Annotated in this window: 50 protein-coding genes (1 of these 50 cut by a window edge); 32 read left to right on the forward strand and 18 right to left on the reverse strand. The window is 48.0% G+C overall.

The features are described 5' to 3' along the window. Window positions 1-257: 257 nt before the first annotated feature. Window positions 258-572 (reverse strand): hypothetical protein, encoded by a 315-nt coding sequence (locus Q369_RS0122590; RefSeq protein WP_031529999.1) that lies wholly within the window; start codon window positions 570-572, stop codon window positions 258-260. A 93-nt stretch (window positions 573-665) separates the two neighbouring features. Beyond that, a complete protein-coding gene (locus Q369_RS28545) occupies window positions 666-1,907 on the reverse strand; it encodes an ice-binding family protein (protein ID WP_051664236.1) in 1,242 nt (413 codons plus the stop codon). 277 nt (window positions 1,908-2,184) lie between these two features. Here Q369_RS28545 and Q369_RS0122600 point away from each other — a divergent pair, with 277 nt between their 5' ends. Then, complete coding sequence (locus tag Q369_RS0122600; RefSeq protein WP_051664237.1) at window positions 2,185-2,745, forward strand: helix-turn-helix domain-containing protein; 561 nt, start codon at window positions 2,185-2,187, stop codon at window positions 2,743-2,745. Here Q369_RS0122600 and Q369_RS0122605 read toward each other — a convergent pair whose 3' ends face one another. After that, window positions 2,746-2,925: a hypothetical protein gene (locus tag Q369_RS0122605; protein WP_031530002.1), complete on the reverse strand. Its 180-nt coding sequence runs from the start codon at window positions 2,923-2,925 to the stop codon at window positions 2,746-2,748. Further along, window positions 2,922-3,143 (reverse strand): hypothetical protein, encoded by a 222-nt coding sequence (locus Q369_RS0122610; protein WP_031530003.1) that lies wholly within the window; start codon window positions 3,141-3,143, stop codon window positions 2,922-2,924. The genes Q369_RS0122605 and Q369_RS0122610 overlap by 4 nt, the downstream gene beginning before the upstream one ends. Window positions 3,144-3,512: 369 nt before the next feature. Here Q369_RS0122610 and Q369_RS0122620 point away from each other — a divergent pair, with 369 nt between their 5' ends. Further along, window positions 3,513-5,756, forward strand: a complete 2,244-nt coding sequence (locus Q369_RS0122620) for a glycosyltransferase family 4 protein (protein WP_031530004.1) — start codon at window positions 3,513-3,515, stop codon at window positions 5,754-5,756. After that, complete coding sequence (locus Q369_RS0122625; RefSeq protein WP_031530005.1) at window positions 5,753-6,763, forward strand: glycosyltransferase family 4 protein; 1,011 nt, start codon at window positions 5,753-5,755, stop codon at window positions 6,761-6,763. Before Q369_RS0122620 ends, Q369_RS0122625 begins: the two co-directional genes overlap by 4 nt. Here the strand turns inward: Q369_RS0122625 and Q369_RS0122630 are convergent. Continuing rightward, window positions 6,753-8,240: a glycoside hydrolase family 130 protein gene (locus Q369_RS0122630; protein WP_229206926.1), complete on the reverse strand. Its 1,488-nt coding sequence runs from the start codon at window positions 8,238-8,240 to the stop codon at window positions 6,753-6,755. The two genes, Q369_RS0122625 and Q369_RS0122630, sit on opposite strands and share 11 nt — an antisense overlap. Window positions 8,241-8,398: 158 nt before the next feature. Between Q369_RS0122630 and Q369_RS0122635 the strand changes: the two genes are divergently transcribed. Together Q369_RS0122635 and Q369_RS0122640 are read left to right on the forward strand one after the other, a co-directional pair. After that, entirely contained in the window at window positions 8,399-8,590 is a 192-nt protein-coding gene (locus Q369_RS0122635; protein WP_031530007.1) for a hypothetical protein, read from the forward strand. Then, window positions 8,587-10,431: a mechanosensitive ion channel family protein gene (locus tag Q369_RS0122640; protein ID WP_084165824.1), complete on the forward strand. Its 1,845-nt coding sequence runs from the start codon at window positions 8,587-8,589 to the stop codon at window positions 10,429-10,431. Before Q369_RS0122635 ends, Q369_RS0122640 begins: the two co-directional genes overlap by 4 nt. 92 nt (window positions 10,432-10,523) lie before the next feature. Here Q369_RS0122640 and Q369_RS0122645 read toward each other — a convergent pair whose 3' ends face one another. The 3 genes from Q369_RS0122645 to Q369_RS0122655 are packed head-to-tail and all read right to left on the reverse strand — an operon-like array spanning window position 10,524 to window position 18,282. Continuing rightward, on the reverse strand, window positions 10,524-13,514 hold the full coding sequence (locus Q369_RS0122645) for a PA14 domain-containing protein (protein ID WP_084165825.1): 2,991 nt from the start codon (window positions 13,512-13,514) through the stop codon (window positions 10,524-10,526). Window positions 13,515-13,523: 9 nt separating this feature from the next. Continuing rightward, window positions 13,524-15,251, reverse strand: coding sequence for a RagB/SusD family nutrient uptake outer membrane protein (locus tag Q369_RS0122650; RefSeq protein WP_031530010.1), 1,728 nt, complete (start codon window positions 15,249-15,251; stop codon window positions 13,524-13,526). 19 nt (window positions 15,252-15,270) lie between these two features. Continuing rightward, window positions 15,271-18,282 (reverse strand): SusC/RagA family TonB-linked outer membrane protein, encoded by a 3,012-nt coding sequence (locus Q369_RS0122655; protein WP_084165826.1) that lies wholly within the window; start codon window positions 18,280-18,282, stop codon window positions 15,271-15,273. Between the two features lie 249 nt (window positions 18,283-18,531). On the opposite strand from Q369_RS0122655, the gene Q369_RS0122665 reads away from it, so the two are divergent. Next, the gene (locus Q369_RS0122665; protein ID WP_031530012.1) at window positions 18,532-22,503 is read left to right on the forward strand and encodes a hybrid sensor histidine kinase/response regulator transcription factor; all 3,972 of its coding nucleotides are present in this window, start codon (window positions 18,532-18,534) and stop codon (window positions 22,501-22,503) included. Between the two features lie 8 nt (window positions 22,504-22,511). Here the strand turns inward: Q369_RS0122665 and Q369_RS0122670 are convergent, their stop codons facing one another. From Q369_RS0122670 to Q369_RS29150, 4 genes are all read right to left on the reverse strand, one after another. Beyond that, complete coding sequence (locus tag Q369_RS0122670) at window positions 22,512-22,820, reverse strand: hypothetical protein (protein WP_031530013.1); 309 nt, start codon at window positions 22,818-22,820, stop codon at window positions 22,512-22,514. Window positions 22,821-22,847: 27 nt separating this feature from the next. Then, a complete protein-coding gene (locus Q369_RS0122675) occupies window positions 22,848-23,240 on the reverse strand; it encodes a response regulator (RefSeq protein WP_031530014.1) in 393 nt (130 codons plus the stop codon). A gap of 75 nt (window positions 23,241-23,315) precedes the next feature. Then, window positions 23,316-23,864 (reverse strand): MutS-related protein, encoded by a 549-nt coding sequence (locus tag Q369_RS0122680; RefSeq protein ID WP_051664238.1) that lies wholly within the window; start codon window positions 23,862-23,864, stop codon window positions 23,316-23,318. Window position 23,865: 1 nt separating this feature from the next. Further along, window positions 23,866-24,558 carry a hypothetical protein gene (locus Q369_RS29150; protein ID WP_051664239.1) on the reverse strand — a complete coding sequence of 231 codons (693 nt, stop codon included), beginning with the start codon at window positions 24,556-24,558 and terminating at the stop codon, window positions 23,866-23,868. Window positions 24,559-24,571: 13 nt separating this feature from the next. Here Q369_RS29150 and Q369_RS29730 point away from each other — a divergent pair, with 13 nt between their 5' ends. Continuing rightward, on the forward strand, window positions 24,572-24,700 hold the full coding sequence (locus Q369_RS29730) for a hypothetical protein (RefSeq protein ID WP_262485498.1): 129 nt from the start codon (window positions 24,572-24,574) through the stop codon (window positions 24,698-24,700). Between the two features lies 1 nt (window position 24,701). On the opposite strand, the gene Q369_RS28555 is transcribed toward Q369_RS29730, so the two are convergent. The 5 genes from Q369_RS28555 to Q369_RS0122710 form a co-directional block, all read right to left on the reverse strand. Beyond that, on the reverse strand, window positions 24,702-25,301 hold the full coding sequence (locus Q369_RS28555) for an SRPBCC family protein (RefSeq protein WP_051664240.1): 600 nt from the start codon (window positions 25,299-25,301) through the stop codon (window positions 24,702-24,704). A gap of 111 nt (window positions 25,302-25,412) precedes the next feature. Next, complete coding sequence (locus Q369_RS0122695) at window positions 25,413-26,672, reverse strand: Hsp70 family protein (RefSeq protein ID WP_031530018.1); 1,260 nt, start codon at window positions 26,670-26,672, stop codon at window positions 25,413-25,415. Between the two features lie 66 nt (window positions 26,673-26,738). Then, on the reverse strand, window positions 26,739-27,566 hold the full coding sequence (locus Q369_RS0122700; RefSeq protein ID WP_031530019.1) for a LytR/AlgR family response regulator transcription factor: 828 nt from the start codon (window positions 27,564-27,566) through the stop codon (window positions 26,739-26,741). Then, the gene (locus Q369_RS0122705) at window positions 27,563-28,642 is read right to left on the reverse strand and encodes a sensor histidine kinase (RefSeq protein WP_031530020.1); all 1,080 of its coding nucleotides are present in this window, start codon (window positions 28,640-28,642) and stop codon (window positions 27,563-27,565) included. Before Q369_RS0122705 ends, Q369_RS0122700 begins: the two co-directional genes overlap by 4 nt. Continuing rightward, window positions 28,639-29,727, reverse strand: a complete 1,089-nt coding sequence (locus Q369_RS0122710) for a sensor histidine kinase (RefSeq protein WP_031530021.1) — start codon at window positions 29,725-29,727, stop codon at window positions 28,639-28,641. The genes Q369_RS0122705 and Q369_RS0122710 overlap by 4 nt, the downstream gene beginning before the upstream one ends. A gap of 220 nt (window positions 29,728-29,947) precedes the next feature. On the opposite strand from Q369_RS0122710, the gene Q369_RS0122715 reads away from it, so the two are divergent. The 12 genes from Q369_RS0122715 (at window position 29,948) to Q369_RS0122775 (ending at window position 45,895) form a co-directional block, all read left to right on the forward strand. Continuing rightward, entirely contained in the window at window positions 29,948-30,931 is a 984-nt protein-coding gene (locus tag Q369_RS0122715; RefSeq protein WP_031530022.1) for a TIGR03885 family FMN-dependent LLM class oxidoreductase, read from the forward strand. A 229-nt stretch (window positions 30,932-31,160) separates the two neighbouring features. Continuing rightward, window positions 31,161-31,514 carry a response regulator gene (locus Q369_RS0122720; protein WP_031530023.1) on the forward strand — a complete coding sequence of 118 codons (354 nt, stop codon included), beginning with the start codon at window positions 31,161-31,163 and terminating at the stop codon, window positions 31,512-31,514. Window positions 31,515-31,696: 182 nt separating this feature from the next. Next, complete coding sequence (locus Q369_RS0122730) at window positions 31,697-33,340, forward strand: TldD/PmbA family protein (protein ID WP_031530024.1); 1,644 nt, start codon at window positions 31,697-31,699, stop codon at window positions 33,338-33,340. Window positions 33,341-33,454: 114 nt separating this feature from the next. After that, complete coding sequence (locus tag Q369_RS0122735) at window positions 33,455-34,771, forward strand: TldD/PmbA family protein (RefSeq protein ID WP_031530025.1); 1,317 nt, start codon at window positions 33,455-33,457, stop codon at window positions 34,769-34,771. A 151-nt stretch (window positions 34,772-34,922) separates the two neighbouring features. Beyond that, on the forward strand, window positions 34,923-36,560 hold the full coding sequence (locus Q369_RS0122740; protein ID WP_031530026.1) for a TldD/PmbA family protein: 1,638 nt from the start codon (window positions 34,923-34,925) through the stop codon (window positions 36,558-36,560). A gap of 305 nt (window positions 36,561-36,865) precedes the next feature. Beyond that, window positions 36,866-38,203, forward strand: a complete 1,338-nt coding sequence (locus tag Q369_RS0122745) for a TldD/PmbA family protein (protein WP_031530027.1) — start codon at window positions 36,866-36,868, stop codon at window positions 38,201-38,203. 3 nt (window positions 38,204-38,206) lie between these two features. Further along, window positions 38,207-38,824, forward strand: a complete 618-nt coding sequence (locus tag Q369_RS0122750) for a DUF4159 domain-containing protein (protein WP_031530028.1) — start codon at window positions 38,207-38,209, stop codon at window positions 38,822-38,824. 83 nt (window positions 38,825-38,907) lie between these two features. Beyond that, window positions 38,908-39,891, forward strand: coding sequence for an AAA family ATPase (locus Q369_RS0122755; protein WP_031530029.1), 984 nt, complete (start codon window positions 38,908-38,910; stop codon window positions 39,889-39,891). Window positions 39,892-39,913: 22 nt separating this feature from the next. Then, window positions 39,914-40,816, forward strand: coding sequence for a DUF58 domain-containing protein (locus tag Q369_RS0122760; RefSeq protein WP_031530030.1), 903 nt, complete (start codon window positions 39,914-39,916; stop codon window positions 40,814-40,816). Beyond that, complete coding sequence (locus Q369_RS0122765; RefSeq protein WP_031530031.1) at window positions 40,816-42,021, forward strand: BatA domain-containing protein; 1,206 nt, start codon at window positions 40,816-40,818, stop codon at window positions 42,019-42,021. Before Q369_RS0122760 ends, Q369_RS0122765 begins: the two co-directional genes overlap by 1 nt. Then, window positions 42,014-44,239: a DUF4175 family protein gene (locus tag Q369_RS0122770; protein WP_031530032.1), complete on the forward strand. Its 2,226-nt coding sequence runs from the start codon at window positions 42,014-42,016 to the stop codon at window positions 44,237-44,239. Before Q369_RS0122765 ends, Q369_RS0122770 begins: the two co-directional genes overlap by 8 nt. A 6-nt stretch (window positions 44,240-44,245) precedes the next feature. Then, window positions 44,246-45,895: a hypothetical protein gene (locus Q369_RS0122775; RefSeq protein ID WP_031530033.1), complete on the forward strand. Its 1,650-nt coding sequence runs from the start codon at window positions 44,246-44,248 to the stop codon at window positions 45,893-45,895. On the opposite strand, the gene Q369_RS0122780 is transcribed toward Q369_RS0122775, so the two are convergent. Then, entirely contained in the window at window positions 45,896-46,702 is an 807-nt protein-coding gene (locus tag Q369_RS0122780; RefSeq protein ID WP_031530034.1) for a tetratricopeptide repeat protein, read from the reverse strand. Between the two features lie 245 nt (window positions 46,703-46,947). On the opposite strand from Q369_RS0122780, the gene Q369_RS0122785 reads away from it, so the two are divergent. From Q369_RS0122785 to Q369_RS0122845, 13 genes are all read left to right on the forward strand, one after another. After that, window positions 46,948-47,250 (forward strand): hypothetical protein, encoded by a 303-nt coding sequence (locus Q369_RS0122785; RefSeq protein ID WP_031530035.1) that lies wholly within the window; start codon window positions 46,948-46,950, stop codon window positions 47,248-47,250. A gap of 236 nt (window positions 47,251-47,486) precedes the next feature. After that, window positions 47,487-48,005, forward strand: coding sequence for a GFO_1088 family ECF-type sigma factor (locus Q369_RS0122790; protein ID WP_031530036.1), 519 nt, complete (start codon window positions 47,487-47,489; stop codon window positions 48,003-48,005). Then, on the forward strand, window positions 47,989-48,774 hold the full coding sequence (locus Q369_RS0122795) for a HEAT repeat domain-containing protein (RefSeq protein ID WP_031530037.1): 786 nt from the start codon (window positions 47,989-47,991) through the stop codon (window positions 48,772-48,774). Before Q369_RS0122790 ends, Q369_RS0122795 begins: the two co-directional genes overlap by 17 nt. A gap of 33 nt (window positions 48,775-48,807) precedes the next feature. Then, window positions 48,808-49,596 carry a DUF4097 family beta strand repeat-containing protein gene (locus tag Q369_RS0122800; protein WP_031530038.1) on the forward strand — a complete coding sequence of 263 codons (789 nt, stop codon included), beginning with the start codon at window positions 48,808-48,810 and terminating at the stop codon, window positions 49,594-49,596. 14 nt (window positions 49,597-49,610) lie between these two features. Continuing rightward, window positions 49,611-50,309 (forward strand): DUF4097 family beta strand repeat-containing protein, encoded by a 699-nt coding sequence (locus Q369_RS0122805; protein WP_031530039.1) that lies wholly within the window; start codon window positions 49,611-49,613, stop codon window positions 50,307-50,309. A gap of 147 nt (window positions 50,310-50,456) precedes the next feature. Then, on the forward strand, window positions 50,457-50,837 hold the full coding sequence (locus tag Q369_RS0122810; protein WP_031530040.1) for a hypothetical protein: 381 nt from the start codon (window positions 50,457-50,459) through the stop codon (window positions 50,835-50,837). 307 nt (window positions 50,838-51,144) lie between these two features. Beyond that, complete coding sequence (locus Q369_RS0122815) at window positions 51,145-51,357, forward strand: hypothetical protein (RefSeq protein WP_031530041.1); 213 nt, start codon at window positions 51,145-51,147, stop codon at window positions 51,355-51,357. A gap of 432 nt (window positions 51,358-51,789) precedes the next feature. Further along, a complete protein-coding gene (locus tag Q369_RS0122820) occupies window positions 51,790-53,112 on the forward strand; it encodes a sensor histidine kinase (protein WP_031530042.1) in 1,323 nt (440 codons plus the stop codon). 70 nt (window positions 53,113-53,182) lie between these two features. After that, on the forward strand, window positions 53,183-53,827 hold the full coding sequence (locus tag Q369_RS0122825; RefSeq protein WP_031530043.1) for a response regulator: 645 nt from the start codon (window positions 53,183-53,185) through the stop codon (window positions 53,825-53,827). Window positions 53,828-53,882: 55 nt separating this feature from the next. Next, window positions 53,883-54,014 carry a hypothetical protein gene (locus Q369_RS29735; protein ID WP_262485499.1) on the forward strand — a complete coding sequence of 44 codons (132 nt, stop codon included), beginning with the start codon at window positions 53,883-53,885 and terminating at the stop codon, window positions 54,012-54,014. 166 nt (window positions 54,015-54,180) lie between these two features. Continuing rightward, window positions 54,181-57,153: a glycosyltransferase family 117 protein gene (locus Q369_RS0122835; RefSeq protein ID WP_031530044.1), complete on the forward strand. Its 2,973-nt coding sequence runs from the start codon at window positions 54,181-54,183 to the stop codon at window positions 57,151-57,153. A 74-nt stretch (window positions 57,154-57,227) separates the two neighbouring features. After that, window positions 57,228-57,407 carry a hypothetical protein gene (locus Q369_RS0122840; RefSeq protein ID WP_031530045.1) on the forward strand — a complete coding sequence of 60 codons (180 nt, stop codon included), beginning with the start codon at window positions 57,228-57,230 and terminating at the stop codon, window positions 57,405-57,407. A 67-nt stretch (window positions 57,408-57,474) separates the two neighbouring features. Beyond that, window positions 57,475-57,671, forward strand: partial view of an alpha-amylase family protein gene (locus Q369_RS0122845; protein ID WP_229206927.1) — the beginning only. 1,435 nt of this gene lie beyond the right edge of the window; the window shows 197 of its 1,632 coding nt (coding positions 1-197); the start codon lies at window positions 57,475-57,477; the stop codon falls past the right edge of the window.

Genomic DNA, 57,671 nt, shown 5'->3' on the forward strand with positions numbered 1-57,671 from the left:
GTGCTTTTTTTGTGCACTAATGTTCCCTAGCTCACCGAGCGTCGGCCGGCTGGATAGAGCAACTGCCCGAGGCGCGCAGCCCGTGCGGCGTCCGCTTCTAAGCAGTAGGTCTTGTCCGGGTCGCCGGTGCGGTTGGCCGCGGCATTCGAATCACAACGGAATCACAAAGAGCACCTGGTTTTCGCCAGGTGCTCTTTTACGTCTAAGCTGATCAGCATAATCCTACCCGGGCAATTTGCCGGGAACGGGTCGCAAACTCACAGCGCACTGATCCTTTCGTAAATACTTTTTAGCTCCAATTTGTACTTGGAAGCGGCGTTCAGATTTACTTCCCGGATCGCGTCATAATCTTCAACTTTCAAATTTATTCCATTGGTTATCGCCTCGTGAAATACGTCGGTACCGCTCTGCGTCAGCTCGGCAATGACATCCTGTGCGTTCTCGATGATGAAAGAAACCCATACATCCATCGTAATAGGTTCGCCCGAATTCTTATATTTTTCTACATACTTATTGATAATCGCATCGGTTCTATCCCGGTGACTGAAAAGTAAAACGTGAAATGTTTCCATTAAATGAGGGTTTGTTCGGGATAACTGCGTTGTCAGCTGATAATTGAAAAAATAATGTGTATATAGTTCATTTACCAAGTGAATACCCGGGAGTTATCTTTTAATAATCCTGGCATTTTCAGTTGTTCCATTTGCGAAACTTACCTTAATGATATACAGCCCGTTCGGCAAATGATTGATGTTGAACTCAGACGTATTATCCGCCACTTCCGAATGTGCCCGATCCAATACCAACTTGCCGGCAGTGTTGAAGAATTGAACGCCTCGTATGTGTTCGGCATCCGCATTAAGTAAGGTTAGGTTGTTGATTGCTGGATTTGGATAAAGTACAATTCTGTTTCCAGCTTCCATATTCAGGCTTCTGATCCTGCTGTATGCGAAAGTTCCGTCTTTGTCCATCATTTTCAGACGGTATAAATTATTTCCTGAACGAACAGATAAGTCAGAAAAGGAATAAGAAATAAACTGAGTGCTTTCACCGTGTGATTTAACAACCGCTAGCTTTGTCCAGGTTTTTCCAAGCTGGCTATGCTGAACTTCAAAGTAATCACTGTTTACCTCAGAAGTAGTGGACCATTGCAATTCTGCATTGGCATGTTCCCCCTTTTTAACCGTAAAACTCACCAGCGTAACCGGCAGTGAAACTTCCGCATTGGAAATCGTATTATTGTTCAACGTGATCTGACCAGCCGTCGAAAGCGCCCTACCGGAAAGAGATGCACCTGATTCAAACGAAATCGCTCCGGCGTTGATAACCGTTCCAACAAACGCAACGCCAGCTGCTACAGTAAAGGCGCCATTTACCTGCCAGTATACATTCTTGATCTGAGCGCCATTAGCCAGCAAAATGCTGGCTGTCGCATCTGCCGAAAGCGCACCATTAATTTTTATAATGAAAATAGCATTGGGATCATTTTCCGCGTCCAGGATCAGGGTGCCTGTTAGTGCAGTGGCAGTTCCGATACAATGTACTCCTTCGGTAAGCGTTGTGCCGCCTCCGAGCGGCGAGGTAAGTGTGTTTTCACATGGGTTTTCACTCTCACTGGCCAAAAAGGCGTAAGCAGTTGCTACGCCTGTTGCAGCCAACACTCCCTCATTGTCACCAAAATGGGTCTGACCTGTTACTGTCACAGCGCTGCCGGTAACCGCGCCTGCGCCGTTGCCAATGTCGCCGGTAATGGTTGTTGTTCCTGTATTTGCGAATCCGCCGACGGATGTGTAGAGTGCGAACTTGGCGGCAGGGCCAAGGTTTGGAGCTGTCTGCGCAAAGGTGAGCTGAGAAGCAGTCACCAGTAAGGCACTATTGATTAGAATGTTGAGGAAATTGTGTTTCATATACTTGGAATAATGGTGAAAGAATTTTCACACCCAAAGGTGATTCCATTTCGTACAAGTATTGTTGTATAACGTGTAGTAATAGTTGTAATATTCACACCTTTCCTGACGAGTGATTTAAGATCGATGTCAAAGCTTAGCCATTCAGAAGTATAGCAGCGGAATTACAGATAATTATTCCATATAGGGTTTGATTCGTATGAATCCGCGCGTCGGGGTGCTATATTGCTGACAATGGAAGAATTGATCCTCCGTAGCTTTTTAGAGACAGCATTTCATGACGATTTATATAAAATACATGGTGAGCCTGCGCTGCAAAATGATGGTGCAGGAGGAGCTGGAAAAGCTGGGCGTCAGCTACAAGGTTGTGGAGCTGGGATCAGTGCAGGTGAATGATGACCTTTCCACGGAACAGTTTGAAATACTGCGTAAAAACCTGTTGCAGTCAGGACTGGAATTATTGGATGATAAAAAGAGCATTCTGATCGAGAAGATCAAGAATGTGATTGTGAATATGGTCCACCATGAAGACGCGCTTCCGAAGACCAACTATTCAGACTATATCTCGGAAAAATTAGGATATGATTATACCTACTTGTCAAATATTTTCTCCGAAGTAAAGGGGATCAATATTCAGCAATTTATTATTAATCATAAAATTGAACGCGTGAAAGAGCTGCTGCTGTACGATGAACTTAATCTAACCGAAATAGCATATAATCTACATTACAGCAGTGTATCTCACTTATCGAATCAATTCAAAAAAGTAACTGGATTATCTCCTTCTTTTTACAAAAAGCTAAGGCAAAAAAGGAATAGTAACCTTGAAAATATATAGCTAATCGGCAGCGTTTATCTCGCTTTCAAAATAAGCATATTCTTTTCCTTCCTCGATAACAGCATTGCAGTAATAAATCCGGCCATAGTAACGGCGGATAATCAGCATTTGCTCTGGTTTTTTCAGAGCAAATACCTTTTGTCCGCTAGCGTACTTTCCGTTCTGATCGGGCGCTTTCATTTAAATCTTGGTCCTTCAACTCGTACTGCTATAAGCTGCATGCCCATCAATCCTTTTTCAAGATCAATCGCATTGCAGCTTTCTCTGTAATTGCTGACATTGCCCAGCCCGGCGATGATATCATTCATTATTGCTGTTACCATTCCCACTGTCCGCGCTAAAATGCCGCGTGTATTTACTTGTGTGCTATTTATCTTGAATATGCGGCTGATTGTCATGATATATTATTTAGTGGTCAATAATTGTAAAGTTCATCAATCAACATCCAATAATGTTACATTTAGATTGCGATTGTTACATAAGTCACACATTCACCTACTCGCCTTTGGATTTACTGTCGCGCTTTTCCTTCTTGTCGGCCCGCTTTTCCTTTAAGTTTTTCGAAGCCTTCTTCTTATCGCCTTTCTGCACAACTTTCTCGTTTGACATATCTTTTCGGTTTAACTGAAAGATAAGCCTTTTTGCCCGACTTCAAAGCTTTCTTGTTCAAAACCAATGACTTTAGTGCGATTGCTGCCAGCAGGTGCATTAATTCCGGAAGTGTAGGATAATAAGGTTAACTTAGAAGAAATCAACCAAGTGCCAGCATGAAAATTTCATTTATAGGAACTTACCCACCCCGTGAGTGCGGGATTGGGACATTCACTAAAAACCTCTTTGACGCTGCTACGCAGACTGGCTCCGGGCAGCAGGTCAACAAAGGATTTGTAATTGCGATCGACGATCATGAACAGCATTACAACTATCCTCCGGAGGTAAAATTTTCAATCAGGCAGGAGGAACAAACCCATTACCTGGAAGCTGCAAATATGATCAACCTGAGTGGTGCAGATGTTTGTGTCTTGGAACACGAATTCGGCATTTTCGGGGGACAAAACGGAATTTACATCCTGCCGCTCCTTCACCGACTGAACATTCCGCTTATAGTTACCTTACATACAGTTCTAAAAACCCCGTCGTACAACCAGCGTGCAGTGCTGAAAGAGATCTGCAAAATTGCCCAGGCGGTGGTTGTCATGAGCCAGACGGCTGTTGACATGCTTGTGGATGTGTACGAAGTACCGGTCGAAAAGATCTCCAAAATCGCACACGGCGTTCCCGATCTGCAATTTGACCAGCTGCTGGCAAAGCAGGAATTCAGGTTATCCAAGAAAAAGGTACTGCTTACCTTCGGTTTTATCGGGAGAAATAAAGGCATCGAAACCGTGCTGAAAGCGCTCCCGGGAGTTGTGGAGCAGTATCCCGACGTAGTTTACATTGTTCTAGGCAAAACCCACCCCAATGTGATCCGGCACTCAGGTGAGGAGTACCGCGTATACCTGACGGGATTGGTGAAAAAGTTGAAAATAGATAAGCACGTGATCTTTCTCAACGAATTCGTTGGCCAATCCGAGCTGTTCAAATACCTCTCCGCCTCTGATATCTACATTACGCCTTACACGAGTGAAGCTCAGATTACCAGCGGTACTTTGTCGTACGCGATCGGCGCAGGCACCGCCGTTATCTCGACGCCATACTGGCACGCGGCCGAGTTGCTTGCAGAGGACAGAGGGCGGCTGTTTGGGTTCAATGACTCAGCAGCATTGAGTGGTATTTTGCTGGATTTGCTGGATCACCCCGAGCAAATGAATGAATTAAGAAAAAACGCTTACGATTACGGTAGGGAAATTACCTGGCCAAAGATCGGAGCGAAGTACGTGGAGCTAGCCGCAGACGTGGTAGAAGCGCACCCGGACATTACAGACAGCACTGAGGCCATTTTCGACCCGCTTACGCTTCCCCCATTTTTACTCGACCATATTCAGCGGCTTACCGACGATACCGGCATTATTCAACATGCAAAATATGGTATCCCAAATTTAAAAGAAGGGTATTGCCTGGACGATAATGCGCGGGCTTTGCTGATGGTTTTGATGACCTACAAAAGGAACAAACATCCGCTCGCATTGAAATTGTCGCCGACGTACCTCAGCTATATCAACTATATGCAGAATGCCGACGGCGCATTCAGGAATTTTCTGAGCTTCAACAGGAATTTTCTGGATGAAGTCGGTTCCGAAGATTCTTTCGGACGTGCGATCTGGTCCCTGGGTTACCTGCTGGGCAATGCGCCAAATGACGCTTATTACCAGACAGGAAGGGAGATATTCTTCGATGCGGCCCCGAACTTTACCAAACTCAACTCTATAAGAAGCATTGCGAATACCATGGTGGGGATTTGCCATTATCTCAAAAGTAATCCCTCCGACGAAGGTATGACGCAGGTTTTGCGGGTACTGAGCGACCGGCTTATCAGAGACTATGACATCAACAGAACCGATGAGTGGCGGTGGTTTGAATCAATGCTCGCCTATGATAATGCCTTCCTGCCGCTTGCTTTACTGCACGCAGCTGAATTTCTCAGCGACGAGCGCATTACCCAGGTAGCACTGGAAAGTATGGAGTTTTTGACAGACAATACACTGAAAGATGGTTATCTGTCCATTATCGGAAATGAAAACTGGTACAAACAAAACAGTGAACATTCGAAATTCGCACAGCAGCCTTTGGACGCGCTGGCGATGGTTTTGATGTTCCATCAGGCTTTCAGGCTCACCAAAAACCCGGTCTATGTAAGCAGATTGTATACGTCTTTCATGTGGTTTTTGGGAGAAAATGACCTGCGGATCAGCTTGTATGACTTCGAAACAAAAGGCTGCTGCGACGGGCTCGAAAGCTATGGGGTCAATCGCAACCAGGGAGCTGAAAGTACATTGGCCTACCTGATTTCTCACCTGAGCGTTCTCGAAGTTTTCGAGGAAGTAACGGAGCTGGAAGCTGAGCTCGCATGAGAGTAGCCATTTTATCCTCCATTGCCTGGCGCACGCCGCCACGGCAATATGGTCCTTGGGAGCAGGTTGCGTCCTGTTTAACGGAGGGACTTCACGCGACAGGAGTGGATGTAACGCTATTTGCTACCACTGATTCGCTGACCAATGCAAAGCTGGACGGTGTAAGCAAGGTACCCTATGCCGAAGATCGTGAAGTGGATGCCAAAGTAGCCGAATGCCTGCATATCAGTTATTTGATGGAGAAATCAGGCGAGTTTGATCTGATTCACAATCATTTTGACTTTCTACCTTTGACGTACTCCGGGTTGATAAACACACCGATGCTTACTACCATTCACGGCTTTTCTTCGCCAAAGATTCTGGAAGTTTACCAAAAGTATAATGCAGCAACCTCGTACGTTTCGATCAGCAATGCGGACCGCGATGAGAGCCTGGATTATACTGCAACTGTATATAACGGAATTGACGCTGCAGATTTTCCTTTTGAGCCAAATCCGGAAGATTACCTGCTTTATTTCGGTCGGGTCCATCCTGATAAAGGCACAAGTGAAGCCATTGAAATCGCCCGAGGATCTGGCAGGGTCCTGCTCATCGCCGGTTTGATCCAGGATGAAGCCTATTTTGAACAAAAGGTTAAACCTTTTATCGATGAGAAAACAGTTGTTTACCTCGGGAATGTAGGAGCCGGGCAACGCAAAACGCTGCTCGGAAAAGCCCTGGCATTGCTTCATCCCATCCGTTTCAACGAACCTTTCGGGCTAAGTGTCGCCGAAGCAATGTTTTGCGGCACACCTGTAATCGCATTCAACAGAGGTTCAATGCCCGAATTGATCAAAGATGGTGCAACAGGTTTTTTGGTTGATGATATAAAGGAAGCAACTGGCGCTGTGGAAAAGATCGCACAGATCAACAGGCTGGAATGCCGGCAATGGGCCCGGGCAATGTTCTCCAAAGAAAAGATGGTAGAAGGGTATCTGTCAGTTTATGAAAAGATCCTTAACCGGTAACATCTGAAAGGGTAAGCTTATCCAGCAGTTCTTTCAGTTCCACCACGGCATACGTGGAAGCATAGTCAGACGTAGCGTAGGGGATAATCAGGCTTTCATTATGAATGTATGCACCGCAGGAGTATACTACATTTGGAACATATCCCTCGCGCTCAGTCTGGTTAGGCATTAGCAGCGGCTGATCGAGCCGGCCTATTTCATGCTGAGGATTATCCAGCTCGAACAGCGACGCACCGAGCACGTACTCGCGCATGGCGCCCACACCGTGCGTCAGCACAAGCCAGCCCGCTTCCGTTTCAATCGGAGAACCGCAGTTACCGATCTGAACAAACTCCCAGGGATGCTTTGGAGATTGGATCATCGTAGCCTCTCGCCAGATGCTGATGTTGTTGGAAAACGCGATGTAATTATTCACACCGTCAATCCTGCACAACATAGCGTACTTCCCATTGATCTTGCGAGGAAACAAGGCCATTCCCTTGTTCTGCGCTATTTCCCCATGGATCGGCAATACCTTGAAATGGTAGAAATCCTTGGTCATCAACAGTTTCGGCATAATCGTAACTCCGTCGTATGCTGTGTACGTAGCATAATAGGTATGCTCGTCGTTTTCGGATGTGAACCTCACAAAACGTGCATCTTCAATCCCTCTTTTCTCGGTATCCGCGATCGGGAAGATTACCCGCTCCGAGATATCCGTGTCGAGGGAAAAGTCCATTTCATAATGCGAGGACGCAAGCCACATCATTTCACGAAGGAAAAGTTCGGCAACACCGTCCATTTCGGGAAGGCGTCTCGTCTCGTCTACGTAGCGTTTGAGCTCTTCGTAGGTGAAGGTGTCTGTCAGCCTTTGTGCGATCACCGGGTAAGCCGGGTTGTCAAAACTCTGCATTTCGCCGAGTTTAGCCAGAAAAGACCTTTTTTGATAAATATGGTTCTTCACGTGCTCGGGAGCATCCAGCAGCCGGCCAGGTTGGTCGACTGTAATCATATTGTCCTGATCAATGATCGCCGACCTGAACACAATCGAGGAGATGTGACCTTCGCCTGTTGCCCTGAAACTGAGAATTACCCGCTTTTCACCTACTTCTGTTCTCGACTGATCGGGGTCTTCGACAATCGACGGGTTAAAGAATGCGGCTGCTTCAATGGAGTATTCCATCGTGAAATAGGCACCTATAAGAAGCCGCTGGTGGCTTTCAAGGGTTTTTGGGTCAATGAGCATTGTGCCAAGCACAGCGGAAAGCTTGCTGAAATGACGTTCAAATACCCGTAAGATGTTTCTGTGCCTTTTGGAATACCTCCGTAAGACGATACTCAGCTCCTGGTGCTGCTGTTTTTCAGGCAACGCGAGGATCATATTGATCAGTTGCACACTTCGCTCTTCGCTGCTAAAAAGAAACCGCGCAATTACGCGGCTGAAATCTGGCTCAAAGGTTAAATCTTTCCTGGTAAGGCGCATATAAATAGTTGGCATTCAATAGAAGATCGCAATAGTGCGACAAGTACATAAAGACTGGCAGCCTTTTCAGAAAAATCAGAAATGACCGGGCACTTTATGAAGTTTACCAAAGTTCGGCACCTGGCAGTGCGGCCTTGTTACAGATCGGCTCCTGATTGTTATAACATTCACTGATGCGGACTTTCAATGCATCCAAAGGCAGGCTGGCAGCACTGCGCTGGCCAGACAGGCAGATTGGCTGCGGCACTGAATTTGTACAGGATACTTCAAAGCTTTTTGAAATGGCAGTTCTGCTGAACTTCAAGGTGCATGCACAGCGCATCACATCTAAAAAAGAACTGCTCATCCACTTGATGAAAAAATGAAATTGTTGCTAAAAATTCACTCCGATTTTCTTTCAAACGCATGCTCCGATGAACGCCAGACACTACTCCGGCGCAGCATTCTTCCCGTCTTGCTTTTTTGCTTGCTGGCGATCGGCCCGGGCAGCTACGTAAACGCGCAACTACCCGGTAATCCGCCGGACACCGCGAAGACAGCTAAGAAACTGGTCACTTACCCACCTGATTCGCTGGGCAGACGAACGCCACGGGGAACCATCGACGGTTTCTTGCGGGCCGCTTCCCAGGGTGATTTTCAGAAAGCTGCATTGTACCTGAGGAGAGACCCTGCTTTGAAGAAAAAACAAGACCGGATCAGGCAAGCTCAGGTGTTGCATGCGCTGGTGGAGGCAAATGGAAATATCTATCCTTACTCCTGGATCAGTAATGATTATGAGGGAAAGGAGGACGACGGACTAGGCCCCAATCTCGACCGTATTGGGGCAATAAAGGTCAATAACGAATCCGTAGAGCTGATCCTGGAAAGTACAAAGGATGCATCCGGCAGGCCGCTCTGGCTTTTTTCAACCCAAACGGTAGAGCGTATTCCGCTGGACTCAAATCAATTAGCGTCAAGCTCGCTGCTGAGTAAGCTTTCTCCCAAGATATTTCTGGAAAATGCCTGGGGCGGCGTGCCCATTGCGCATTGGGTCGCAATGCTGTTGTTGATCATGCTGTCCTTCATTGTAGCACGTCTGCTGAGCACCTTGTTCCTGCGGGTAATCCCATTGGTGTACCACAAAGCAGGACAGGAGCCCATTGCAGGTGTTTTAAGTGCTTTCTCACTCCCGGCCCGCTTGTATCTAGCCGTTTTGCTGTTCGTGTTCCTTAGTCGGAAAGCCGGGATTTCCATTGTGGTGAGACAATGGTTCAGCAATCTTACGCTGATTGTCGGCTTGGTAGCTGTACTTCTTTTAATATGGGAGCTGGTTGATGTGGTCACGCGGATCAGTGAGCGGCGAATGGCGAGGCGCAGAAATCAGGCTGCTGTTTCTGCTATCCTTTTCTCCCGGCGTGCATTGAAAACTGCGATCGTGGTCGGAGGGATTCTGTTCGTTCTGGATACGTTCGGCTTCGATGTGAGTACCGGACTCGCTGCATTGGGAATCGGTGGAATTGCGCTGGCATTGGGAACACAGAAGACGGTTGAGAACTTCATCGGTAGCGTCACGATCATTGCCGACCAGCCGATTCGTGTCGGAGATTTTTGCAGGATAGGCGATATTACAGGTACTATTGAACAGATCGGTATGAGGGCAACCCGCGTCCGAACGAACGATCGTACCCTCGTCAGTATTCCGAATGGAGATCTGTCGTCACTGAAAATTGAGAATATGGCGTACCGGGAAAAGTTCTGGTATCACCCCATCTTCAATTTGAGAATGGAGACCACGCCGGATCAAATCCGCTACCTGCTCGTGGAGTTGCGCGCGATCCTGTATGCACATCCGAAAGTGAATCCGACGCCCGCCCGCGTCCGTTTAATCGAGGTTGGCGCAACTTCTTTCAGGATAGAGGTTTTCGCTTACATCAATACCATTGAATTCGACGACTTCCTAGAAATACAGGAGGACCTGCTGCTGCGGATGATGGAAGTGGTTACAAACAGCGGGACAAGTTTTGCATTGCCCTCACAAACCGTTTACCTGGCCCAGGATCAGGGTTATTCACCTGAGCAGGCCGCCAAAGCCCGCGAGCGCGTAAAAGAATGGCAGGAAGCGGGGGAGCTTTCCATACCATCATTTTCCAAAGAGAAAGTTCAGAATCTGAAAGATACGATCAGCTATCCGACGGAAGGATCAAGCAAGAGGAAGGAAATGTCCTGACGAACAATTTGAGCGCCAATCTGAAAACGAAAGACGGGCTATTAACCAGTACCTGGTCGATAGCCCGTCTTTATACTTTTCGGCAGGGATCTTTAAATGCCCTGCGGTATCTCGTTCATGTTATACCACGCTTCGGTACTCCACAAGTTTTGGCTGCTCTGGCTTACCATGGTTTTCCTGTTCAAATGAATGTAAACCACGTGTTTGCTCTTCATTCCAGCTAGCTGTAAAGTTACTTTCTTGCGGTCAGAGGATACTTTCACGGATTTTACTGCAAGGTTTTCGTTGTCCATTTTAGGGCCACCGTATTCGCCGGTCGGTTTAAACCACCATTGCTTGATCTCGTAGTCGGAAGCATTTTCACCAACACCTTCCTTCAAAGGTTCTGTGAACTCGATTTCTACGCCATTGGATTTCGCGCGTACTGCCAGCATTTCAAATGCAACCTTGTCATTGAAGGTCAGCTTTTGCAGTCCGTAGCCCAGCTTGCCTGTGTGTCCCCAGTTTCCGGTAGAACCCACGCCGCCAATGTACAGCGATCCGTCGGGTCCCCAGCAGAGGCGGTTAACACCTGCTTCCAGACCTTGTGTAAAGCGGAAAACTGCACCCTGGTAAACACCATTAACTTTCTCGGCAAAAACCCGCTTGATACCCCCGTGCGTCACATCGCCGTGGATCATCTGGTTCTGGTAAGGTCCCACATTCAGCTTTGCGGGCTGACTTGGTGAGTTACCGATCTCATCCTGCGTAAGCCAAACCACCGGAGGCGCTTCTTTCTTATTCGCAGTACCTTCAAAATCCACCGAGCGTGAACCATACCATGCGCCTTCCTGCAAATGGATGATCTTGTTAGCCGGCAGCCAGTCGCCCTGATTGTCGGCGATGAATATCTCGTTATCTACGCCCAGGCCAATTCCATTCGGTGTACGAAGGCCGGATGCAGCAAATGTAAACGAACCATCTTTTCTCGAAATCTTCACCACTTTACCACGGTCGGGGATTTGTGGTTTTGTGCTCGCACCGCCGGGATTAATGGCGGTTGCAAGAGTTCCGTAGAAGTACCCGTCTTTGTAAACCAGCCCGAATGCAAATTCGTGGAAGTTGGCTGAGACTTTCCAGCCATTGCAGATTGTCTGGTACTCGTCGATGATTTCATCTTTGTTCAGGTCAACCAGCTTGGTCAGCTCCTGCTTTTGCATGATGTAAATCTCATCGTCTACAACCTTCAAGCCCAGCGGCTCGGCCAAGCCGTATGCAATGCGTTTTACTTTGATATCATTTGGAGAAGATGCTTTTCTACCGTCAACAATGTAAACCGAACCCAGCGAATCCCAGGTACTTACTACCATTCTTCCATCGGCCAGAAAATCCATTCCGCCTACTCTTGGCTGGAAGTTGTCGGGACGCGCCTGAGATAATGTAAAGCTCGGGTGCACTGCAACAAGCGGCGATTGATCGCCTGGAACATCAGTCTTTTTCACCTCGATCGCCGTCTGCCCGGTTCGTTTGATATCAGAACCTTTGTAAGTAAACACCGAAGGCGGCACGACTGTAAACTCCTTGCTGCCATAAGGCCGCCATTGCAGCGAAAGCCCTTTTCCAAACGAACCCTGATAGTACTCCACCTTAAATGGATGCTTGCCAGCTTTCAGGATAATTTCTGCGTCGGTTGGCTGTAAACCATGATTTACACCATTATCAGCTACCAGTTTGTTATCGATAAACAGCTTGCCGCCGTCGTCGCAAACGAGCCGAAAAACAATGTTGGTCGTTTTTTTGATGTTGATATAACCACTTGCATAAATCGCGAAGTTGTCCTTCAAATCACCGAAATCCTTATCGTCCAGATGCAATGCATTGATCGAGCCTGATTTAACCGGCAGCATTTCGTCATTCACTTCTGGTACACTGCCTATTGCGCCGGCAAACTGGTAAATATTCAAAGCAATTCCCGGTTTTTCGGTTGCAGTGGCTACCTGCGCCGGGTTCACGGTTTTGATTGCGATCGGGTAGGCGGGCTTGGGCATCAGCTTGCTTGCCGCCTGCGCGCGTTCCTTTTCCGCGTCCAGTTCGAGAATGTAGGATACCATTGTTTCAGCATCCTCTCTTTTCAGGTCCGGGTGCGGCGACATGGCGATTTGTCCCCAGTTGCCCGCGCCGCCCTTGATCACCTTGGTAACCAATGCATTTTTGTTCTGATCGTTATTCTCGTAACGTTCCGCAATCGCTTTGTAGGCTGGGCCTACTGTTTTAACATCCTGGTTGTGACAGGTATTGCAGTCACTTTTGGCAAAAAGTCCGGCGATCATGTCAGCCTTGCTTTCCTTTTGCGTAGCCTCTGCCTGCGCCGGTTTCTTTGTCAGGTTTACAGAAAAGTTTGTTTTCCCATTGTTGTTCAAAATCAGTTTCCCGTCAATGGCTTTGAATGCCTGGCCTGCTATGTTTTCCTCGCGCTGTCCCGACACAGTGAATTTGCCGTCAGTCTTGTAGTCGTTTGCAGCAGATAGCGAGTTCAAATGTACATTCAATGCAACAACAGCTCCCGCAGGCGCATTCGCTACTGTGAATACACGCTCAAAACCTGCTTTACCAGTTCCTGCGTCAAAAAACTCGGGCTTTTCTTCCACCGAAATCTTCTTGCCCTGGTATTCCAGGTCATATTTCAATGTGACCTGATTATCTAAAATCGTGTGGCCTTTGTAGGTTACCGCAGGAGTAACTTCCTTATTGTCCGCAGTAATGCGCCACGGATTTTCGTCGAGCTCTTCCATATAGGTAACCCCGGAAGAAACAGGTTGCGGCCCGTGCGCGGAAGTATAAACCGGACCGCCGAAGTTGATCTTACCAGCCCAGGCTTTGTACAAAGCAGCTGTTTTGGTATTGTAAGCCAGCCAGAGGTTGTCGTGCAGCGCAATGCTGAGAATACGCGGTCTGCCATCAAGTACTGAACGCAAAACCCAGGCTTCCCTGGGACGTTCAATTGCTGCATGGTTGTGTGGCTTCGTGCCTGTAAATGCGGCAGAACCAAGTACCGCGAACAATGTCGCGGCACTTAGTCCCACCAGGAGTTTGTGAAATCTCATGATTTAAAATTAATATCCAGGATTTTGCTTCAACTGAGGAGAAGCGTTCAACACATTCTGGCCGATCGGGAAAATGTCGGTGTGGTTATCCGCATCCGGTTTTTTATCCCACCACGTGCCGGTGCTGAATACGCCCCAGCGAACCAAGTCCGTTCTCCTTCTTCCTTCTGCCAAAAATTCGCGCATCCATTCGTCAAGCATTTCCTGATCAGTCAGCTGGCTTCCGTCGGCTTTGTATAGACTTGGAGAGCCGGCAGGGTAGTAGCGTTTGCGAACTGCATTCAACAATGTAGCAGCTCCTGCTTTGTCGCCAGCGCGGTATTTGCATTCAGCCAAAGAATAGTAGATCTCCGCAAAACGAACCTCCGCATAAGCAGAAGAAATTTTGTTGGGGTCGCTGCTTGGGTAGAATGGATATTTCACCGGGTAAAGACCTGAGTTATTATCTCCATTGTTCATGTTAGAAACCTTGTCGGCGATTTTGGTACCTGGTTTTGCATCCAGGAATTTACCGACCTGGTCACGCAAAAAGAGTGGGTACGGACCTTTGAAACCTCTCACCGTATCAGCTCTTCCCTGCGCATTTGTGTAAGGCAGGTAACCGTACAGGAACATTCCCTCGCGCTTGCTGTTGCCCAGGTTCTTGTATTTTTTCAAACGTACATCGTCCTTGTACTTCTGGAATTTGATGAAAGGCTTACCCATTGTAAAGCTGTACTCAACACTGTCCACGTCGCGGCCTGGTTGCAATGCATACTTGGGGTTAGCATTACCAAAATCGGTAAATCCGAAGTAACTCGGTGCCAGGTTAGGCAGCATCCAGAAATACATTCCGCTGTCGTATTGCCAGTGGGTTTGTGCGAAACTTCCGGGGAAACCGAAAATCGTTTCTTTCGAAGTCGGATTGGTATAGTCGAATGGCGCGTCCCAGCGGCTTTCTAATGCGTAGCTGCCGTATTTTCCATCGATAATATCCTGCGCCATTTTCGCACAATCGGCAAAACGGTCGGTACCTGTGTACACTTTTGCATTCAGGTACAAACGTACCAAAAGCGAAGCCGCGCCACCTTGTGTCCAGCGCCCCGTTACATTATCACCCAATGTTGTATTGGTAGATAGTTTTGGAAGCGCATCTTTCAATTCCTGTTCGATGAATGCAAATGCCTCCTGTGGTGGAACCTGCGGACCGCCTGTTGTCTGACCTTTTACTTTGGTCACAATCACGATGTTCCTGTAAAAATCCAACAAGCGAATGTTCAGCCACGCACGTAGTACTTTCAGCTCAGCGATCATTCCGTCGAGTTCTGCCCGTGTCATATCGAATTTGGTAGGGTCTGTAATACCTTCCAAATCTTCCAGCGAGTTGGTCGCCAGCGTTACGCCGCCGTAAAGTGCATTCCAGGGATCACTTGTGAAACCGTCCTGCGGAGTCCAGGTGTGGTAATGCACGCGCTGAAACTGCCCGCCGTCGAACCAGTCGCCCTGGCGGTTGATGGTCATCATTTCGTCGGAGCTGTTTTCCTGCAGCATAAATGTGTTCCCGCCCTGAATACTCCAGTAGCTGTGTTCAAATGCTCTCAGAAAGTCGCGGATCACGTCTTCCCGCGTCTGCAGGAAGTTTTCCGAAGTGATCCGGTCGTATAGTTCTTCGTCCAGGTTGGTGCAGCCCGCCGTCACCGAAAGCAGTGCGCAGGCAGCGAACCTGAGTATATTTTTTGAAATTGGATTTCTTTTCATTTTGTTCTAAATGAGAATATTAGAAAGTAAGTTGTAAGCCCAGCAACAGCTGCGTTGTCGACGGATAGTAGTTGAGCGTACCGTTGTTATCCGAGTTGGTATTTACACCCGGGTACAATCCGTTGATCTGGATCAGGTCAGGATCGCCGCCTTTAAACTTGGTAAACGTAGCCAGGTTGCGGGTAGTAGCATAGATACGCGCCGACTGCATGAATTTCGATTTGATCGGCTGCGTGTAGCTCAATGTAATGTTGTCCACTTTCAGGAATCCGCCTGGTTCCAGGAAGTAATCCGATAGCGAAGAGTACGTTGCGGTACTGGTCAGCTTCGAGTATTTACCACCGTCAAACGCCGAGGTAAGCAGGTTGGCATTTTGCTGTGCTGCCGGTGTACCCAGGTAGAATGCATAGGTGTTGAACAGCTTATAGCCAAATGCACCGCGCAGGAACACGCTCAGATCCCAGTTTTTATAAGTGAAATTATTGGTAAGACCGGTTGTGAACTTTGGAAGTCCGTTGCCGATAAATTGCTTGTCGTCATTGTTGGCTTCATTTGCAGGTACAATATCCCCGTTTCTGTTATACACCAGCAAGGCACCTGCATCGTTTACGCCGGCAGATTTCAGCGCGTAGAAACTTCCGATACGCATGTCCTCCTGCAAACGCTGAAGCGTACCCGGGCTTCCCGGTGCTGGCATTCCTACTACATCAATGTATTTCTGACCCTTGAAGAGGTTGTTTGAAAACGATACAAATTTGTTGTCATTGAATGCGCCTGTAAGCGACAGATTGTAGCTGAATGCGCCTTTGTTAACCACAGCTGCACTCAATTGCAGTTCCACACCCGTATTGCGCATGGTACCTACGTTCGCAAATGTTTGCCCCTGAATGTTCGGCGGGTTGGACACATTGTAGTTACCCAAAAGATCTTTGTTGGTACGTACGTAGTAATTCACGCTACCCGTAATCTTGCTGCTGAGCAGCTCAAAGTCAATACCCAGGTTGAAGTTGGACGCTTTTTCCCAACGCAGATCGTAATTCGTGTTCTGGTTCGGTCCCCAAACCTGGTACGAGCTTCCGTTGAACGGATAATAGCCGTAGCCGCCGTATGTATCCAGTGAACGGTAATTGTCAAAATCCTGGTTACCCGTTTCACCATAATCTGCGCGTAGTTTAAGCTCGTTCAACCAGGGGAGATCTTTCAAGAAGCCTTCCTGCGTCAGTCTCCATGCGAATGATGCTGCCGGGAAGTATCCCCACTTATTATCATAACCAAATTTGGAAGAACCTTCCCTGCGAAGACTGGCAGACAGGAAGTATTTTTGGTCAAAATCGTAGTTCACACGTCCGAAGAACGCGATCAGCTTTGAGCTGTTTTTGTAAGAGCCCACGCCGTTAATTCCTTTTTCAAGGTTCCATAATCCGGTTCCAAGTCCATTATAGGTAAGTACATTGGAAGGGAAGTTCTCATTTCCCGCATTAAATCCTGAGGCAGTGAAATACTGGTAAGAATATCCTGCAAGCAGCTTCACAGAATGTTTGCCGCGGTCAATGAAATAATTTCCTAACCATTCCAAACTTTTCTGGTCGTTCTCTTCCAGCCGCTGCGACGCCGAATTCCTTCCGGTACCATTGATTACCGGCGTAATGTTGGAAGGCGTGAAGTCCATCAGACGATAGGATGAGCTCACTTCTCCGAAAGTCAGCACAGTGTTCAGGTTTTCGAGAATGTTCAGCTTAACAGATCCATTCAAATCCAATGACTTGCGCTCGCGGTCGCGCAGAACCATTTTTGCATTCTCAACGGGGTTATTTGCGAAAAAGCCAGAGTTGATGTAGCTGTATTTTCCTGTCGAATCCCGCAGTGGAATGGTCGGATTCAGTGTCAATGCATAGTTGAAAGCACTGTAATCGGCGTCACTAACCTTCGCATAACGAGGCGCTACACTGAATGTAAGTGCCAGAAGGTTGTTGGCTGTGGTATGGTTGATATTCACCCGGCCACCGTATTCTCTTTTACCCGAGCGCAGGTCGATCCCGTTGGCATCGCGGTAATCTACTGACGTGAAGTAGTTGGTCTGTCCGCTGCCTCCTGAGAATTGTAAAGTATGCTTGTGAGAGAACGACGGCTGGCGGCTCACTTCTTTCAGCCAGTTGGTATTTCCTCCAAAATCAAAACCCCTTTCATTCGCCAGGAACTGGTCTTTCGAAAGCACCGACAACTGATTGGTCAGATAATCGAAAGTGGTGTAACCGTCATAGAATAAACGTGGCTCGCCTGATCCTTTTTTGGTAGTGATCACAATCACCCCGTTGCTTCCACGCGTTCCGTAGATCGCCGAAGCCGCACCGCCTTTCAGTACGTCGATCGATTCGATCTCGTTCTGGTTGATGTTGTCGATGTTACCGCCTGGTATCCCGTTTACGACAAACAATGGACCCAGTCCAGCACTGCGAGAGGATGCGCCGCGGAGCTGGATATTTGGCGTAGAGTTTGGATCTGCAGTTGAGGTGTTGGTTACGGTAAGTCCCGCCACCTTACCCTGGATCGCCATCATCGGGTTGTTACCGCCCACGCGCAACAGGTCTTTGGACGACAAGTGGGTAATGGCGCTGGATACTTCTCTTTTATTGAGCGAACCATAACCGATCACGACCACTTCGTTCAGGGTTTTTTGATCTTCTTCCAGCGTGATGTTGACGGTGGATTTGTTACTTACATCCACATCCTGAGCTACATAACCTACGCTTGAAAGCGTGATCGTTTTAGCGCCGGCTGAGAGTTGCAGGGTAAATCTACCTTCCACATCGGTGGTAGTCCCGTTACTTGTGCCTTTCTCGACAACCGAAACACCCGGCAGGGCGCCTTGTTTATCGGAAACTTTACCAGAAATTGAGGTGCCGGTTTGAGCCTGTGCACCGGACATGGCTACGAAGACGCCCAAAAGCATCGCCAGCGCAGTCTGTGGAGACCATAGCAGGCGCATCGGCTTTTTAGCAGCTTGTGCCATTTTGTACAAATTATTTTTCATCAAAATTGTTGTTTAAGCGGGTTCTTTGCTTATGAACTTGTTACTATCTGATTAATTAATAGGACTTATTTAAACTTTTGCGAAGTTCCTGCTTTGTTGATTAACGGAATGATCTGTGAGTCTCAATTTCAGATCAATCTGTCTCATCATTAAGAAATGTTACTTACCAATGATTTTGCAGGGATATATTTATAAAAAATTGAAAGGGAAAATCCCCGGCACACTGGCCGGCTTAGGTGGGATGCGCGTGTGAAAAATCTGCTAATTACGTTCTGGTGCCTGTTTATGTGTCTGACCTGCCTCGGGCAGAGCGTACCTTATTACTTCAAAAGCTACACAGTTTCGGAGGGGCTTTCGGGCAATGCAACCACCGATATTATCCAGGATAAAAAAGGCTTCATCTGGATCGCCAGCCGCAATGGGCTCAACCGGTTTGATGGCAATTCTTTTAAAATTTTCAGGAGCAAAGAGGGCGATTCTACCAGTCTGGGGAGTAACTCTGTTTTTTCACTATACGAAGATGATGACGAAAAGCTCTGGATCGGGACACACAAGGGAGTTTATGTATATAATCCAATTTTAGACCAATTTGCTGCCTTCAAGTTAATCCCAACCGGCGAAGTACGTGCGGTGCGCGGCGACAGGAAAGGCGGGCTTTGGATTATTTCCGACAATCAGCTCTACCGCTTTGACTCCAAAAGAGGAACAGTAACTGCACTTCCCGACGCTGCCAACACGGTTTCCATTCACGTTTCGGCGAGCGGCAAAGTATGGGCGGCGTTTAGCAACGGAGTCATCCGCCGCTATCATCCGGAGGTAGGTACCGTTTCGAAGTACGACCTCTCGGGCCGGGTCAATGAGATTTTTTCCAATATGAGGCTGCATTCCGTTTCCGATTCCACCTTGCTGGTCGGGAATATGAAACGCATTCTGCTTTTCAATATTCGCACACAACAGATCACCGATATATCGAGAGAAACAGGGCATGAAAGGGACATATACATGCATACCTTTTTTGAAAACGGGAAAGACGAATACTGGCTGGGCTCCGAGTCGGGACTTTTCATTCTCGACCTGAAAAAGAAAAAGATGAAGCAAATCGTCAAAGAGAAGTTCAATCCCTACTCGATCACGGACAATATTATTAATGCGATTTTCAAAGATAGGGAAGGGGGAATTTGGATCAGTACGCAATTTGGCGGCGTCAACTATTACTCTTCGGAGTATAACCGTTTTCAGAAATATTTTCCCCAGCCCGGCAACAGTATCAGCGGCAGCCTCGTCCACGAGATCACCAAAGACCAGTATGGTAAGCTCTGGATCGGCACCGAGGATGCAGGGCTGAATCAGCTGGATCTCCAAACCGGCAAATTCACGGCATTTCTGCCTGACGGAAAAAAGGGGAGCATTGCCTACCACAATCTGCACGGTCTCGTTGCCGACGGTGACAAGCTCTGGATCGGAACCTACGAGCACGGGCTGGATGTGATGGATTTGAAAACCGGCAAGGTGATCAAGCATTATACCACGCGTATGCCCAATACTTTCGGCAGCAATTTCATTGTAACATTATATAAGACGCGCAGCTCGGACATCCTGGTCGGCACCTGGTCGGGGTTATTCAAGTACAACCGAGACACGGACGATTTTACGCCCATTACCTTTGTGAATACGCAGGTACAAAGCATTCACGAAGACAAACATGGAACACTTTGGGTGGCCAGTTATGGGGGCGGGATCTTTTATTTCAACTCAAAGACAGGAAAAAAAGGCAGGATCCAGTACGATGCAAGTAAGAAGGGCGGGCTGCTGGACAACTATATAAACAGCCTTTACCAAAGCAAAGACGGCGATTTATGGTTCTGCACGGAACATGGACTGTCGCGATACAATGCGGTGACGGAGAAATTTAAAAACTACCGCATTGAAGACGGTCTGCCGGATAACCAGGTATTCCGCGTGCTGGAAGATGATCTTGGAAACCACTGGATCTCGACCTCGCGCGGCTTGTCTATGCTGAACTCCAAAACAGGAAAATTCACCAATTACAATGAAGCAAACGGACTGCCCAGCGAGCAGTTTAATTATAATTCATCCTTCAAAAATGACGATGGTACCTTGTTTTTCGGAACAGTAGCGGGGCTGATCAGCTTCAAACCCGGCTCATTCAATAAAAATACCTACGTTCCACCTGTATACGTAACCGGCATTCAGGCCAACAACCAGGAACTGCGGATAGGAGGGAAGGATTCTCCTCTTACCGAATCCCCGGTTTATACCGGATGGATCAGGCTGCCCTACGATCGTTCGAGCCTCAGCTTCGATGTGGCGGCGCTTAGCTATGTGATCCCGCAAATGAATAGCTATAAATATAAAATGGAGGGATTTGATTCAGAATGGTTTACGTTATCAGACAATAAAAAAATCACCTTTTCAAAACTCCCCCCGGGCCATTATGTGTTACGAATTAAGGGGTCGAATAACGATCACGTTTGGAATAGTCGGGAAGCCAGGCTGAATATCGACATTTTACCTCCGTGGTGGGCTACAACCTGGGCGTATTTGCTTTATGCTGTGATTGTGTCCGCTATCGGTATTACCGTTTTCCGGTATTACCACCTGGCAATGGGCGAGAAAAATAAGCGGGAGATCGACGCCATTGAAATCGGGAAAGAACGGGAGATATACAATGCGAAAATCGACTTCTTTACCAACGTTGCCCACGAAATCAGAACGCCGCTGACGCTCATTAAAATGCCGCTGGACAAGCTGCTGGCGGACCAAAGAGCGGATGCGGAAACATTTGAGAACCTGAACATGATTAATAAAAATGCCAATCGTCTCATTGATCTGACCAATCAGCTGCTGGATTTCCGCAAAGCTGAGGCGAATAATTTTAGTTTGAATTTCACAAAAACAGATATCAACGAGCTGCTTAGCGACGTGTTCTCTACTTTCCGGCCCGCCGCCGAGCAGAAGAACCTGAGCTATAAAATCGAGCTCCCCAGAATTGCATTACAAGCATTTGTTGACATTGAAGCCTGTAAAAAAATCATCAGCAACCTGATTAACAATGCGATCAAATACGCTGATCAGTCGGTGAAAATAAAGCTGCTGCCTTTCAGCAGCGACGATCTGCTTTTCCATATTGAATTTACAAATGACGGTCTCATTATTGACGATGAAGATAAGGACAGGATTTTCGAACCATTTTACCGGGTGGCTGCCAGCCAGAAACAGGAGGGTACCGGAATAGGCCTTCCGCTCGCTCGTTCCCTGGCCGAGCTGCACAAAGGAAAGCTGGAACTAAGGCGCCAGGAAAGCCAGCAGAATACATTCCTGCTTTCGCTGCCCATTCACCAGGACTACGAAATGGACCTGAAAGGCGAAAATGAAGAGGTATCAGAGGATTTTCTTTTAACCGACGAGCCAAACCATTCGGCAGACCCGGCCAAGCCCGTGATCCTGCTGGTGGAAGATAACGTCGAGATCCTCCACTATCTGAGCCGCGAACTGAGTGCGTCTTACAATGTAATGCGTGCACTGGATGGTCAGCAGGCTGTTGAAATTTTGCAGCACGAAAACGTGCACCTGGTTATCAGCGACATTATGATGCCGGTTATGGACGGAATTGAGCTTTGCAGAAAGATGAAGCACGACGTGCAGTTCAGCCACATTCCGATTATACTTCTGACTGCCAAAAACTCGATCAATTCCAGGATTGAGGGGCTGGAAGTAGGTGCCGATGCTTACATTGAGAAGCCTTTTTCCCTTGATCACCTCGCTGCCCAGATCACCAATCTGATTAATAACAGGAACATTATCAAAGAATACTTTGCACGCTCGCCTTTGACGCATATCAAAGGAATTGCCTTTTCAAAGGCAGATAAGGACTTTTTGGAACAGCTTAACAGCATTATCACCAGCCGCATTGCCGATAGTAACCTGGATGTAGATCTGCTTTCATCGCTGATGAACATGAGCAGACCTACCTTGTACCGGAAGATCAAGGGGATTTCGGATATGACACCCAACGAGCTGATCAACTTGTCGCGTCTGAAAAAAGCCGCGGAGCTGCTTTCGGAAAACAAATACAAGATCAACGAAGTGGCCGATATGGTGGGATACAGTGTTCCAACCAACTTTTCACGCGATTTTCAGAAGCAATTCGGCGTCAGCCCGTCCAACTACATTTCCAAGTTGCAGAAGGGGATTGCATAGCGGCTTCGTTAGTTGATTATTTCAATTTGCGACGATCTGATCAGCAGCTGCTGCTGACGGAATTGCGCTTCGAGCGCAGCTTTATAAGGTTTCCAGAAACTGGATTCGACTTCCTCAGCCATTACCTCGAAAATAATGATCTCGTCACGTGTTGTTTTACCGTCTTCTTTCCACAACCCTGTGGCAGGTGCCCGCTGGTAAATCGTGACGCCGCCAAACTGTGTGGTGAGCTTAGTTTTGATTTCGGTGAAGAATTTTTCGTCGAACCGGTTTCCGTCAGGATCGTAAGCCGGTATGAAGATCTGGATTAACTGCATGTAAATTGGATTTTGTTCTGCCGCGACTTAGCCCGCTTGCAATAAATGCTGCAATTCTGTGGTCAGAGCCGAGATGCGTCCTGTTTTTTCAATGAATTTATCTACCCCGATTGTTTCCAGTTGTGGTTTCCATTCCTCGGGAATTGAGGTGGAATAAATGATAATGATTGGGCTATCAAACTCTTGCAATCCTTGTAATTGTTGCAGGCACTGGGCGCCGCCGATCCTGGGCAGGCTTATATCCACAAAAACGAAACCGGGCGGCGTTACCGGCCCGCTGTTGAAATGCGCCAATGCAGATTCACAATCCGGAAAAAACAGGCATTCCAAATTTCTGTCCACATCGTCGAGAGCCATTTTGAAAATTTCATGATCGTCGGTATCATCGTCGATCAGCACAAATAGACCTTTGTTTCCCATAGTTGACTTGTACTTTGGTTGCATTCTCAACGAACACTATAAAAATCATGCAAGCCCGGGATCCTTTATCCCAACTTACCCGCCGCTTTTTAACTGCTGCGACAGCCGGTGAGCTTCTTCGATCACGTCAGGCGGGTATTGATTCATTTCAAGAATGCGGATTGCATTGGTTGTAGTCAACTTCCCCGGTTTGATCTTGTAGTCAAAATGAATATCGTTCTGGTCGATCACTTCTGTGAAATGATAGCTATCGAAGTCGTGTGCGAGGTAGTCCGCAAGCTCTCTGTCGTGGGTAGAAACCAGGACCAGGTTGTTGTGCCCCGCCAGGTAAGTGAGCACGGATTTGCCGATCGATATCCGCTCCACAGAGTTAGTGCCCTTGAACAGCTCGTCGAGTAAAAACAGGTTGCATTCGTCAGATAGGCTGTGTTCTAATAAATGTTTCAGGCTAAGAACCTCCTCGAAGTAGTAGCTCTTGTCACTGAGCAGATCATCTGCAATTCTGATGGAAGAATAAACCCGCATGGGCGGCATTGAAAAAGCGCTGGCAAAGCAGGTGTTGATGGTTTGGCCCAGAATAACATTGATACCTAATGTGCGGATGAAGGTAGTTTTGCCGGACATATTAGAGCCTGTCAGCAAAGCTGATTTCCCGTTCAGGTCGATGTCGTTGGAAACGCCGGCAAATATCAACGGATGGTAAACCTCCCTGGCAACGAGGCGTCTGCCGGACGCATTCATTTCCGGCACGCAGAAGTAGGGACAATCCTCCCTCAAAGCAAGCGTGGAAAGTGCCAGGTCGATCTCGGCCACAAAGCAGGTTCACCGGCAACAGGAGCATCAGAAGGATGACCAGCTGCGGGAAAATGAAGAAAAGGGCTACTGTGAACACACTTACGCAGCAGAGCGTTTGTATCAGCCAGAACCATTTTGGTCTTTGCAGGTATTTCTCCTGGAAAAGTCCGGGCAGGTAGTAGGCGTCTTTCTTATTCAGTTTTGCAACTTTGGCTGCAATGCTCGCCCTCAGGTCAGGATTTTTGTGAAAAACAGAGATCAGGCCTTCCAGCTTCTGCTTGCGCGCATCGTTTTTTGGTATTGTCCTCAAAACATAATACAACAGCTGCTGCCCGGGACATGACAAAGTGCGATCTATGAATTTAAATACATCTTCAAGGTCCAGGTCCTGATAAGTCCGGTCTGATATCGTCTGCGAATCTTTGTCTTTTGCTGCTTTGACAAAGTATTTTCCGATCTGGTCAAAGTTAAACGGACTGTTCTTGATCTTTTGCTGAGTCAGGTTCTTGATATCGCTTTTCATCAGTTGCGGGTAAATGGGACAGCTCCAATTTATCGCTAATTCACAGTATAATGCATTCAGCTTGTGGTATATAGCCGAAAGCCACACAGGAACGGGGGATATCCGCGTCTGTGTGGCTTTCGTGTATGTGCAATATGTGTAAATTACTCAGGCTCTGCGCCGCCAACCTTTACTTGTTCAGGCGCTTCGTTGTACCCGCCGGAGCGGTCGTTCATCTGGTCGCCGTTTTTCAGGTTGTCACGCTCTTCCGGGCGCTGGCCCGAGTCGCCTGACTGGGAAGTTGTCCCTTCTTCGTTTGAGCCGCCAGAAGAAAGGTATGAGCTCAGTGAATCCAGTCCTTTTTCCCAGCCGTCTTCGTGTGTCTTAAGGAATTCTTCGCCCTTAAATCCTTCCTGTACTACGTTCAGCTTGCTGCCTTCGCCTTCCGCCGAAAACGTAATGTTTAATGTATACCCGTTTTCAGAACCTTCGTCGTTCAAATTCCAGATCCAGGAGTATACCAGCTTTTCATTAGGTACCACCTCACTGTAAGTCCCGGTGATTTGTAAGCCCGCGTTTCCGACGTTGTACTCAACCGAGCCGCCTTCTTTCAGCTCATTTTTGACGTCCACCAGCTGGTTACCCATTGGTTTCCACCATTGTTTCAGATGTTCAGCCTCAGTCCAGGCTTTGAAAAGCGTTTCTACATCAGTATCAAACTGCCGCTCTATTTCAATTACATGTGTTTTTTGACCCGTTTCCATTTTCCTGAATTTAGTTTGTTGATTATTGAAGCCAGTGTATGCACCGTCTCTTTATAATAATTGTGCCTTGGCTGGCCGATTCAGGTAAATGTCGGGTAATGTAGCTGAATATCAAGAGTAGCGGTTGCGGGCGTCATAGGCGAGGCCAAGTCCCACGCTGGACAGCTTGTTTTCTTCGGACCATTCAGCTGTGGGAAACAGCTTCCGGAACTGCTGCTGAATAAGCGGAATTTCGGTGGAGCCGCCCGTCATGATCACCAGTCCGATCGCCTCGGCTGTGATACCGGCAGCCAGCAGGCATTCCCGCGCCGCTGCCACAATGCGCTCAGCTTTTGTATTGATGGCAATGTTGAAGTTTTCCCTGTCGACCTGAATGCGCAGGTCTTCGTCTATAAAACCCAGGGTTGCAGCGTAGCTCTCTTTGCCGGCGAGTCCGATTTTGATCTTCTCAGTTTCAGCCAGTACTGCGTGGCCGGTTTCCTGTTCGAGTACATTGATCAGCCTGCCGTAGCGTACCGGATCGTGGGTTTCCCGCAGCAATTGTTTGGCTTGAAAAATGGTCTTGTTCGTGTAAAGGAAGTTGACCTTGCTCCATTCCGAAAGATCAAAATAGTGGTAGGAGGGTACTTCGAGGTTTTTAGCGCCATACCGCGACCGGAAACCCAGCTCGGGCATCATTTCAGCCAGGCTCAGGTCTTTGTCAAAATCATTTCCACCCAGCCTTACGCCGGTATTGGCCAGGATATCACTGTCACGATCGTGTTTTCTGGCGTTTTCGCGCGACAGGCGGATTACCGTAAAGTCCGATGTTCCACCGCCCAGATCTACGACCATCGCCAGTTTTTCGCCCGAAACCTTTGCTTCATGCGCGAATGCGGCGGCGATCGGTTCATATTGGAAACCTACCTGCTCAAAACCAATGCTCATTGCCACGGCTTTCAGCTCGTTTTCTGCGCGCTGGTCGGCGGCCGGGTCATTATCGATAAAATGCACGGGCCGGCCCATTACCACGTGGCGCAGCTCGGTGCCGCAGTCGGCTTCCGCCTTTGCTTTCATCTGTTGCAAAAAGGCAGCAATGATCTGATCAAACTTCATCAGCTCTCCATTGACCATCGTTCCCTGCCGCATTGCCGGGGTGCCCAGTACCCTTTTCAAACTTCGCATCAGGCGACCTGGCTGTCGGGAAAGAAAGCGCTCGGTAGCTTGCCGACCAAAGAATGCCGCATTGTCCTTTCTTGCAAAGAACATCGCGCTGGGAATGGTGTTGTGATTGTTTTCAACCGGGATCAGGAAAACGTCGGATTGGGTTGCTATCGCCAGACTTGAATTGGAAGTGCCGAAATCTATGCCGCAAAAAACAGGAGTTGTCATTTTTTCAAAAATTGGGCGCGCAATTTCTGATTATTTAGCGGTTTTTCTATGTCAATACGCATTCTTTTATTTTCCCATCCATTTACGGAAATCATTGGATTTTTCCCTGCTGACGATCACTTCCTTCTCGAAACCGGGCTTCAATGTAAGCGCCAGCCGGTTGTTATAGTAGGGCTGGATCTGCGTTACTGCATTGTGCGTGACGATGATGCCGCGATTAATCCGGAAAAAGTGTGCCGGGTCGAGGAACTGCTCGATCTCGTCCATTCTGTAATCCACCACAAATTTTTGCCCCTGATGATTTTTGAAAAAACTGATACTTTCTTCGGTAAAAAAGAACGCAATCTCTGATACTTCAATGGAGAGCAGCCTGCCGCCTTGTTTCACCAGAAACCGCTTGCGGTACTCGACAGCCGGCTGCTGGATCTGCAATGTTTTTAAAATATTTTCAAGACTGGCCGATAACGCTGAATGCGGCTGAGACTCTGCCGATGCTTCTACCCGGGATTGGTTTTTGTGCATTCCCGTGAGGTCGTAAAACTTGCGGATACTGCGCTGCAAATCCTCCTGCTGCACAGGTTTCAGCAGATAGTCGATGCTGTTGACCTTGAATGCCTGCAAAGCATATTCATCGTAAGATGTAGTGAATATGACGGTACTTTGAATGGATACGCGGTTGAAGATCTCGAAGCTTTGTCCGTCCGCCAGCTCTATGTCCATAAAGATCAGGTCAGGCTCACTTTCCCCATTTTCCCGGTTTGTCTTCACCCATTCTACGGTCGCTGCAATGCTCGGTGTGACTGCCTTAATGATCATTTCGGGCGCAGTTTCTTCCAGTAATTTGGTCAGTTTGCGTACAGCTAGCTTCTCGTCTTCAACAATTAATACGTTCATTGGTTATCAGGTTTTTCGGCAAGTAATGGCAGGAATACTTTGAAATGTGCAGCGGCTGCATCTATTACCGGCTGTTTTTCAGAAAGGAGGTTGTATTTGGCAAAAATATTGGCGAGCCCCAGCTTTGTCGATTTTACCGGTGTGGATTTTGTGACAACATTGTTACACACTTGCAGCCAATCGTTGCCCATCGACGTAATTTCTATAAGCAGGGGAGTTTGTTCCAAAATTGCATTGTGCTTCACAGCATTCTCTACGAGCAACTGTAAAGTAAGCGGCGGAATGAACTTGTCGAGATCAGCCTGATCCACCCGGATCAGCAGGTCCAGCCCCTGGTCGTACCGCGTTTTTAATAAATGGAAATACGAACGGATGAATTTGAGCTCTGTTGCGAGTGTCGTCAGCTCGCTTTGGTTGTTTTGCAGAAGATACCTGTAAACCTGCGCCATTTCGTCCACAAACTGTTCCGCCCGCTTTGGCTCGTCGGTAATCAATGCGGAAAGGGTATTCAGACTGTTGAACAAAAAGTGCGGATTTACCTGGCTTTTCAGACTTTGCAGCTGTCCCTGCATGCCCGCCTTTTTGATCTGCTCCTTATTTACCTTAATTTCTTTCCATCTTTTGAGCGAATAGTTACCTTCATAAAGCAGGGTAAGCACAATGACCGATATAAATTCAAACAAATACACATTGACCATTTTTTCTGCATCCAGCTCCGCGTCGACGGGGCGGTACCGAATGATGAAAATGGCGTAAACAGTTACATATACCCCTGTAAGTATCCAGAAAGCAACTGCGGTCAGAAATCCGCGTTTGAGAGACGATTGCAGGGCCGGGTACTTTCTGGCAAGATACTGCGCCGCCCAGTCGTGCGGGATAAATGCCAGCGTGGTCATCACGAAAATCATGCAGGTGCCCAGTATAAAATTGGAAAGGCTTGCAAAATATGGCTCTCCAATAAGCAGGTAGCTGATCGTGGGTACAAACCAGGGGACCAGCAGTGCAAACATCCACCTGCCAAAAAGGCTCAGCCAGATCAGCCGACCGATATTGTTGAATTGCAGCGATGCGATCATGTGTAAATCAATGGCAAAATGACTGTGAAGCGCGCAGGTTCTTCCTTCACCTGGATTGTGCCTGCCTGGTTGAATAGCAATTTGTATCGTGAGATCAGCCTGGAAAGACCTGCCTCCGTGAATGACATGCTCACTACCCGCTTTTGCAGGTTGTTCGTTACTTCCAGTTGCCCCGTTGGGGTTGTTTTAATGCAGATCTGCAATGGCGCGTCAGGAGAAATGATGTTGTGGCGCACTGCATTGTCGACCAGTACCTGCAAGCTCAATGGCGCAATTTGTCCGCTCAGGTATATATCCGCCACTTCCACTACAAACCTGATCCCGCTCTCGTAGCGTGTTTCAAGCAGATAAATGTAAGACCGGATAAATCGCAGCTCAGCATCCAGAGATACGAGATCATCTTCCTTGTCAGGCCCGTACACGCTGAGCAGGTACCTGTATACCTTTGACATTTCATCGACAAATTTCTCAGCTGTGGAGGGCGCTTCCGAGATCAGTACCGACAATGAATTGAGGCAATTGAAGAGAAAATGCGGGTTTACCTGTTGTTTTACAGTATCCAGTTCCGCCTGTAACTGTCTTTGCTCCATCTCGTTCAGCTCCTGTAAGTCATTTTTCCACTGACTGAATGCAAAAATAAGCTCGGTCAGCCCTGCCGCCGTCAGCGAGCCACTCCCGATTGCGAACACAGCCCAAAGCGTGTGGGTCAGGTTGAACCGGTAACCAAACAAATGCGTCTGGCTGTATATCATCATGGCTAATAGAAATGCGGTAGCACTTACTGCTGCAAACAGCACAAACCAGGAGAGTACCCTGCGTACAGACTGGCCGGGTTCGGGATATATTTTGGCAATGGCCGGTGAAAATTTCCTGTTGATCAACAATGCAGCCAGGAAAAAGAGCAGGTTCAGCAGGCTGCCGCCCAGCAGGATTTTCAGGTCGGCAAAGTAATCCGGGCCCCAGATCAGATTTCCTGCAAGCGGTACTGCTGCGGCAAGTATCAGCACCATCAAAGTCAGGCTGACACGGTTTCGCCGGATCGAGTCTGCGTAATGAATGGAAGAGAGGATACTGCCGGTGGTCATGGGGTTCTGGATGTAATTACAAAACTAAACTGCATTTAGCTCAGAGTGAACACCACTCCTTCAAACAGTCGATATTCATCATTCAATTGTCAGATTTACACTTTCAAATGCAACTGCTCCCGGTAAGGTCGGTGTATCTGCTCACCGCAGGCATAAAATTTGTAAACCGCGGCACCGGAATCCTTTTGTCTTAACAATCTTATCCTAAATATCAACCATTATGGCAGTAATTGGCTATCACGCTTCACATGAGCAGTTTTCACCTGCTGAATTATTGAACCTGGTGCAATTGGCAGAGGCGAGCGGGTTTAAGTCGGCGATGTGTTCCGATCACCTCAATCCGTGGAGCCACGATCAGGGACATTCAGGACATCTTTGGTCATGGCTTGGCGGCGCTTTGCAGGCGACGGGCGAGATCCCTTTCGGTTCGCTTGTGATACCAGGCGGCGCAAGGTTCCATCCTGTGATGGTTGCTCAGGCTGTGGCGACGCTTGCAGATATGTTTCCGAACAGGTACCAATGGATCGCGCTGGGTAGTGGCGAAGCCTTGAATGAGGCGGTGCTGTCCCCTGACTGGCCTTCAAAAGAAGAGCGGAACGCACGTTTGCAGGAAGCTGCGACGATGATCCGTGCGCTTTGGCGAGGCGAAACTGTGACCAGCAGGGAGGGGTACCATTACGCCGACCAGGCGAAAATCTGGTCGCTGCCGGAACAAACTCCCCGGATCTTCGGAGCTGCGCTTACACCTAAGACCGCGCGCTGGATGGGCGAATGGGCAGACGGGCTTGTGACCGTTAATCACTCGAAAGAGCAGTTGCGGGAAGTGGTGGCTGCATTCAACGAAGGCGGCGGGGCCGACAAGCCCAAGTATGCTCAGGTGCATGTAAGCTGGGCGCGCACTATGGAAGAAGCGACCCAAAATGCATTCGAACAGTGGCGGACCAACACGGTTTCCCCCGAGAAGTGCGCAAATTTTAGGACGGTCGACGATTTTGAGAATGCGACGAGGGATATGCGACCGGAAGACATGGAGCAGCACCTTTTCATTTCTACTGATCCCGAAGCGCACATTGCCCATTTGCAGAGCTTGGAGGAAATCGGGTTTGAGCAGATCATGGTCCATAATGTCGGCCGGAACCAGGCTGAATTCATTGAGGTATTCGGCAAATACGTTTTGCCCGGGCTGGCAGTAGCAAGCTTGTAAGTTGGAGGCCGCGAAAGCGGCCTTTTTTAATGAAATTGCTTACCGTTTAATAACTAGTATGTCGCGAACTTAATTGATTATTAGGCAGATATATAAAAATTCCGGGGAGATAGATTATTTTAGTGGGATGGCTGACAGATTTTTTCTAATACAAGGCCAAAAGCTGTGTTACAACGGAATTAATTCTGAATTTTGTGCCCTGAAAATTACATCTATTAGCCAGGTGCCTATGAGCATACTTTACATTGATCATGAAGTCAATAATCTGAATTCCTTCAAAGCTACATTCAGGCGCGACGCTGAAATTTACCTGGCCGAAACTACCGAGCAAGGATTGGAAATATTGGACGAGAAGAAAATCGACGTGATTTTCGCCGACCATCAGATGCCGGAAATGACCGGGCTCGAATTTCTGAGAATGGCGTCAGACAAGTACCCCGAGGCTGTGCGTGTATTGTTAACAGGGAATGCCTACACGGATGAGTTCAAAGCCGCAGCAGGCAAGGGTTATTTCCACACCTACATTAATAAACCCTGGGATGAACAGCAGCTCCGCGACCTGATCGTCTCGCCAGCTTCCTGATACAGGTTATTTCCCTCCGTACCTCCCGCGATCCCGCGTGAGGCGCAACTGCATTGAAATACTTCCAGCTGCAAAAAATTGCCAGAGCAATATTTGTTGGAAAAATATATTGAGTACATTGTGAAGCCATTCTCAGGCGAAATTATCCTTCATCTTTTTTCCGAAAGGCCAAACATTATCAAATGAAAAGAAGAGATTTCATGCAAATGTCAGGTATGGGATTGGGCGCTATGATGCTGTCCCAGGTACCTGTCATCGGCAACCCCGTTTCGGAAGCGCACTTGCTCGATCCGTGGATGGACGCGGCCTCCAAAAAGAAGCTGACAGAAGTAGCATTGAATGCAGCGAAAAGTAAGGGGGCTACCTATACAGATGTCCGTATCGGCCGCTACCTGCAGCAATACGTTTTTACACGAGAAAAGCAGGTACAGAATATCGTCAATGCTGAATCTTACGGGATCGGGATCCGCGTGATTGCGAACGGAACCTGGGGTTTCTCAGCAACAAGCGATGTTACTGCCGACGGTATCGCCAAATGCGCCGCTACTGCCGTCGCCATTGCAAAGGCCAATTCCAAGTTTCAGAAAGAGCCTGTGGAGCTTGCCCCTCAGAAAGGGGTAGGGGACAAAACCTGGAAAACGCCAATTGTCAAGAATGCATTCGAGATTCCCGTCCGCGAGAAGATCGATTTGCTGATGAATGTAAATGGCAAAGCGCTTGAAAACGGCGCCAGCTTTGTTACTTCCAACCTCTTTTTTGTAAATGAACAGAAGTATTTCGCTTCATCCGACGGCTCCTTTATTGATCAGGATATCCACCGCGTGTGGCCTACTTTCACAGTAACCGTCACCGATAAAGCGGCAGGTAAGTTCAAAACCCGGGATGCGATCAGCTCGCCAATGGGAATGGGATACGAGTACCTCGACGGAATTGCATCCGAGAAAATCGCCGGCCCGAATGGGATGGTAGGCTACCGCAATTCCTACGATATGGTCGAAGACGCAATTGTAGCAGCTAAACAGGCAAAGGAAAAAATTACCGCCAAAACAGTTCAGCCCGGAAAATACGACCTCGTACTCGATCCGAATCACCTGGGCCTGACAATACACGAATCTGTAGGGCACCCGACCGAACTCGACCGGGTACTCGGTTACGAAGCCAATTATGCAGGAACGAGCTTCGCTACGCTGGACAAATGGCAGTCGAAGAACTTTGCTTACGGAAGCAAACTGGTCAATATCGTGGCAGACAAAACACAGCCGCATACATTGGGCGCAGTGGGCTACGACGACGAAGGTGTGCCTTGCAAGGAATGGGATATTATCAAAGATGGTATCCTGGTAAACTATCAGGCGATCCGTGATCAGGTGAAAATTATCGGTGAAAAAGAATCTCACGGCTGCTGCTATGCGGATAACTGGTCTTCGGTACAGTTTCAGCGAATGCCGAATATTTCCCTCAAACCGGGCACAGAAAAGCGCAGTGTACTTGATATGATCAAGGGTGTTGAGAAAGGCATTTACATTATCGGCCGCGGTTCTTATTCCATTGATCAGCAGCGTTATAACTTCCAATTTGGCGGTCAGGTGTTTTATGAGATCAAAAACGGGGAAATCACCGGAATGCTCGACGACGTGGCTTATCAGTCCAATACTCAGGAGTTCTGGAATTCCTGCTCACAACTCTGTGACAAAGACGACTACCGCACATTCGGCTCCTTTTTCGACGGAAAAGGCCAACCCGGCCAGGTAAGCGCCGTCTCCCACGGCAGCTCAACAACACGCTTTGACGGGGTGAATGTGATTAATACGGGAAGGAAGATATAAGGGAAGGGAGAAAGGAGGAATGGGAGGAAGGAGGAAAGGGAAATTGACATCTTACATTCACTCATTCACTTTTTCACTCATTCAATCATTCAATCATTCAAAATTGAATAAATCGTGGCAATTTTATCAAAAGAAGAAGCAAAGAAAATCATAGATAAAGTCCTGGCGTTTTCGAAGGCTGATGAAGTCAGTGTGGGATTGTCGGGTAACCGGACCGGGAATATCCGTTATGCGCGGAACTCGGTATCAACGAGCGGTGAAACGACAGATCTTTCATTGTCGGTAACGTCCGTTTTTGGGAAAAAATCGGGTACGTCGACTATCAATGAGTTCGACGATGCATCACTGGAAAAAACAGTGCGGCGGGCAGAGGAAATCGCGCGGCTGGCTCCTGAAAATCCGGAGTATATGCCGATGCTGGGTGCCAGGGACTTTCCGGAAAGCAAGGCATTTGCAGATAGTACCGCAGCAATCGATCCAGATTTCCGCGCTCAGGCTGCATTCAATAGCATTGATCCCTGCGTGAAAAAGAACCTGACGGCAGCAGGGTATATGGAAGATAGCGCCGGGTTTTCAGCAATGGGTAACAACAAAGGATTGTTTGGTTACAACAAAAGCACATCCGTTGATTTCTCCATAACCGTCCGCACAGCAGACGGAAAGGGCTCCGGCTACGTCTCGCGCGATTTCAATGATGTATCGAAGCTGAATACATTGGCTGCTACGGAGATTGCAATGCAAAAAGCACTCGCTTCGACCAATACCAAAGCCTTGGAACCAGGCAAATACACCGTGATCCTCGAACCAATTGCCGGCGCCGACTTGCTGCTGAATATGATGCGGAGTATGGATGCCCGCAGTGCGGATGAAGGCAGGAGCTTTTTGGGTAAAAAAGGCGGAGGTACCCGGCTCGGCGAAAAGCTTTTTGACGAAAGAATAACCATTTATTCCGATCCCATGAATGCCGAAATCCCCGGGCCTACTTACCTGGGTGACGGAAGGGCGCAGGAGAAAGTGGTTTGGGTTGAAAATGGCGTTGTGAAGAATATGTCCTACTCGCGTTTCTGGGCTGAGAAGCAAGGTGTGAAAGCTGTACCGCCCGCGGGCGGCTTCATTTTTCAGGGAGGCAATGAGTCTGTTGCCGATCTGATCAAGGGGACCGAAAAAGGTATTCTGGTTACGCGCTTCTGGTATATTCGTGCGGTGGACCCGCAGACATTGCTTTATACGGGACTGACCCGCGACGGTACTTTTTACATCGAAAACGGGCAGATCAAGTACCCGGTTAAAAACTTCCGTTTCAATGAAAGCCCGGTTATCATGCTCAATAACGTGGAAGCGATCGGCAAGCCGGTACGTGCAAGCGGAAGCCTCGTGCCGCCGCTTAAAATCCGCGATTTTACATTTACCAGCCTTTCAGACGCGGTTTAGTACGCAGGTTTTCGCGGGCAAAACCATTTACGTATAAAATCTGCCACACATAACAAGACTTTTGATTCAGGTAGCCCGGTTCATTAACTTATGAATTGGGTTTTACCCTGATCATTCAAATCAAGCCACTATTAGCAAACATCTACATACTTTGAAAAGACGAGATTTCATTCAACTGGCTGGGCTGGGGACCGGAGCGTTCATGTTACCTGGCCTGGCAATGAGCAAAGTTGTTTCCCCGGAAGCATTCCTCGAACCAGGTGCCGACGTGGCAGTTAAAAAGCGGCTGGCCGATGCGGCGCTGAATGCAGCCAAAGCCAAAGGCGCCTCTTATGCGGACGTGCGGATCGGTCGCTACCTCAACCAATTTGTTGTTACCCGGGAGGAAAAGGTGCAAAACATTGTCAACACGGAATCGTATGGAGTTGGCGTGCGTGTGATTGCAAATGGATGCTGGGGATTTGCCGCGGTAGTGGATGTGAATAGTGAAGCCCAGATGGCGAAAGCAGCCGAAGACGCCGTTGCTATTGCGAAAGCCAATTCCAAATTGATGAAAGAGCCCGTGCAATTGGCCCCTCAGAAAGGTTTTGGTGAAGTAAGCTGGAAAGCGCCGATCAAGAAAAACGGCTTTGAAGTGCCTATTAAAGAGAAAGTTGATCTGCTGCTTTCCGTCAATGACGCAGCGATGAAGAATGGGGCGAACTATGTTAACTCTGTACTTTTCCTGGTAAACGAACAAAAATATTTTGCGTCAACCGACGGCTCCTACATTGATCAGGATGTACACCGGATCTGGCCGATCTTCAATATTACTGCCATCGATCCCAAATCGGGCAAGTTTGAAACCCGGAATGCGCTCAGCGCACCAATGGGAATGGGTTACGATTACCTGCAGTCAAATCCGGCTGACAAGATAACCGGCATTACTACCCGCTATAATATGGGCTACGATATGCTCGAAGATGCTACCGCCGCCGCAAGACAAGCCAAGGAGAAACTCACAGCCAAGTCAGTGGAAGCTGGTAAGTACGACCTGATCCTAGATCCGTCGCATTTATGGCTAACCATTCACGAGTCCGTAGGCCACCCGCTGGAACTCGACCGCGTGCTTGGATATGAGGCCAATTTCGCCGGGACTTCTTTTGCGACGCTTGATAAATGGCAATCCAAGAATTTTCAATACGGCAGCAAGCAGGTGAACCTCATTGCCGATAAGTTACAGGTGGGCTCACTGGGTGCAGTAGGTTGGGATGATGAAGGTGTGAATACCAAGAAATGGGACCTGGTCAAAGATGGTATACTCGTCAACTACCAGGCGACGCGCGATCAGGCGCATATTATTGGTGAGAAAGAATCACACGGCTGCTGCTATGCGGATAGCTGGAGTTCGGTGCAGTTCCAGCGAATGCCAAACGTTTCACTGGCGGCAGGCAAAACGCCTTTGTCGGTGGACGAGATGATCAAGGATGTCAAAAAAGGCATTTACATCATCGGTGACGGATCTTTCTCCATTGATCAGCAGCGTTATAACTTCCAGTTTGGCGGACAGCTGTTCTATGAAATTAAGGATGGTAAGATTGTAGGAATGCTGAAAGACGTAGCATACCAGTCCAACACGCAGGAGTTCTGGAATTCATGCGTGCAGGTTTGTGACGAAAAGGACTACCGGCTAGGCGGATCTTTCTTCGACGGAAAAGGCCAGCCCTCACAATCCAGCGCCGTCTCCCACGGAAGTTCCACCACGCGTTTTAATGGAGTTAATGTGATTAATACAGCTAGGAAGATTTAATGTTGAATGAATGAATGAATGAATGAATTTCAAATGAATGAATGAATTTCAAATGAGTGAATGAGTGAGTTAGTGAATTAGTGAATGAATGAGTAAAAAAAATGACAGAATGACTGATGACTGAATAGTTTACCATGAATATTCTATGTTTTTGTACGCGTTAGGTCATTTACGATTCATTCATTCAAAATTGAAAATTCACTCATTCACTAATTCGCTCATTCACTAATTAAAATATTCACTCATTCAACCATTCACTCATTCAATCATTCAAAATTGAATCTCCCCCAAACCCAACAAAGCCCATGGCCACCATATTAACAGAAGCAGAAGCAAAGGCGTTGCTGCAAAAGGTTTTGAAATATTCCAAAGCAGATGAATGCGAAATCAATATAATGGGTGAGGAGCGGGGTAACCTGCGGTATGCCCGTAATGAAGTGTCGACCAGCGGCGCGTTGACTAACCAGAACCTGGAAGTTCAATCCGCATTCGGGAAAAAAGTGGGTGTTGCCACTGTGGATGAATTCAGCGACGAGGCAATTGAAAAGTGTGTGAAAAGGTCCGAAGAACTCGCGCAGCTCGCGCCTGAAAATCCGGAGTATGTGGGCGTGCTCGAACCTCAAACTTACGGAAAATCAAATGGCTTTTTCGAATCAACTGCTGCCATTAATCCTGAGTTCAGGGCCGATGCAGTTGCAAAAAGCCTGGAACTGACCCGCGCTGAGAATTTGACGGCGGCCGGTTTTCTTGAAAACCAGAAAGGTTACCGCGCCATGATGAACTCGAAAGGGCTGTTTGCGTATTACCCCAGCACTAATATCAACTTTTCACTCACCGTTCGCACACCGGACGGAACAGGCTCGGGCTATGTAGCGCGTGGTTATAGCGATGCGAAAAAGCTGGATACAGCGGCAGCAACGAGGATAGCGATCCTTAAATCAAAAGGTTCTGTGGGAGCCAAAGCGTTAGAGCCTGGTAAGTACACCGTTATCCTGGAACCAACAGCGGCGGTGGTTTTACTCGAAAACATCTTCTTCGCGATGGATGCCCGCAGTGCGGATGAAGGCCGGTCATTCCTGAGTAAGCCGGGCGGAAAAACCAAGCTGGGAGAAAAGATCGTCGATGAGCGGGTTAACATTTACACAGATCCTGCCAATGCGGAATTGCCTTCGTCACCCTGGTCAGGAGACGGCCAGCCGATCAACAAAATGAGCCTGATTGAAAAAGGTGTGGTGAAAAACATGTTTTATTCAAGGTATTGGGCACAGAAAAACAATGTTAAGCCTGTTCCATTCCCTACGAATGTGATCATGGAAGGCGGTACAGCCACCTTGGAGGAAATGATTAAGTCGACGAAACAGGGAATTCTGGTGACCAAGCTCTGGTATATCCGGGAAGTGGATCCGCAGACTTTGCTTCAAACCGGCCTGACGCGCGACGGTACTTTTTACATTGAAAACGGCGTTATTAAGCACCCGATCAAGAATTTCCGTTTTAACGAGAGTCCGGTTATCATGCTGAACAATCTGGAAACATTAGGAAAAGCAGAGCGGGTAGTCAGTACGGAGTCAGACCGTAACTATCTGATTCCGCCTATGAAAATCAGGGAGTTTACATTTTCATCACTATCCGACGCGGTTTAAGTATTGAAGCCTTTCTTTTTCACACGAATCCAATACACTTCGGGTAACTGGGATACCGATCAGCGAATGCCTTCCAATCTGCTGCATTCGCTGGTCGAGTACACCACCATCCCGGTTGACGAGAAAGAAAAAGTAGTGCAACTGAGCAGTAACGAGCTTTTCAAGAGCCCATTCTGCTATTTGAGCGGACATAAATTGGTAGAGTTTTCGAAGCAGGAGCGTGACCATTTTCGGACTTATGTTCAAAACGGCGGTTTTGTTTTCGTCGACGATTGTAACCACGATATCGACGGGCTGTTTGCCAAATCCTTTGAGCAGGAAATGGAGCGCACTTTTGGTCCGAAAGCTTTACAGAAGATCTCGAACAACCATCCGATATATTCTTCCTTCTTCAAATTCGAAGACGGTCCTCCAACTACATCTTTCGAACTCAACGGCTGGGGCGACGACCTGGTCCACGATTATCTCAAAGCAATTACGATCAACGGTCGCATCGGCGTTTTGTACAGCAATAAGGATTACGGCTGTGAATGGGACTACGATTTCCGCAACAAGCGTTTCCTTGCTGTGGATAATACGCGGTTCGGGGTGAATATTGTGATGTATGCGTTGGGAGTTTGATGGAGGAAAGGGGTGCTTCGACTGCGCTCAGCAGGACAACAATATTCACACATTCAGTCATTCACTCATTCAGTCATTCAAAATTGAACACATCACCAGAATACTATAAATCACTCGTTTCCAAGCTTCCGCTCCTGAAAAAGGAAATTGCGAAGGTGATTGTCGGGCAGCGGGAGGCTATTGATGAGATATTGATTTCGCTGCTTGCATCGGGGCATTGTTTGCTGGAAGGCGTGCCGGGGCTGGCGAAGACTTTGATGGTTAAAACAATGTCGGAGGCGCTGCACATGAGCTTCAAGCGGATTCAGTTCACACCCGACCTGATGCCCGGCGATATCGTCGGCACCGAGATCCTGGAAGAGGACCATGATACCGGTAAAAAGTTCTTCAAATTTAATCGCGGGCCGATATTTGCCAATGTGGTACTTGCGGATGAGATCAACCGCACCCCGCCCAAAACGCAGGCTGCATTGCTCGAAGCCATGCAGGAGAAAAGCGTGACTTACGGAGGCGAGAGTTATCAAATGCCCGATCCATTTCTGATCATTGCAACGCAAAACCCGATCGAACAGGCGGGTACCTACCCATTGCCGGAAGCGCAGCTTGACCGTTTTTTGCTTTATATCAAACTGAATTACCCCAATGAACAGGAGGAACTGGATGTACTGAAAGGTACAACAGGCTCGGCGCGTGCGCAGGTAGAGCGGGTTCTTTCTGATATCGAAATCCGCGATTTGCAGAAGCTGGTGCGGCAGGTGCACATCAGTGAAGAGCTGATCGTGTGGATCAATAAGCTGGTCCGCGCCACGCGTCCCGAAGGAAGTCCGTCTGCATTCGTGAAAGAATGGTGCGACTGGGGCGCTGGTCCGCGGGCGGGGCAGGCGCTGGTACTTTGTGCCAAAGCGCGGGCTGTGCTGAACGAACGTTTCGCGGTGATCCCGGAAGATATTCAGACGCTCTCTTATCCTGTTTTCCGCCATCGCATTGCGATGAACTTCCGCGCGGAAGCTGAAAATATCACCAGCGACCAGGTGATCACTGATTTGCTTGCCACACTCAAACCCTGATCTCATTTTTTTACATTCAGGTATGGCGAAGCAAAGCAACTTGTTGGCATCGAATCTGGTGAAGCTCAAAAACCTCCAACTTACAGGTAAGCTGGTGAGTGAGGAGTTGATGCTGGGTATTCACGCCAGCAAACGCTCCGGCATCGGCATTGAATTCGAACAATACCGGCATTACCAGCCTGGTGACGATCCCAAGCGGATTGACTGGAAGCTTTTTGCAAGAACGGATAAACACCTGGTCCGTGAATCTTCCACGGAAAGCGACCGGCAAATACGCTTTTTACTCGATCTGTCCGGCTCGATGAACTATGCCGAAAATGGGGTGAGCCGCCTTCAATATGCGCAAATTCTGCTGGCTTCGCTCGCTTACCTGGGGTACATTCAAAATGACCAGATGAGCTTGTATGCATTGAAAAACGGAAGTTTGGAAACGATATGTGCGGCGGGTTCTTCTGCCTCGGGCAAACAGGCTTTTCAGAAGATGCTGGTCGGGCTTGAAAAAGCGGAAGCTGGGGGAGAATGGAGGATGGAGGATGGGGAAGAGGGGAAATTGACCGAGCTGCGATCGAAGAAAAAAGAACAGCTTATTCTGGTGAGTGACCTGTTGCAGGTCGACGAGGAATGGATGCAAGTGATACGTTCACTGGCAAATCCGCATCATGAGATCGTAATTTTTCAGATTTTGGGAGATCAGGAGGTTGACTTTACATTAAGCGGTTTTTACAGGTTTAAAGATCTGGAAACCGGAAGGGAATTGGAGCTCGACGCTGCGTCGGTACGGGACAAGTTCGTGGCGTCGGCGCAGGCGTATTTTGAAAAACTTAAAAGCGATCTGCAGATCCCGTATGTGCATTTGATCACAGCCCGGTTAAGCGACCCGATCGGAATGGTTTTGAAAACATTTTTAACCAAAAGAAAAGGCTGATGGAATTGCTGCAACCATGGATGCTGTGGGGACTCACAGGAGTAGCACTGCCGATCGCGATCCACTTCTGGTACCAAAAAAAGGGCGAGGTAATTGCCTGGGCAGCATCGCGCTGGCTGGTGGATGAAAGTTCGCTGAAACACAGAGGTATCCGTCTCCATGAAATCCTGCTGCTGATCATCCGTTGCTTGCTGATCATCCTGCTCACACTATTGCTCAGTCAGCCGGTTTTGCATTGGTGGGAAAACAAGCCTGCGACAGAGCGCGTACATTTAGTCCAGCCTGACGCCAGCGTTGTAAACAATTACCGGTTTGAGATTGAAAATGCATTGAAGGCAGGAGAGAAAGTAGGGTGGATCAGTCCGGATCAGCAACCGCTCAGCTCAATTTCCCAAATACCTGATGTGGCTAATCCCGCATTATACCTTCAAAAAAGCATTAACAAGCTGGCTACGGGGCACACAAGCATTTATGTAGCCGCCAATCAGCAGCTTTTGAGTATGCCCAAAATTGCAGTACCAGGTAAGTTTCGCCTCTATTCGCTATTTGATTCAGCCGCTGTGGAGCCTGTTCGCTATTTGGAGCTGAATAACGGTAAGAGGATGTATGTCAATCCGAAAAGCGGTCGCATGGAAGTTGTGCCAAAAGAAGCAACAACGTTCCGTTTCGCAGCTGAGCCGGCGCATTCCGGCGCTTTGGAAATCCTGATCAATTATAAAGATGCCAGAGAAAGGCGAACCGTTTCGGCAGCAGTACAGGCACTGGCAGCGGTTTACGACCTGCCATTTCAAATTGACGAAAAAGCAACAGCCGGCAAGGTGTACAGTTGGATTTTGTCTGATCAAAAACCTGCTAAGACTGCCGCTATCACGCTTTATCTAATCTCGGGAAAAACAGGGGACTTACCGCAACAGAACAACGTAGTTTATATTGCTGATTCGCTGCTTTTGAATGCTTCCGATCTGGTTAACAATGGAAGACTGCCGGAGTGGCTGGGGGAGGTGTTTTCATCTTTTTATAGGTTGAATAATCAGAACATGCCCATTAGTAATCAGCAAATGAATGCATTATTTGAGGAAGTGAAGTCGCCGCAGACTCGCGACGCTGCCGAGCTGCGGCGCTGGCTCTTGCTCGTGTTTGTTTTACTAACACTGTTAGAAAGGTGGCTCACATTGCGTAAAGCTACATTTTCCAGATATGCATAGTTTACAAAAAATGATCGGCTCAGTCACCGCCCAGTTATATGCAGCCGGGTTGATCCGCTGTACGCTGCTAGCAGTATCTGCTTTTCTGCTGGCTTTTACATTTGCTGCGACCGGATTTTCTGTACTCGCTGCCGGACTCGTTTTTGCATTTGCTGTCTGGCAAAACAGGCTCTATGAAAATATGCGACACCGGGCCATAACACTGATTCATCGGTATACAGGCGGCACGGAATACAGTCTGGATTTGCTCGAAAAAGAGGAATTGAACATAGCGGAGCAAATGCAATTGGAGCGGCTTTCAACGAACCGGGTCGCCTTTCCCTACGCCGAATTATATAGAGGAATGGCGGCTTACCTTGGCCTGCTCGCTGTAACTGCACTCATTTATTTTCTTTATCCTCAATGGACTTCGCATTCCGGACCCGGAAAGCAAAATATAACGCTTGATGAACGAAGGCTGCCGAATACGGCTGAAAGTGCGCCTGCGCTGGTGCGTGCGAAAGTTTATGTTAATCCGCCTGCCTACACAGGACTGCGCCAAACCGAATCGGAGGATTTGAATGTTTCGGCGATTACCGGCTCAAAGCTGGATTGGCAAGTTGAGTTTAGCAGGGCTGAGAACCTGACTGTGAGGCTGGCCAATGCGCGGGGAGAAGAAGTCAGTTTTGTAAAAAAGGGTACTGCTTATCAATACACCGACCGGCTTGCAGGCTCCGGTTTGTATTCTATCAAAGGTTACTGGAAAGATTCGCTGGTTTACCAATCCGACTTTTACAAGCTGGACGCAATCCCGGACCTGGCCCCGAAAATTGAGCCGGTCTCAAAAGAGTTGTACAAATACCATTTACTAAAAGACAGCAAAACACTCAGCATTTCTGCCCGGATCTCGGATGATTTTCAGGTAAGGCAGGCATTTATAGTTGCGACAGTGGCGCGGGGATCGGGCGAGAATGTGAAATTTCGGGAAATGCGCTTTCCGTTGACGCCGAGCCAGTTCAAAGAAGCAAATGTTCGGAAATCGATCAATCTGAATGAGCTTAACTTCACGCCCGGCGATGAACTTTACTATTACTGGGCGGCGATCGACAACCGTTTGCCTGAGGGGAATTTTACCAAATCAGATACCTATTTTGTTGTTTATAAAGACACCGCGCAGATTGAGGAAGCCGAGCTGGCAACCATGGCGGTCAACATCATGCCCGAGTATTTCCGTAGTCAGCGGCAGATTATTATTGATACCGAAAAGCTGACCGCTAAGAGAAAGAAATTGGATAAAAAATCATTCAATGCAGCCTCCAACGAAATCGGGTATGATCAGAAGCTGCTCAGGCTGCGTTACGGGCAGTACCTGGGAGAGGAATTTGAGACTAACATCGGTGGCGGCGGTTCCCCGGGCGAGGCTCCCGAAGGCAATATCATTGATGCATTTACGCACCACTCGGACGGGACCGGAGAAGGCGCAGAGCAGCACCAGGCCGAAGGGCACGCCGGTGAACACGGGCACGATCATGGGCATGAGCATGGAAAATCCGCGCCTACTGAATCAAAGGACCCGCTGGCTGCTTTAATGGAGCAGTATACGCACTCGCACGACGATGCTGAAACGAATACCTTTTACGAGGAGTCTACCAGGAGCCTGCTGAAAATGGCTTTGGAACAAATGTGGCAATCGGAACTGCATTTGCGTATGTACGAGCCAGAAAAAGCATTACCATTTGAAAATAAAGCATTGGAATACCTGAAATCAGCACAGCAAAAAGCACGCACTTATGTGAAGAAGAGCGGCTACGATCCGCCTCCGATCAAGGAAAAGGAAAAGCGGCTTACGGGCGAGTTGAAGGAAATAGCAGCGGATTTTACCTCTGAAAAATTTTATGACCAGAAACTGACTGCACAGCTTGCAGCGGAAGTGCTTGGTTTTTTGGACCAAACCAAAGTTGATAAAAACAGCCAGGCCCGTTTGCGGCTGGCTGGGAGTGAGCTGAGCGAGCGGCTGATCTCGCAGGGGCCGTTTTACGGCGGCTTGCAAAACTGGCCGCTTCTTGCCGCATTGCAAAAGCTGGTGAGCGGTAAGCAGCTCTCCCAAGCAGAGAAAGAAGCATTGAAAACCGGTCTTTACAGATATGCCAAACCATATATCCAGGGAAAAAAGGGTTATGCAGCCGACAAGAAGCTGGAAGAAGCCTTCTGGAAAAAACTTCGGCAGCCGACAAATTGAATTTGAATGATCCATTTTGATTTTGACTGGTCTGATACAGTAAGCCTGATAACCCTGGCTGCAGCGATTGTGCTGCTGCCCGCGATCTTGTGGCTGCTCGCTTCCAGGAACGGAGGCCACGTTGGCAGGAAAATAGGTGTCAAAATATTGCTGAATGTCATTCTTTGGCTGAGTGTGGTTGCCTTTGTCTTACAGCCGCAGTTCACTTTCAAAACCAGTCTGACCACCGGTATTGTTGCAGGCGATGAAGTCCCGGCCGCATTCGTGCGTCACTTGCAGGACAGTCTGCAAAAATCAGGGGTAATATCGGTGAAGGAGGTGCAGCATGCCAATGTAGATACGCTGGTGCTCGTTGGGAATGGTTTTCCGCAAGGTTTGTATAGCGGCTTAAAACTGTCGGCCAGGCAGCCTGTTGTCAGGTGGTTGCCATATTTCGCACCCGACGAATTCATGCATCTTAAATGGAAGGGGATACTCCGCAAAGGTGAAATGCAGGAAGTGTCCGGTCGGATCAGATCGTCTGAAAAGCAGGTGCTGAAAGTTGCATTTGGCGGGAATACGTTAGACAGTACCATTTTGATCAAAGGTGAAAACGGGTTTAAGCTGCGGTTTCCGGCCTTTGCAGAAGGCAGGACTTCGGTGACATTGAGCCTGGGCGCTCAGGTCCCTGATACGCTCCGCTTTTTTGCACAGGCTGCCAGCCCGTTAACTGTCCGCTTCATTCTCGAAAGTCCCGATTTTGAAAGTCGTAACCTGGCGGCGTGGCTGGGTAAAGGTGGGCACGCCGTGATCTATGATGTCGCGATCGCGAAAGACCTGCGGTCCAGCATTAAAATCAATGCGGCCAGTGCGCCTGACCTGATCGTCACCAATGCAGCCAATGCGAATGCTGCGGCTGTAAAAAAAGCATTAGCTAGCGGAGCAAGTGTTCTTTTCATCGGGTTAACTGATCCCGAAGCCGAAATTCGGCGCATGAATGAAGCTGCCGGTACCCGTTTTCAGCTGCGTAAAATTTCCAATGAACCCGCCGTGAAGGTGCTGCCAGGACTGGAAGCATTGCCTTACCAGTTTGTTTCTGCCGGCAATCAGATCAATGTGCCTGGAATGCCGGTCGTGATTGAAAAACGCGGGGGCAAAGTGGGCGTAAGTTTGCTGAATGAAACTTTTCCGATGCAGCTGGCAGGTGATACCCTCACTTTTCGGAAAGTATGGGGTACCATTCTGGCCCATTTACAGCCGGCCGGGCTCCGTAATCTGGAAGTTGATGCGCCCATTTTGGAAGGTGTAAAAACGTGCTTGGGTTTGAATAATTTTCCCGCTTTACCCAGGCTCATAACATTCGGCAAGGATTCCCTCTTTCCGCTCCAATCACCATTTAATGCCAATGCAGGTGCTGCCGAGTTCATGCCTGCACAGCCAGGCTGGGTGGCATTGCAGGATTCGATCCCAGCCGAGGTATTCATTCAAAAAGATGCTCACGGAGCGCAATTGCAACGTTTATCGGATTTTGTAAGTGCTTATGAAAACCAGCTCATCAACTCGCGGGGAACTAAATTGACCTCTCAGGCCGCCACAGACGCATTGCCGGAATGGGCGTGGTATCTCTGGCTGGTGATCTGCTTCGCTGCACTTTGGATTGAGGACAAGTTCTCCTGATCACAATCTTTCAAGATCAGCGAGGGTTACCTGGCGCGGATAGGGAGCGAAATAGGAATTTGGCTCGTTGATCCGGTAGCCTTCTTCCATATACTGGCGGGATTTCTGGAAGTATATAGCTTGCTGATTGTTGCCCATTATTTTGAGTGTGAGCCCCATGTAATAATTGGCGGTAGGGTGCTGCTCGTATAATTGCAGACATTCATTCAAACGCGCCTGCGCCTTGTCGAGCTCGCCGGACAAGTAGTACATGAGGCCGAAGTACAGCAAGGTATTGTAATGGATATCATTTTTGCCTTCGCCCCGCCTTTGCGTAGCGATATCTTTTAGGAAGAAACTTTCAGCTTTGTCAAAATCACCCAACTCCATCCAGGCGATTGCTTGGTAAAAAGAGAAGGAATGGTCCATTGTAAATGCATTGGGCATTCGCTTTTCGGCTTGCTGGAAATCGGAAATGGCTTTTTCATAATGAGCTGCCAGAATGCAATGCAGATAGCCGCGGTAGGGGAGCCAGCGGTTTGTATCCAGCTCGACAGCTTTGTCCATATTCTCAAACAGCCGGTCAAAGTCTCTGAGCACCATATAATGCTGCGCCTTTTCCTGGTAAGCTTCCGCGATGTTCGGACAAATGGAAATGAGTGTATCGTAAGTCTGCGCCCGGCCCGGGTGCTCAATCGGGAAAAGATCGGCCCGCCGGGAATAGATCGCAAAGAGGCTGTCCCGGTAACTTTCGGAAGCACAATCAGGCTGACTTTGCCCGAATGCATTGGTTAGCAGATGTGCCAGAATTAGAGTTAATATTCTCATTAAATATATTGTAATCAAAATGTTTGTTTGTTAACCAAACAGGAGTTGTTTTTAGCCAAGTACCACACTATTTATCTATTTACCCTCAGAATGAACCTTGCTGCATTAAAGCAATTGTTGAAAGATCGATCTTCGGAAATGACGAAGATCAAAGATTGAAGGTTTGGCAGAAAATAGAGACTTTGCAAGATGCAATAGAGCTACAAGAAAAACTTGAAAAACGCTGAGATCTCAACACTCACAATATGGAAACAAAAACAGAATTGGCACACGAAATCGAGCAACTATTGGCTGCCGCAGACGAATCGATCAGAGAGGCGAAATCGTACCTGATCAGTCAGGGCGAGCTTGTGGATCTGGCCGAATGGGTTACGATCAAGGAATATTGCAGCCGTTTCAATATAAAGAATGTTGAAACGGTAGTAAACTGGATCAGCAGGGGAATTATTCCGGCTGAAAATGTCCGAACCATTGAAGAATTTAACCATACAAGACTGATCAAAGCAATTCCATACAATACCAAAGCAACTGCTAAAATTACGAGCTAGGCTGTTGGTCAGGTGCTATTTAACATTTAAGCAGCTCCTGTTCTAATTGAAATTTACTACATGCAGGACAAATGTCTTGCCACCGTTCTAATTGCCCTCTCTACGCCTTCAAAGGAGGTTTCTGTTTCATTGCTTTGTTCAAAGGCGAACGAATTTTGTCCGAGGCCGCACGTATTTCAAAAATATTTTGAGATAGTCTGTAACGAAATCGCAGGCTGGTCGTCTTTGTCATTGAAATGGATCTACAAGCCTTCAACCAACGCATTTTGCCTGTCCAGGGCCGCCTGTTCCGACTGGCTCAAATGTTCCTCCGTAACCGGGAGGAAGCTGAGGATGCTATTCAGGATGTGTTGATGCGGCTGTGGACCAACAGGCAGCAGCTTGAAACTTACCAGAGCATTGAGGCGCTTGCTGTTCAAATGACAAGGAATTTGTGTTTGGACAAACTTAAAGCCCACCAAAACCAGAAAGTGGAACGCGGTGCTGACCTGGCGGAGGTTCAAACCATGGAGCTGTCGCCTTACCGGCAGCTGGAAAGTAGCGATGGTACCGCATTGATACATAAGCTAATTGATGCATTACCCGAACAGTACCGACTGGTGCTGCACCTGCGCGACGTGGAAGAGTATTCTTTCGAGGAAATAGAAGAAGTAACGGGGCTGACCAATGCGAACATCCGTGTAATCCTCTCACGGGCACGGCAGAAGCTGCGGGAGACTTACCTTAAAGCAAGTAATTATGAAAGTGGATATTGAGAAGTTGTTAGAAAAATACTACGAAGGGGAAACCAGTGTAGAGGAGGAGCGGGAGCTGAAAAGGTTTTTTAGCGATGAAGAGGTACCGCTGCATTTGAAAAGCCACGCGCCCCAGTTCAACTATTTCACCGAAACCAGGCAGGAGCATCCCTCGCTCACGTTTAGCAACAAGCTGGCTTTGGAGCTGGATCCTCCCCGCAAAGGCCCGGTACGGCGGTTTACAGGCTGGCTCGTCAGGATAGCTGCCGGCTTGGCGCTGCTGATTGTTGGTTTTGCGAGCGGTTGGTTTTTTCAGCTGGGTAAAATGAATCATAGTGAGCTGAGTTTGGCGGAGAATGGAACTGCGCCGGTGGCAGCAATGAAGAATGTGCTTTCGTTTGAGAAAATGAACGTGACCTCGGCAAGCGAGCGGATCCAGGCGGTGAACCAAAGCTATGAGCTCACCAATGTAGACCGCGATATCACCCAGCTTCTGATCAATACCCTCAATTTTGACCCGAATATCAATGTGCGCCTCGCGGCTTGTCAGGCACTCGTGCATTTTGAAAATGAGCCGGACGTGAATGAAGCGCTGATCCGGTCTCTGGCGATCCAAACAGATCCGAACGTCCAGATTTCACTGATCGAGGCGCTGGTAGCAATCAAGGAAAAGCGCGCCAGTGACCAGTTCAGGCAAATCGCGCAAAATCAGAAGGTAATGGAGGTGGTGCGGCTGAGAGCGGAGGAGGGTTGGAGCGAGCTGAACCAGGTTAGTGCACAAAGTTTGTAATCGAATTTCAATCCATAATTTTTATTAAAAACCATGAAAAATGCACTGTTATTAGGTGTGGGTGTACTGTATTGCCTTTCCGGCGCCTACGCTCAGAATCTTGAATTCAAGACAAAGCTTGCCAACTCCCGGGAGAAGAAGGTGGTAATCGAAATGGCGGCCGCTGATGTGAAAATCGAAGGCCACAACAGCGAAGAGGTGCTTATCGTCGCCTCCTCAGGGTTTGAAGCGCCGCCCGAGCGCGCGAAGGGGTTGAAGCCGTTGTATCATACCGGCGTGGACAATACCGGGATCGGGCTGTCGGTAGTAACGGAAGGGAATACGGTTAAAGTTGAAAAAGTAGCCCGGAAGGAAACTAAGTACACCATTCGCCTGCCACGGCAAGTTGCTGTATTATTCCAGGAAACCAACTGGCAGGGCGGCTCAAAAGTGGGGGTAGCCAATATGGATGGAGATCTGGAAATCCGCACAAATGGGGCTGATATCAATCTTAACAAGGTCACCGGTCCGGTTGTAGCAAACAGCACCAGCGGCAGTGTGAATGTTATATTTTCGGCTTTAAGCCAGAGCAAGCCGACGGCGATCTCGACCATCAGTGGTGAAATTGATGTTTCGCTTCCGGCCACAGCAAAGTCGAATATGAAGCTGCGCTCTATTAATGGCGAGATGTACACGGATTTCGAGCTAGGCGTGAAGAATGCGAAAGACGGACTTTCCAAAGTGGGCGGGGCAAGCAATATCGAAGGTACCACGAATGGCGGCGGCGTGGAGGTCCAGCTCAATACGATCAGCAGCAATATCTACATCCGTAAACAAAAATAAACTGAGCCGGAACCATGAAAAATCTAAACCTGATCATCTGCCTCTGCTTTTTTGCAGCTCCGCTTTTGGCACAAAAGAAAGTGGACAAAGTATTGCCTTTCAAGAATGGGCAAACTGTCAATCTTGAACTGAAATTTGCCGACAGCATTGTGGTGCGTTACTGGGACAAGCAGGAAGCGCTCGTGAAAATGGATATTACCATCAACGGTGGCCGCCTGAATGAGGCGCTGCTGATTGAAACGAGCCAAACAGCCGACGAGGTAAAGTTGAGCACCGACTTCGATCAGGAGCTTTTGAAACAAAGCCGCAAGTCTGATTGCCCGGAAAAGAAGTCGGGTTACTGGACTGACAAGGACGGCAACGAGCGGTACCTCTGCAAGCAAATCCATTATCACGTTTTCCTCCCGCGCAATGCACGTTTGAAACTGGAAACCATCGACGGCAATATTGACATTCAGGACGCAAGCAGCCCGGTTCTTGCCAAAACGATCAGCGGCTACGTAGATATGAGCTGGCCGGGCTCAAAGGGCGCGAATGTGGCTATGAAGACCATTACCGGTGAAGTTTATTCCGATCTCGACATTGATTTTAAAACCAAAAAAGATAAGAACCCGATCGTTGGTTACCTCCTTGAAGGTACCTTCAAAGGCGGCGGGCCCGAAGTAAGGCTCGAATCGATCAGTAACAATGTGTACCTCAGACAGAGAAAATAGCACAACATTTTAGCCATGGAAACAGCAGCGTTGCCGGAAGTGATCTTCTGGCAACGCTGCTGTTATGCATTAATTTAAGTTAAAGCTGCATTGTTCCAACCTTTTCGCCGAGTTGCTGGTCTCACGATTGTTCCTAACTACTCAAAAATGAAAAAGCTGGCATCCATCACGTCCCTTTTACTCGTCCTGTTTATCGGATGTAAATCTGATGATAAGATTACCCCGACCGAAACCTGGTCCGAGGGCTGCATCTCGATGGTTCCAGACGGTGATAATTACCGGATTACAGGCGGTTGTTGCTACGAGATTGCTTTTCGTGCGATGGAATTTCCGGCAGGCAAGAAGCGCTCCATTACGGCGGTCTATTTCACAAGTACAGGCGCAAAAATGATCAACTATCCGATCAATCTGATTATTGAGAAGTCACCGGATGGCAGCAGATTGAAAGTCTCTCATCCGGCACATTCAAAAGAGTATAACTTCATACCCGTTAAAGCGGCGCTTGCCTGTTTCTGTGCGTGCGATTAAGTGTGCGCATTCTGTTTCGCTTGACGATAAGCCGCTGAAACAGCTTTGCTGAAGTATATCGCAATTTAGAAAGACCTCCATCGTGCGGTTCAGGGTTGCGGTAAAATCTGCGGCTTGGTGAAACCACTTGCCTCCGAATTCTTGTGCCCCCAATCAAGGGCCGCTACACCCTGCATTTTGCCCGCCTCACCACAAAGTCACTTCGCTTTAGAGATGAATAAATTATCATTGTAACCGGTTGGTCAATGCAGATTGTCCATTCAGTATTAGAAATTCCTTTTATCAGTAAACACTATAACAAGCCCGCATGAAAACACAGAGCAAGTACTTAGACGAAATTAACAGGCTTCTTGCCGACTATCTTTCGGAGATTCAAAATTCAGATCTGAAACCTTTGTCCGCTCAGGTGTACCAGGTTCAGTCCAAAAATTTTGTAAGGTGGATCAATGGTGAGTTTACGCCGGGAGAAGTGAAGAAGTCGAAAAAGCAGGCTAAGGAGAATTCAGAAAAAAGTAACTAGGCCGCTTACATAGCTTCAATGCGGTTTTTTCCAACCGGAAGTTTACGGAGTTATGAATTTCAAAGTCCCGCATTCCATACGCTCGTTCCTCTTTCACTTTCAAATAAGGCTTTTGATAGCCAGATAAAACAAAACACCTCCGCGGCAAATACCGGAAGGTGTAAGATATACTCAACGTTTATAAACAAAATCAATACGGTTCAAACTCCATTTGCCTCACAGCAGCTTGTATTCAGAACCTAATATTATACAAGTATAGCATAGCATTCGAACTTTACTCGTGAATGCGCCTATTTTCTTTTGTAGAAAATCCTCTACGTTGCTATTTGTTATTTTTAGCTAGTTTTGGCAGTCTGCATACCTGTGTGCATTCTTTCTGCCTGCCCTTCGTATGTGACTGTTGTACAAGGGACGACTATGTAACATTTGCGCATGAGTTCATCATTTCTGGAATGGCCGGTCCGCAAACAACTAGCTACTGAGGTAAATACATTAGATCGGGTCCGTATACGTGTACTGGCTTATATCCTACATTTAAGGATTTTGTCCACCGGCGTTTTATTGTTCTTCTTTCTTTTGAACCATCATGAGCTGCAGAGCAGCAGGATCGCTGTTCTCTTTGTTGTTTCAGTATTATTCTACATTGCGTTAACGTTAGGATTACAATGGCGGATCGCTATTCATACAGCCGTTATCGTGTTCCTATCCATTCTCTGGATCAACCTGTTTATTGTTGATCAGAACCTCAATCTGGTCACGATTCAATATGCGGGTATTGCCAGCGTCTGCGCATTTTACGGGCTTGGCAACCGGCTTGGGCTAGTCTATTCTACTATCGCATTGTCCGCATTGATCCTGTACCTGGCCATGGGCAACACTGTGGGCTCCGAAATCCCTCTGGGACCGCTTGGCTCCGGCAGCTTTGCGGCTTCTCTTTTCTTTGTCAATGATTTCTTCTTTCTGGTGCTGATCCATTACTACTTTTTCAGCTCCTTTAGTGCCACGATTGAAACGTTGGATGCGCGTACCGTTGAACTGACGGAGAATCTCGAAAAACTGGAACAGGCACAGATCAGACAACAGGAAGAGTACGTGCATCAAAAGCATTTACTGGCCAGTATCTCCCACGATATAAAAAGCCCGCTGCGATTCCTGATGATCACAACCGAGCGCCTGGCCAAGAACTATCCCGACCTCCCGACAGTACGCGCGATCAGCCAGTCGAGCTACCGGCTTTATAATTTCATGAAAAACCTGCTTGAATACACGGAGTTCAGGTACAAGAATACGGGCATAAACTTCGCCTACCTGGATTTGTATGAACTGGTCGACCAAAAGCTTGAAATCTTTTCGGAACAGGCTGAAAGTCAGTGTAACACGCTTGTGAATGCTATTAAGCCTGGCATAATCCTAAAAAGCAATGTACAGCTGGTAGGCATTATTTTACACAACCTGGTAGATAATGCCAACAAGGTAACAACCCACGGTAAAATCACGATCACCTGCGAAGATCGACGCGATGAACTTCATGTGGTTGTAAGCGATACCGGTCAGGGAATGGAGCAGGGAATTATGGATTGGATCAACAGTCCCTACAAGGTTCCCGGGCCGGAACATAACCCTCAAAGCTTTGGAATGGGCTTGCTCATCGTAAAAGAGATCAGCGGTTTACTGCACGCCAAGCTGTATGCGTGCCCATTTAGCCCGCAGGGGACTTCGATTCATATCATCTTTTCAAAGAATAATCCACAGTAGCTAAATTTCTACAAACATTTCTCATTGCGATAAACTAACTTTAACTTGGTTTTAAGCAATACTCTACTTGATGAAAGCAATACTACTGGTTGAAGACCATTCAATCGTGCGAATGGGCGTGAAGCTACTGATTGAAGATTTTATGTCTCATGCATCCATCGTGGAAGCAGGCAGTTTTAATGAAACGCTGAGGCACCTTCAAAGCAGGTTTTTTGATCTGGTGATACTGGATATCAAAATACCTGGCGGAGAGGGTTTTAATATGATCAGCAAGATCAGGAGCATTCAGAGCAAAGTGAAGATCCTCATCTTTTCCTCCCAGGACGAAGAATTATACGCGTTGCATTACTACAAAGCCGGCGCCAGTGGGTATCTGCCCAAAGATGCAACCAACGAGGAACTCGAAAAAGCGATCACCACCGTGCTGAATGGCGGTACGTATATAAGTAAGGTTGTTCAGCATCAGCTCGTAAGCAACAGTGTGCTGGAAAAAGACAGAATGCAGAGCCCGCTTGAAATCTTGTCAAACAGAGAGCTGGAAATCATGGATATGTTGCTTGTGGGTAAATGGACGAAAGATATCGCGAGTGACCTGAATATCAAGGAAAGCACCGTGAGTACTTACAAGGCCCGGATTTTCGAGAAGCTCAACGTAACCAATATCCTTGAACTGTTTAGAAAAGTGGAAATTTATAAGAACAGGAAAGTAGCATAACAAAGCCCTTTTTGGCCTTAATTAACTCTTCTATCAAAAATAAGTAGCATTTGAAATGGACACCTCAATTACCTGCGCGAAACCGGCGGAGCTACCGTTCATTGGAACCATCGTGCTCACAGTGCTGACGGGCTCTGTGCTCTGGATATCGTTCATCTACGGCATTCTTTTTCTTATTTTCAGGTAAGTTTAAGATCCTAGAATACTGACATGATGGGCTGCTCCTGTTAAAGAAAGTTAAAGCCCGCTTGCAGCCTTCCTGACTTAACTTTTTTTAAGAATCCCGGCACACGCCCGCAAAAATGCATTGAATAGTTTTGGCCAATCATCTCATCCGGCCAAAACTGTTCACAATGATTACCTTTCGAAAACTCAACCTGTACACCGCCTGGTCGCTGTTCGCCATTACATTGGTCACCTACGTGATGACAATGGAACGCACGGCGAGCTTCTGGGACTGTGGAGAATTTATTGCCTGCGCTTTCAAGTTGCAGGTTCCGCACCCGCCCGGCGCACCCTTGTTCCTGCTGATCGGCCGCCTGTTTTCCTTGCTGGCCCTGGGCGATCTGACGCAGGTCGCTTACTGGGTCAATATGGTGTCTGTGCTCAGCAGCGCGTTCACGATTTTCTTTCTTTTCAAAACAATTGTGTTGCTCGCCGTAAAGCTAACTGGTAAAAAAGAAAATGAGCTCCAACTGCATGAAACGCTACTTGTAACTGCCGCCGGCATCGTCGGCGCACTCGCTTATGCCTGGTCTGATTCGTTCTGGTTTTCGGCCCTAGAAGCGGAGGTGTACGGTCTTTCCTCTTTTTTTACTGCTGTTGTGATCTGGGCGGTTTTCAAATGGAAAAAAATTGAGGAGCCCGCACTGGCAAACCGCTGGCTGATCTTCATCGCATACCTCGTCGGACTTTCGATCGGAGTGCATTTGCTAAACCTGGTCACCATACCGGCGCTTGCATTGATTTATTATTTCAAAAAATACCCCAAACCAACCTTTCTGGGTGGTTTAACGGCTTTCCTGGCGGGCTTGGTGATCCTGGGTATTATCAATACCGGCATAATTCCCGGCCTTCCAAGCCTGGCAGCCAGGTTTGAAATCTTTTTTGTCAATACACTGGGCTTGCCATATAACGTAGGAATCGCAGTCTTTCTAATCCTGTTTTTGGGTACATTGAGCTGGGGAATCCTGGCTTCACAAAAAGCGGGAAAGGCGCTGCTGAATACAAGCCTGCTGTCACTTGCTTTCCTGCTGACCGGCTATTCGTCCTACGTGCTGGTTATGGTTCGGTCGGGGTACAATCCGCCCATCAACGAAAACGATCCCAGTGACGTGCTGCGCTTTGTTTCATATCTCAAACGCGAGCAGTATGAAAGCCGCCCGCTTCTGTACGGGCCTTCTTTCGTTTCCAATCCGGTGAGCCAAAAACGCGGCGAACCTGTTTACGCAAAAAAAGACGGGAAGTACGTGGTAATCGACTACCGCCCGGAATACGCCTACGCGCCGGAAAGCCAGATGCTTATGCCGCGCATGTACAGCTCTCAGCCCGGGCATCCGCAGTTGTACCAGCAAATGACCGGACTGGCACCCGGCCAAAAGCCCGGAATGCGGCACAACCTTTCCTATATGTTTTCCCATCAGCTCGGGCACATGTACTGGCGGTATTTTTTGTGGAATTTTGTCGGACGTGAGAGCGACCGGGACGGAGCGGGTACACTCTTGCCTTGGAAAGCCTCAGCTTATCCTGAATCCATTGCGGGCAACAGGGCGCATAACAACTTCCTCATGCTGCCTTTCTTACTGGGAATTGCCGGAGTCATATATATGTACTATCGCAGCCGCAAAGATTTGCTCGTACTTGGGTTGCTATTTTTGCTGACAGGCCTCGCATTGGTTATTTACCTGAATTCGCCGCCTAGTGAGCCTCGTGAGCGAGACTATATCTACGTGGGCTCTTTCTATATCTTTTCCATGTGGATCGGGATCGGGGTGCTGGCTTTATCTTCTTTGTTGGGACAAATTGTTAAAAAGCATACTTTAAAAACAAGCATCGCATTCGCAGCAGGATTGTCGGTACCGATCGTTCTGATCGCCCAGGGTTGGGATAACCACGATCGGAGCAACCGTTTCCATTCGGTCGATTTCGCCAGGAACCTGCTCAATTCCTGCGCGCCGAATGCGATCCTGTTTACAGGAGGAGACAATGATACGTTTCCGCTGTGGTATGTGCAGGAGGTGGAAGGTTTCAGGACCGATGTGCGTGTTTGCGTACAGACGTTCTTGGGTATTGATTGGTACATAAGTCAGCTTAAACGGAAAACGAATAAGTCCGAAGCACTTCCGCTTTCGCTGGATAGCAATGCATATGCACGGGGTAAAAATGATTTTATCCCTTTTTATGAAATCCCCTCAGTCAAAGCCGGCATTAACCTGAAAGAATATCTTGAACTGATCCAGCAGGAAAACAAAGCGATCCGCGTGCCGCTCACCAGTGGAGATATGGCCTCTATTTTGCCTTCCGCAAATCTGTTTTTGCCTGTTGACGCACGGAAGGTAAAAGCAATGGACATTGTGAAGAAAGACCTCGTCCCATTTATAACGGATTCTATCAGCTGGAAAATCGGAGAAAAAAGCTTGCTCAAAAGTGATCTCGTGATGCTGGATATTATCGCCAGCAACGACTGGAAAAGGCCCGTTTATTTCTCCTCCACAATGGGATCTTCAAACAACCTTGGCTTGCAGGAGTATTTGCAGCTCGAAGGTTATGCTTATCGCTTGCTGCCTGTGCGTGTTCCGGGGGCTAGTGACGGGTATGTGAATTCTGATATCATGTTTGAAAATATGATGAATAAAACCTTCTGGCGCGAAACGCACAACCCGCAGGTGTACTACGACGATACTTACCGTGGCTCGCCGGTGTTCACGGCCAGGTTATCGTTTTTGCGGCTTGCCGAGCAGCTGATTGTTGAAAAGAAGGTAGATAAGGCGCGCCAGGTAATTGATAAAGCAATGCGGGTAATGCCCGATGATACCATTCCCTTCGATCAGGTGTCAGCCGGGTTTGTAGGCGTGCTTTTCGATGTCGGGGAAAATAAAAAAGCGTTGGATTCAGCGAGGACAATGGCGATGCGCTCCGATAATAACCTGACGTGGATCAAAGAAAACGGCGGCGAAAGAAGCCGGGAGGTTAATACCGATCTCTACATTTTACAAACGCTGGTTCAGGAATGCAGGCGGGCCAGGCACGAGGAGGAAGCGCAGCGATTTGAGTCCATTTTCAAAAAGCATCTGTTAGCCTTTAATATGTACAGCCGGGAGAATTGAACTCCCGGCAAGGTTTTCGCAGTAAGCTGGCAAGAGTATGGTGACGGTACCATGCATTTGTCAGCTTTTAACTTATGGAAAAGAAATGGCCGGAAAACGGAATGCTCGTCAAGTTCAGGCGGCACGATGAAGAGGAATGGCGCGAGGGAGAGTTTGATGAACAGAATCAGATGTTTGTCGAGATATATGCGCCCGAGCTTGTCACACATAATACCAATGATATTGCAGAATGGATTCAGGCAGATTTTGACTAGAATGGAGGGAAGACTGTGCAGCCCGATGGCATTGCTTTTTTAATTCCTTTTCTAAACAACCTTAAATATGATGCTTGAAGAGCTTTGGTACAAAAATGCGGTCATTTACAGCCTCGACCTGGAAACCTTCATGGACGGCAACAACGATGGTGTAGGGGATTTTGAGGGATTGTGCAACCGGCTGGACTATTTACATGCAATGGGACTGGATACGATCTGGCTTGCGCCGTTCCAGCCTACACCCAACCGGGACAATGGCTATGA

The organism is Dyadobacter crusticola DSM 16708 (assembly GCF_000701505.1).
In the GTDB taxonomy this organism is placed as follows: Bacteria; Bacteroidota; Bacteroidia; order Cytophagales; family Spirosomataceae; genus Dyadobacter; species Dyadobacter crusticola.

Excerpts from the sequence above, each read along its gene's own strand:
- Q369_RS0122590 (WP_031529999.1), bottom strand. The coding sequence starts at position 572 with ATGGAAACATTTCACGTTTTACTTTTCAGTCACCGGGATAGAACCGAT.
- Q369_RS28545 (WP_051664236.1), bottom strand. The coding sequence starts at position 1,907 with ATGAAACACAATTTCCTCAACATTCTAATCAATAGTGCCTTACTGGTG.
- Q369_RS0122600 (WP_051664237.1), top strand. The coding sequence starts at position 2,185 with ATGACGATTTATATAAAATACATGGTGAGCCTGCGCTGCAAAATGATG.
- Q369_RS0122605 (WP_031530002.1), bottom strand. The coding sequence starts at position 2,925 with ATGAAAGCGCCCGATCAGAACGGAAAGTACGCTAGCGGACAAAAGGTA.
- Q369_RS0122610 (WP_031530003.1), bottom strand. The coding sequence starts at position 3,143 with ATGACAATCAGCCGCATATTCAAGATAAATAGCACACAAGTAAATACA.
- Q369_RS0122620 (WP_031530004.1), top strand. The coding sequence starts at position 3,513 with ATGAAAATTTCATTTATAGGAACTTACCCACCCCGTGAGTGCGGGATT.
- Q369_RS0122625 (WP_031530005.1), top strand. The coding sequence starts at position 5,753 with ATGAGAGTAGCCATTTTATCCTCCATTGCCTGGCGCACGCCGCCACGG.
- Q369_RS0122630 (WP_229206926.1), bottom strand. The coding sequence starts at position 8,240 with ATGCCAACTATTTATATGCGCCTTACCAGGAAAGATTTAACCTTTGAG.
- Q369_RS0122635 (WP_031530007.1), top strand. The coding sequence starts at position 8,399 with ATGCGGACTTTCAATGCATCCAAAGGCAGGCTGGCAGCACTGCGCTGG.
- Q369_RS0122640 (WP_084165824.1), top strand. The coding sequence starts at position 8,587 with ATGAAATTGTTGCTAAAAATTCACTCCGATTTTCTTTCAAACGCATGC.
- Q369_RS0122645 (WP_084165825.1), bottom strand. The coding sequence starts at position 13,514 with ATGAGATTTCACAAACTCCTGGTGGGACTAAGTGCCGCGACATTGTTC.
- Q369_RS0122650 (WP_031530010.1), bottom strand. The coding sequence starts at position 15,251 with ATGAAAAGAAATCCAATTTCAAAAAATATACTCAGGTTCGCTGCCTGC.
- Q369_RS0122655 (WP_084165826.1), bottom strand. The coding sequence starts at position 18,282 with ATGAAAAATAATTTGTACAAAATGGCACAAGCTGCTAAAAAGCCGATG.
- Q369_RS0122670 (WP_031530013.1), bottom strand. The coding sequence starts at position 22,820 with ATGCAGTTAATCCAGATCTTCATACCGGCTTACGATCCTGACGGAAAC.
- Q369_RS0122675 (WP_031530014.1), bottom strand. The coding sequence starts at position 23,240 with ATGGGAAACAAAGGTCTATTTGTGCTGATCGACGATGATACCGACGAT.
- Q369_RS0122680 (WP_051664238.1), bottom strand. The coding sequence starts at position 23,864 with ATGTCCGGCAAAACTACCTTCATCCGCACATTAGGTATCAATGTTATT.
- Q369_RS29150 (WP_051664239.1), bottom strand. The coding sequence starts at position 24,558 with ATGAAAAGCGATATCAAGAACCTGACTCAGCAAAAGATCAAGAACAGT.
- Q369_RS29730 (WP_262485498.1), top strand. The coding sequence starts at position 24,572 with ATGGGACAGCTCCAATTTATCGCTAATTCACAGTATAATGCATTCAGC.
- Q369_RS28555 (WP_051664240.1), bottom strand. The coding sequence starts at position 25,301 with ATGGAAACGGGTCAAAAAACACATGTAATTGAAATAGAGCGGCAGTTT.
- Q369_RS0122695 (WP_031530018.1), bottom strand. The coding sequence starts at position 26,672 with ATGACAACTCCTGTTTTTTGCGGCATAGATTTCGGCACTTCCAATTCA.
- Q369_RS0122700 (WP_031530019.1), bottom strand. The coding sequence starts at position 27,566 with ATGAACGTATTAATTGTTGAAGACGAGAAGCTAGCTGTACGCAAACTG.
- Q369_RS0122705 (WP_031530020.1), bottom strand. The coding sequence starts at position 28,642 with ATGATCGCATCGCTGCAATTCAACAATATCGGTCGGCTGATCTGGCTG.
- Q369_RS0122710 (WP_031530021.1), bottom strand. The coding sequence starts at position 29,727 with ATGACCACCGGCAGTATCCTCTCTTCCATTCATTACGCAGACTCGATC.
- Q369_RS0122715 (WP_031530022.1), top strand. The coding sequence starts at position 29,948 with ATGGCAGTAATTGGCTATCACGCTTCACATGAGCAGTTTTCACCTGCT.
- Q369_RS0122720 (WP_031530023.1), top strand. The coding sequence starts at position 31,161 with ATGAGCATACTTTACATTGATCATGAAGTCAATAATCTGAATTCCTTC.
- Q369_RS0122730 (WP_031530024.1), top strand. The coding sequence starts at position 31,697 with ATGAAAAGAAGAGATTTCATGCAAATGTCAGGTATGGGATTGGGCGCT.
- Q369_RS0122745 (WP_031530027.1), top strand. The coding sequence starts at position 36,866 with ATGGCCACCATATTAACAGAAGCAGAAGCAAAGGCGTTGCTGCAAAAG.
- Q369_RS0122760 (WP_031530030.1), top strand. The coding sequence starts at position 39,914 with ATGGCGAAGCAAAGCAACTTGTTGGCATCGAATCTGGTGAAGCTCAAA.
- Q369_RS0122765 (WP_031530031.1), top strand. The coding sequence starts at position 40,816 with ATGGAATTGCTGCAACCATGGATGCTGTGGGGACTCACAGGAGTAGCA.
- Q369_RS0122770 (WP_031530032.1), top strand. The coding sequence starts at position 42,014 with ATGCATAGTTTACAAAAAATGATCGGCTCAGTCACCGCCCAGTTATAT.
- Q369_RS0122775 (WP_031530033.1), top strand. The coding sequence starts at position 44,246 with ATGATCCATTTTGATTTTGACTGGTCTGATACAGTAAGCCTGATAACC.
- Q369_RS0122780 (WP_031530034.1), bottom strand. The coding sequence starts at position 46,702 with ATGAGAATATTAACTCTAATTCTGGCACATCTGCTAACCAATGCATTC.
- Q369_RS0122785 (WP_031530035.1), top strand. The coding sequence starts at position 46,948 with ATGGAAACAAAAACAGAATTGGCACACGAAATCGAGCAACTATTGGCT.
- Q369_RS0122790 (WP_031530036.1), top strand. The coding sequence starts at position 47,487 with ATGGATCTACAAGCCTTCAACCAACGCATTTTGCCTGTCCAGGGCCGC.
- Q369_RS0122795 (WP_031530037.1), top strand. The coding sequence starts at position 47,989 with ATGAAAGTGGATATTGAGAAGTTGTTAGAAAAATACTACGAAGGGGAA.
- Q369_RS0122800 (WP_031530038.1), top strand. The coding sequence starts at position 48,808 with ATGAAAAATGCACTGTTATTAGGTGTGGGTGTACTGTATTGCCTTTCC.
- Q369_RS0122805 (WP_031530039.1), top strand. The coding sequence starts at position 49,611 with ATGAAAAATCTAAACCTGATCATCTGCCTCTGCTTTTTTGCAGCTCCG.
- Q369_RS0122810 (WP_031530040.1), top strand. The coding sequence starts at position 50,457 with ATGAAAAAGCTGGCATCCATCACGTCCCTTTTACTCGTCCTGTTTATC.
- Q369_RS0122815 (WP_031530041.1), top strand. The coding sequence starts at position 51,145 with ATGAAAACACAGAGCAAGTACTTAGACGAAATTAACAGGCTTCTTGCC.
- Q369_RS0122820 (WP_031530042.1), top strand. The coding sequence starts at position 51,790 with ATGAGTTCATCATTTCTGGAATGGCCGGTCCGCAAACAACTAGCTACT.
- Q369_RS0122825 (WP_031530043.1), top strand. The coding sequence starts at position 53,183 with ATGAAAGCAATACTACTGGTTGAAGACCATTCAATCGTGCGAATGGGC.
- Q369_RS29735 (WP_262485499.1), top strand. The coding sequence starts at position 53,883 with ATGGACACCTCAATTACCTGCGCGAAACCGGCGGAGCTACCGTTCATT.
- Q369_RS0122835 (WP_031530044.1), top strand. The coding sequence starts at position 54,181 with ATGATTACCTTTCGAAAACTCAACCTGTACACCGCCTGGTCGCTGTTC.
- Q369_RS0122840 (WP_031530045.1), top strand. The coding sequence starts at position 57,228 with ATGGAAAAGAAATGGCCGGAAAACGGAATGCTCGTCAAGTTCAGGCGG.